Here is a 57,671-nt window from a genome sequence, read left to right on the forward strand (position 1 = left end):
AATGTCCGTTCCATAATTAAAATTTAATTTACATTAATGTCCCACAAATTCAAAGAATTAGAAACCACTGCAACCAATTATTTAATAAAAGATAGGATGTTACTAAGCCCGCTCAGTAATACCCATCATAGAAAAGGCTATAAATTACACTAAGATCAATTAAATAGACGTTTATTGGTGTTTTTTAGGAGTGTTACTGAGCCGGCTCAGTAACATGACATAAAATATTCATTAGAAAATATAAGGCAAAAAATTAAAGGCTAACGTCCGGAATGCGCACCAAGTTGCCCTTAACAAAAGGGCTACTTCATTTGAAGTTTACTAATTTTTTAAAATTAGATGCTAAGGGCGGTAAGTACCACAGAGCAGACATTAACTATTACAGAAATGTGAACAGCTTGGATTAGGTTTTTATCGATAAACCCAAATAAAAATCAACCGCTTGCTTAGGATAACAAACGGAGATTAAAGGGGGCAGTGATACCATTAACTGACTAGTCTCAGCCACCCTGTTCTATTGTTCTTGAGGTAACATCCTATAAAACTTACATTCAGTTTGTTTGAAATAAACTACTGATGCATAGAATGATTACTATTGACCCATTTTTGTTGTTGAATGCCGTTGACATCTTTCCATTTAAAAAGATATTGCCCATTATGTCCTGCCTGAGCTGTGCGATCTGATGCGTTTAAACCAAATTCTCGCCCGCCCACTTGAGACAATCCCAACGATTGGCAGCAAAGCCAATGAAAATCCAATTTATTTCCGTAAGCAGCTGTGCAATCAGCCATGACATCACTTAATGAACGACGTGTTTTGGGAGCTACGGGCAGAGTATGTAATATATAGGGAGAAACTCCTCCCCCCCAGCTATAAGCGTTATTGACCTGTCCTTGAGTGAGAGATGACATCTGTAAATTAGGGACAGTCTTAAATGCGCTATGTTCTGATTCTGTTTTCGTGTAGGTACCTGCCATAATTTGTTTTACCATTGTTGCATTAAGTAATTTGGCAAAGTGGGTATAAAAGGTTAGTGAACAATTTGCAGGTATTTTTGTGTAGCCCATTGATGGTTTCCAACTACCATGTCCATGAAGATAAACTGTTGTCATAATTATGTTCCTTTTTATATAATTATCGTTCATCACAATCATAATGTGAGAGAAAAAATTATACAACATCTTAAAACTAGCTATTGTACTCATGTCATGCCTTCATACTTTCAGAGTATTTAAACTAATACTTTCAGTGAACACTTTACAAGACAATATAAAGTGCACATAAAAGGAAAGATTCCTGCTACTTTTCTGGTATTAACTCTATCGACTCAATATCAATGTTCATAGCACGATAGCGCTGGTCTTGTGCTTTAAATTCCTTGGTGCTGGCTTTAAGCTCAAATACTTGTCCTTGCTTTAAAATAACTTTCTGAATACCCGTCTCGGTAAAGTTCAATACGCCAACACTACTTTGCACAAAGTCCCCTGCGCTTTTACTCACTACTTTATTTACAGTAAGCTTTTGCTCATTACCATCAAATGACTGTAGTTTTTCGACTTTTTGTCCTTGGCCTTTTAGCTTAAAGGCAAGCTCATTGCTAGCATTGACAAAAATAAAGTCTTTATCTTTATAACGCATTTTATAGCTGATATTCACTTGGTAGCTACCTACTTTTGGCACATCAACATACCAGCTACGAGAGAAGTCTTTTAACATCGAGCGATAACTTTGCTTACCAAACTTGCCCTCTTTAGTTGCTTGCTCGCCTACTAAGCTGATAACACCATTTTCATCGGTTTTGCTATGTCGAGGCACAATTGATAAATCGCCACTGTAATCTAGCTTTAAGATGGTTAAGTTAAGATCTTTTTTGACACCAGATAAGTCAATAATGGTATCGCCATTTTTTCGCTTAACTAATAATTTATTATTGCCATTACTATAGGAATAGCTTAATGGCGTAACTTGCTGCACGCTATTTTCTAAGCCCGGTAATGTTAATTGATTATCTGCAGGCCAGTTGTGAATATGTAAGTACAAAGCACCTTCTTTTGTCGATACTTGTCCCCAATCCAATTTAAGGAATGGGTTTAAACCGGTTTCAAAAATAGCTTCTCTGTTTTTATCCACCCATTTACCAACGCCGACTAAAACATCTTTTTCATAAGCTAGAATGCTACCATCACCTTTTGGTCCGATGTTTAATAAGAAGTTACCGCCCATACTGGCGATATCCGAAAGTTTTCTAACTTGTACCGAAACTTGCTCTTCAAGTGGTAAACCTTTCACCCACGATTTATAACCCCAGGTATGATAAAAGGTGCCTGGTGTTTCCCACGGGTAATCGGTAATCGGAGAGTCTGGCACATGGTTGTCTGGCATAGTTAAAAAGTCACCTTGATTATTCATCAACCGACCATTAATTAAGGCATTGGGTTGGTACTTTTTCACCACGTCTCGAAAGCGTTTACTTTGCGCAAGCGTTGGCTCGCCCATATCAAAAAACACTTCTACAATGTCGCCATAATTAGTCATTAGCTCTTCAAGCTGCGCCACTTGAAAGTCTTCATTGGCTTTTGATACTTTAGAAAAGACACTGATCTTGCCGTCAGTTGGGTTACGCTCAGGGTTTGGTCCATTAAAATGCCAATCCGGGGTTGAGTAATATAAACCCAGTTTTAAACCATGACGTTTGGTGGCCTCGCTTAGCTCTTTTAATAAATCTTTTTTATAAGGGGTGTAATCAACAATATCAAAATCGGTATGCTTAGTATCAAACATGGCAAAACCATCATGATGCTTAGTGGTTAATACGATGTAACGCATGCCCGCTTGTTTAGCCAGTAAAACAATGGCATCTGCATCAAAGTTACTTGGATTGAATTTTTTTACGACTTCTTGGTAATCTTCTTGAGAAATATCAGCATGACGCTGAATTTGCTCACCGAGCTTTTCAATCTCTTTGCCCTGCCATACACCAGCAAGATCAGCATATGCTCCGAAATGTATAAATAAACCAAAACGCATCGCTTGCCACTTGGCAATAGCCTGCTTCGTTTGCTTTTGTTGTTGAGAGCTTTCATAAAGCTGAGTTTGTGCTTGGCTAAGAGGTTTAGGTGTCTCTGCATTTATTTGCTGCGGATTGCAGCCTGTTAACACAAATGCAGAAATTAAACTTGTAAGTACTACCTGCTTAGATAGCTTTGGAAACTTAGGTAAACGAGACCGCATAATTTAAAAATCCTTAATGAGCATAAAAAGCACCTAGGTACTTGCCCTTAATAAAACAGCAGCAAATATGCACTTTATCTTTTGTAAAACACCAATCAGGTGGCGTGATTTCAAATATAGCTAAAGATGAATGTAGTACTAATATCTTAATGAAATTGACGTGACTTGATGTATTTAACAGATATTTAAGTAAAAAAATGGCCAGTAAAACTGACCATTTAAGTGGATTAACATTAAGTTTGCATGGAAGTGACCAATTCAATTAACTCATGCAAGTTAAAAGGTATAACGCATAGATAAGCGGTAGCTTCTGCCATAGTTATAAATTTCATCGACACGGCTATCATTAACACTGCTTAAGTCACCGGTAAACTCCTTAGTTAAACCTGAGTCTTCTGGCGCTGTTAAGACATTGAAAATTCTGTCGTAGCTTTTGGTTAAGTTAGTCGCAGAGAAGCTCAGCTTTAACGCTTTGGTAATGTCAAAGTTAGCGGTGAAATCTAACGTACCACGATCATCACGGATTTTACTGCTATTGCCACTTGTTACATCAACCAAGGCTTTAGTTCTGTAGGCATAAGCAAAACGGAAACTCATATCTTCATTTTCCCAATACACTGTTGCATTAGCTGAATGCTTAGAGGTATTGACAAATGGCAGGCCATTATAAGGGTTAGTTTCATCTTCAGGGTCAACTATGGCTTCACTATCTGCATAGGTATAGTTAATTGAAGTACCTAAATGTTTTAATAAACCCGGCAAGAAATCATAATGTTGCTGATAGGCCAGCTCCATACCCTGAATATCAGCTGATGCGCCATTAACTGAAGTGCGATATTGTACCTTCGCACAAGGGTCCATAGCGGTTAGTTGCTCTTCTGGAGGTAAAGCTGAACGATCGACAATACAGTTACCATCTATTGGGTTAGTAAACTCTTTAAAAACCGATGAATCATAACTAAAACTTTTAAAATCTTTATAGAAAAATGCCGCAGATAACAATGCGCCTTCTTCAAAGTACCACTCGGCAGAAAAGTCGAATTGGTCCGCTAAAAAGGGTTCTAACTGGGTATTACCGCCCTTAGCCTCAGGGGTTTCATTCAAATTTGATGACTTAAGGCGGAAATTTGGGTTTAAGTCATCAATACTTGGACGTGCCATTACTCGGGCAGCACTGGTACGTAAAACGATATTCTCAGTAAGTAAATAATTAACTGTAAAGCTTGGTAAAAACTCACCATAATCTTTTGTGTCTGTTACCGATACAGGCGCATCATAATCACTTGCCGGAACACTTAACCCATCAACAACAAACATAATATCATCTGGGTATTCATAACCTGAATGACTATTACCTTCAATTTCAGTATGAGCGTAGCGTACACCAAAGTTACCGGTAATATCGCCAGTTAATAATTCAAAATTAGCTTGTACATAAGCGCCATAGGTTTTCTCATGTACTTGCCAAGATTTCAGAGGGCTAGACTCAAACTGACCTTCAGTGCCATTAGGAAAAGCAAGTGCAATACTGGCATTAACATCTGGTGATAACCACGTAGTTGGCATACCTACTGGTGCGATACCGTCTAAGAAATGGCCGCCAGTAATACTACTATCTAACACGCCGTCAACTTGATCAGCAAATATTTTAGTCTTACCGTCTTCAAATTGAGTCCACTTTTTAACTGCTTCATCGGCAATAACCGCTTTAGTGCGATCAGTGTATTTAACACCAAACTCTACTGAGGTAATTAAATCACTATCGAAACTGCGACTTACATCAAAGTAATAACCGGCTTTAGAGTCGTCTACTTCACGCATTTGTACTCGCGCTTGACCCATTTGCCAATAACTTGCATCTTCATTATTCCAGTTAGTACAGTAACTAAATTCTGGTAAATAATCCCCTTGAGGGCCATGGGCGTAATCAACACCGCACCAGTCGTTAGGTTCATTTGATGAGCTAGTAGCAGCTTTAGACCACCAGTTAACTTTATAGCTATCACTCCACTCTTGCGAGGTATCAGAATAACCAACACGACCTTTAACTAACCAGTAATCACCAATAGCATGTTCAATTTCTAAACCCGTTATTAAACTATCGGTAGTATTGGCCCACTGACCATTTTGTGCCTGTGTGCCTGGTTTCTTTGAAAAAGCACTAGTGACTGTGCTCGCTGTTGAAGCATCACCCGGAATAATACTGACATCAGCAAGGACTTTTCCTGATGCGCGGTCTAAATTATTTAAGCGAGTTTGTGAATGTAGATGATCAATTTCTTGACGAGAAAACGAGGCATCAAATCGAATATCGGTGGCATCGCCTGGGCGCATTTGAAAAGTAAAAGTACCACCCTGTTTGAGTTTATCATCAAGGTTAACTCGCGCTAGTGCTGCATCAGGCATCATAGCTGCAGTATTATCAGGTAATGTTTCGCCCGTTAACGCGTTAGTTGCACCAGTAAAGGCTTTATTATTGGTACTATCACTGTTTAAACGCCAGCCATTGGTAGAAAACTGTTCTTTACGCACACTTTGTTTATCGTGAAATAATGAACCAGCGATACCGATGCTATCACTAAATTGATAGAGCCCTGTGTATGAGAACCTTGGTGTGGTTTCTTCTGCTAATTCGTTATAACGTGCTTCAACCGAGAAAACGTTAACGTTTTTGTTTGATGATAGCGGTGCACGGGTATACAAATTAATAGATGCACCCAGTGAACCTTCTTCTTGATTAGCTGCTGGAGATTTAACCACGTCAATGCGACTTAAAATATCGGCAGAAAACAAGCTTAAATCAACAGCCTGGCTATCGGTATTACTGGTCATCGATACGCCGTTAAGTTTGATATCATTTAAAGATGCTTGTACACCGCGCACGGTAATAGTTTGGCTATCACCACCGTTCCTATCTAATGAAACACCTGCGATACGAGATAACGCTTGGGCAATATTCTCATCTGATGACTTGCCGATTTCTTCAGCAATAATGGAGTCCGAAATAGTTTCTGAGTTCTTCTTGGCATTTAATGCCGAATTTAAACTTGAGCGAACACCAGTAACTTCGATAACTTCAATTTCTTTTAATTTGTTTTTCTTTTCAGTCTCTTCAGCAAAGGCGTTGCTAGCTACTGATGCTGTAAGTGCCATGCAGACAAAGCTAGCAATTTTAGATTTCTTAAATTCTTTTAACATGTTGTTCCCCAGGACGAACGTAAAGCCCGTATTACTTAGTTTGGATGTTGTCGCCAAATAAATATATTTTTATTGTTTTATGTTTCTTAGCATTTCAGTCGCCGTTGCAAAACTTGCCATTATTCTACTTAGCTTAAAATATCAGTCATCTATTTCAGATGATTTTGTAACCATACGACTGCAAATAAATGTATGGCTTTTGTAAAGGAATGTAAAGAACTAAATTGACCTTTATTAAAAATAAACACCCAACAAGAAAGAGCAACACCAACAATTAAACACGATAAGTCCTAAATAACAATTACTTATGGTTATGCAACAAGTTAAACACTACAAACAAGCTATATATAATAAACACCAACTTACACATGGATACTTAAAAAACTTTTAACCTGTTAACTTTTAAAGTATAAGGATAAGTCTGCTTGTTTGGAGCAGCTGCAGTGGTATATCAAGGGAGGAAAGAATAAATAAGGGGTGATAGAAACAGCTAATTCCGTATTTCCCTTCATAAAAAGCAAAGATAACAGCAGCTTAAGCTAGAATGTGACATTTGTTTACTAAAGCTGCTCGGTATGAGCTTATATTAGATACACTGCAACTCTTGATAAGCTTGCATGATCCTATCAGTCATAGAAATTTCTGCAGCATGACTCCACTTTCTGGGATCGTAGTATTTTTTATTTGGTTTATCCTGCCCTTCAGGGCTACCAATTTGGCTCTGTAGATAGCCATTAAACTTGTTATTAAAATGACTAACACCTTGCCAATACGCCCATTGGGTGTCGGTATCTATGTTCATTTTAACCACACCGTAATCTATAGCTTCACTGATCTCAGCTGCGGTGGAGCCTGAGCCACCGTGAAAAACAAAATCAAGGCTATTCGCTGCTAGCTGATATTTATCACTGACAAATTGCTGAGACTGCTGCAAGATAATTGGCGTTAAGTGCACATTACCCGGCTGATACACGCCATGAACATTGCCAAATGATGCTGCAATAGTGAAATATGGACTAATACGGTTTAGTGTTTCATAGGCAAAAGCAACATCTTCTGGCTGCGTGTATAAAGCACTGTTATCAAGGTGAGAATTATCAACACCATCCTCTTCGCCACCAGTACAACCCAGTTCAATTTCCAGTGACATTTCAATTGCTTTTAATCGCGTTAAGTAATTCGCGCAAGTGGCAATATTATCTTCAATAGGCTCTTCAGAGAGATCTATCATATGAGAACTAAAAAGAGGTTTACCCGTTTGTTGAAAGTATGCTTCACCTTCGGTGAGCAAGCCATCAATCCAAGGCAGCAATTTACGATTGGCATGATCAGTATGTAAGACCACATGCACATCATAATGTTTGGCAACTTGATGAACATATTTAGCGCCAGCGATTGCACCCGCTATAGCTGCTTCAATAGGTGATAGACCTGAACTCTTACCAATAAAGGCAGCTGCGCCGCCATTTGAGAATTGAATGATAATGGGCATACTGGCAGATTTTGCCGCAGCTAAGGCTGAGTTTAAGGTAGAACTGCTACTAACATTAACCGCAGGAAATGCACATTTGTTTGTTTTAGCAATGGCATATAAGCGATGAACATCACTACCGGTAACAACACCTTTGGCGATTGATTTAAATAAGTTGGCTTTTGACATAGTTTTAACTGTCCTTTCAATCACAACCAAATTGTGACCTTTGACTATAAAAAACACATTGTATCACTATAAAATTAAAAATATAACTTAAAAGTGCTCTTGCTAAAGATGTGCATAATAGAACTTACTAAAGCTTAGCTAACAGTTGCGGGGTTTACCTAATTAAGCAGCGTTTAGCTTAGCTAAATTAAGTTAAAATTAACGGATAGTTATGAACTGTTGACTTATTAGGGACATATTAAGCAAGTATTGAAGATATACAAGTAATGAATTATTTATGCATAAATGGTAGTCAACAAGCCACCATTAAAAATGACTTGCTGACTTTAAGAATTCTAGATCGGGTAAAACCTTATATAATTAATCTTATATAGAGGTTTATTTAGCTGCTTATATAGAAATGAGGCCTTTATCTTTCATTGCTTGCCAGAAGGTATTGGGAATTTGTGCTTCAACCAAAGAGACATTGCTCCTTACCCGCTTAGGTGAACTTGAGTTTAAAGCAACCGAGACTATTTCATCAAACAAAAAGGAAAACTGCACACAGACTTCCGCTGGTTTAACGTTAAAATCATCACATAAAGCATTGAACTGATCACGCCAATTAAACTCAGCCTCATGACTCTCACGGGTAATGGTTTTGTAATCAAAATTATCACTACCAATTAAGAAACCGGCATTAAATACCGCAGAGTTAATCACGCTAACACCTTGTTTACCGAGTTTTTTTAATAAAGCTAATGTTGATGGCCTGTGTGTATAAGGCGTAATTGAGCAAGCAAACATGGCCCAATCTAATTGAATATGATCACTAATAAAATCAATAACACTCACATCTTTCGCGCCAACACCAACAGACTCAACCTTACCGGCATCACGTAATTCCATCAGCGCTTTATACGCGTCAAGGATATCTTGTTTACGTTTTGCCAAATCAGCTTCATCTTCAGCCCCGGCAAGGTATTCATCGGGATCATGAATTGAAACTATTTTTGCTTCATAATCACCAAGCAAATCATTGCCCTGCTGATAGCAATCAAGAATGCCCTGATAAGAAATATCTTGTACGGCATCATGCTTTAAGTTTATCCATGCACCCGGTTCAAAAGTCGGCTCTTCGCTTGTTAACGGTACGCGCTTCCAGCCAAGTTTATTACTAATTCTTACCGTATCTGGATCAACATTGAGTGCTTTTAATCCGGCAGCCAGCGACTCTAAAGCTAAACCTGCACCGTATTTACCTGCACTATCAAATAATGGCATGTCTGGGCTGCCTTCAACTGCAGCTTGAACTAATTGTTTTTTAACTTCGCTGTCTAGCTCGACAAAAAGGTTGCCTAAACTACTGGTACCAAAAATTATTTTAGGCATTTTTTTAGCTGTAGCTGCTATTTCATTCATATTATTTACTCTCGCATAAAGCCCTGTTTTGTTGGCCTTTTAACAAACCAAGTGAATACTCGATCTGCTAATATCTATCAATAACTACATCATAAGTGCATTTAAATTAACAAGCAATTTAATTTGATCTTTATCTATAAAAGACACACTGTGTTTTGTGGCTATATTAACTAGCTATACACGACGAACCAATTGCTGATTAAAGCGCATCAACATATAGTCATGGTCTTTTTTCCAGTTTAACTCATCAGCAATAGCGCCCACAGCTTTAGTAACCTGATTAACAAACTTGCCATAAGTTTTATGGGTTTCATCAAAATCAGTAGCAAAAAATACTAACCGGATTGTATCAACCAGTTTACCTCCTTGCCATTGCATACTAATATCTCTGTTCCTGCGATGTGGGTTATAACCAAGAGAAATAATATCGCCATTAATAATGGTACTAGCACTTTCATCAAACCGTACTATCGGTGATAAACCATTGGCTATCATGGCCGTTTGGTTAAGTTGATATTTTTTATTTGCCTGAGTAAAAGCTTGGGATATTTTTGTATATAACTGTTCAAAGGGCATATCTGAGTCGTAATCTATTTCAGTATCCTTTAGCAGTCGCCTGGTCATAGGAAGACTGACAACAGCATAAGTCACTGCGGTGAAGTCACCATCAACCATAACGTTTTGGTGCTGGTAACGTGTCGATATTTCACGAAAAGTATGACTGATACTTTCTTTATTACCTTTTTCTCTCGAAAAAATATCATAAGTAATGTGTTGATGATCACGTACTTTTAATGCGCCAGCTTTCAGCCCTATTTTCTGTGAAAGTATGTTCACTGCTTTAAGCACTTTTTGATGAAAGCCTGCTGCATTTTCACGAAGACTTGCACCGGTAGCCAAAAACAAGAATTTCACTTTATTAGAACGAACCGCGCCGTCAAAGTAGCCTTTAAATGTACTGTTATGCATCGGACTATAGAAAAAGAATGATTGTTTATCAGTATGTAATACCTGCTGTTCATCGCTATTCCTTACTCGCACTAAACGATTGTTAGCAACAAAGTTTGCATGTTCTATATTGCACTCTTCAACAATATCAAAAGCTATTTTTGCCAGTTTTTGATAAAATTTTTGGTAAGGCTGCTCTTGTGTTAGATCAACAACCTCCCCTACTAAATCAATGAGTTCATCCGTTAATGGCATTTCTGCAATAACATAATGATTATCACGGGCATTTAAAGGTACATATACTTTTTCAGATGCGCGGTGTTTCCTAAGTATCGAACTAGATCTTCTCATTTTACCCTCACTTATTAACTAGATATTGGCAATCATTAAAACAAAACAAGATGGACTTTATATATACTAAACACTACCGTCACCTTTCTAATATGTCAACAATGCTTCCAATAATTGTCATAGATTTTTGCTTGAAAGACAGTAACAACAAATATTTAATTAGTAACTAACCTCGATTAAACAAGACTTTGTAATATTATAAGTTCGATCTAATTCATATTTATAAAAAACACCATTACTCAAATGGGTTTATTATATATACTAAACACGCGGTATTCGTAATTAGATTTAAAGTCCACTAACGACTTACCTAGCGATTAGCAAAATGACACCAAGACTAAATAAGGCAAAAAACATGCAAAGATTAGCCCCAGCATTACGGCAAGATAATGTTTCTCATGATTTAATTTCATTAATAAAAACCCTATTGGCAGCAACTAAAGAAATATCTTTTCGTGTTGGCCAAGCCCATTTAAGTGGCTTAATGGGTTCAACTTTAGATTAAAATATTCAAGGAGATATTCAAAAAGAACTTGATGTGGTGGCCAATGAACTTATTAAAGATGTCTTGCTCGAATCCGGTTATGTAAAAGCTATTTCTTCTGAAGAAGAAGACACCTCAGTGGTTGGCAACCCCGATGGTAAATTCCTGGTGTCTTTTGACCCCCTCGATGGTAGCTCAAATATTGAAGTAAATGGCTTAATAGGCACTATATTTTCTATCCACCGCGCCCCGCAAGATTGCGCTGCCTATGACACCAGTATATTTATGCAGCCAGGTACACAACAAGTGTGCGCTGGTTATGTTTTATATGGCCCTGCCACTATGTTAGTGATGACAACGGGTAAAGGCACACATTTTTATGTGTTAGATAGAACCCATGGCGGTTTTTTATTGGTTGAGCGTAATGTAAGTATTGCCGAAGACACCAACGAGTTTGCCATTAATATGGCTAATCAGAGTTACTGGCAAGCACCTATGCAGCACTACATTGACGATTTAATAGCCGGGGAAAATGGCCCTAGAGCTAAACCTTTTAATATGCGTTGGTTAGGTGCCATGGTCGGTGATGTACATCGAGTGCTAACCCGTGGCGGAATTTTTGCCTACCCAAGTGATAGTAAAAATGCATCGCAACCCAATAAGCTGCGCTTGATGTATGAAGCCAACCCTATGAGCTTTTTAGTTGAACAAGCAGGCGGTATGAGTGTTAGTGGTAATAGCAGGATTATGGAAATACAGCCTACCGATATTCATCAACGTGTTGAGGTAATATTAGGTTCTAAAAACGAAGTAGAAAAGTGTCTTAGTTACTATAAATAGCTACCATAAATAACTTTTTAAATAGTGACTTTAAATAGAAAATAGACCTTCGTGGTTACGATTAAAACTAGCAATGTTGTCAAATATAAGACTCTTTGGCAACATTGCTAGCGAGCAATAACAAACTATAATCAATATTGCCCACCTTAATTTGATCAGAGTCAGATGAAACTAGTTAAATGGTTAACTCACTGTCTTGGCATGCTGGCAATATCCACCAGCCCTACTTCCCTAGCCGTCAATGTAGTCACTTTTGCCAGTGGCGCACCACTTGATGGCTATCAAGCTAGAGTTATTATTCCTATATTGACTGAAGCTTTTGCCCAGCAAAACGTTGAGTTTAACGCCGTGTATTTACCGAGTTTGCGTGCCTTACAAATTTCAAACTCTGGCATGTTAGACGGAGAGCTTCATCGTGTTGCTGGCTTTCATGAAATAACCCAGGATAAATATAACAACCTAATCAAAATAGACCATAAGCTATTATCCGTTTACTTAGCAATATTTGCCAAAGAAAATGTTATTGTAGATAACTGGGATGATCTTAACCATTATGCCTTAGCGTATTATCGAGGCCGAAAAAATGTCGATTCATATCTTAGTAATGTTGGCGCTCAGTATGGTATCTATAAGGTGAATACTGATAAGCAGGCTTTTCGTATGCTAGCGTCAAATAAAGTTGATATTGTCATATCTGAAAGTCACTTTGGAAATTCCCTTATTAACTCAAGCGACCAACTCAGCGGCATCAAGGAAATAAAACGCCTTGATAAAACGGATATTTATGCATATATCCATAATAAGCATCAGCATTTATTACCTGCCTTAGTAAGAGCCCTTGAGCAAATGAAAGCACAAGGAAGATTTAAACAAATAAAGGCCCAAGCTCAACAAAGCCAGTCAAAGTAGAGGCCTTGTTGCTAATTCCCAACCAAAGCAAACGCCCCACACAGAAAAGACATAAAAAAGGTAAGCAGTAATGCTTACCTTTTTGTTTCTTAAACGAACTTACAGTTAGTGCACATTTTTTTGCACACCTTCCATACCGCCGTGAAGGATAGTTTCACCACCCCACTGCATGGTGTCACGATCCAACTTTAATAAACGCTTAGGGAAATCTTTACTGACACCAAAAGAGTCCATGCTGACATCAAAGGGTTTAAAGCCAGTTTTTAGTGCGGCCGCCCCAGCTACTAACCTATAGTCTTTATTAGCTAAATCAACAAACTGTTGCTGTGATGTAGCAACAGAGTGTGTCTCAACACCATTTTTCTGATGTTTATTTAAAAACTTATCAGCGCCAGCAAAAGCATAGGTATTGTAATCGAGTAAATATTCATAAGGAATTGCTTTAGTACCGCGTTTAGTAGCAAAAAACTCTGTAGTATTCCACAAGTTACGAGAGCCATATGGCGGTCTTCTCGCTTCGGTAAAGATATTGTGCTCAATTACTGATTCAGGCTTAAAGTATTGACGAGGAAAAGCTCTCATACGAATAGCTTCACCATCGGTATTAATAAAGATGTTGTTAGTGATATGGTTATAGTCTTTATGAACAATACCGGTACCGGCATTTTCAAAGATATTTTGTGTAGTAATGGTGCCACGTTGCCAATCATCTGTACGAGCGCCGATATAATCAACATCATAAATATAGTTATGACGGATTATATTACCTTCACCGGCCCCTGAAATATTAATAGATGCGCCATCATGCAATTGCAATAAGGTTTTAGTGACCTTGTTGTTTTCAATGATGTTATTTTTACCATGTAAATAAGGCATAAAGTGCGCTTGAGTATCATCAGTGTATTCAACAGCTAAATCAATTTCATTCCAGCGAATCGTTTTAGCGGCTTCATCAAAGTCTTCATTTTTCTTCATCAATATTTGTACACGTGGACCAGCAATACCTACCGCTTTACGCGGCACGTGATGGATCCAGTTATTCGAAATAATATTGTCACCACTTTGCCATACAAAAACAGCATGACCGTGCCAGATTATTTCACCAACATGATGAATGATGTTATTGCTAATCGTATTGTGGTGGTTTACATCTTTAGTGCCTGGACCGTAACCTGCCAGTAAAACCCCCATATGACCAACATAATCAATTAGGTTATTTTCAATAGTAATGTTTTGAGCATGTAAATCTAAACGAATAGCTGACCCTGCTGAGTTGGTAAAGTGACTATTGCTCACTTTCATGTTTTCAGCACCACGAAAACGCAACATGGCATTACCATAATCAAAGGTATCCCAATCGTGTTGAATACCCCAGCCTTTATGATCTTCAGACCAAACCGAACGCTTAGCTTGAGTAAAAGTAATACCTTCAAAACTGATGTTCTTAACCGGAATATCGGCGACAGCATCATAGTTAATATCACCTTCAACACGTACTAACTCCATCAATTGTGGAATAGTGATGTTGCTAGGTTTGGCATTATCATGTGGCCAGTAATACAATTTACCCGTTAGGCTGTTATGCGCCCACTCACCGGCTTCATCGATAAAGTCAACTGCATTTTCAATAACCGCCCACGGGCCGTTTTGAGAAAAAGCAGGTGCATTAGCTTCATATTTAAGTGTTAGTAACTGCTTATCAAGGTCAATTGATGCAAGAGGAATAAAATTTAAAGCCCAAGGAACAGGATTAAAAAACACTTCTATATCATCAAGGTTTTTCCAAGCACGTATTGGCGCACCTTCAACATAACGGATTTCTTTTAACAGGTGACGATCTTTTTTGTGCATCACATTACGTGAATCGGCAATTTCATAACCAGTTGGTTTCACGCCATCAAAACGTGCGCTACGAGCGCGTGGTAAACGTTTGTCACCAGTAAACATTGCGGTAAAACGACCGAATTCTGCACGGGTTACATCGGCAACCCAAACGTTATCTATCGCTACTTCAGGTAAACCATCGAGCTCAGTTGCTAGCTTGCTCCAGCCAACAACCGCTTTACCACTAGAGATAACAGGTGTTTCATCGCCGTAAGCACGATAATTTACAAAGTATTCACCTTGACCACCATCTTGACGATTTAACACTAAGGTTTCGTTTAAGGTATAAGTACCGCCACGAAGCCATACAGTAATATCTTGTTGGCGCTGCGTTGCATCTAACTGACGAATAGCATTTCTAGCGCCAGCAATGGTTTTAAAGGGTACAGCTTCAGTACCCAAGCCATCTTGCTGACCTTGCGGTGAAACATAAAACTCAAGACTGCTTGTTGCTTGTTTTACTGTTTGTTCGCTCTGCTCAGACGTTTGATTACACCCGGTAAGCACAGCACTAGTACATACGGCAACTAGCAATGAATGTGGGGAAAATAGTTTATTTATCATAATACTTCCAATTACTTCTATCGACTTAAAATTCTCAACACGGTTAATACTGGTATTAGTGTGTTGCTGACAATTATTGTTATTGTTTGACTTACTTTATTACTGCTCGACCGTAAACGACCAAACATCACCTTTAACTATCTTATTTTGCACTTTGCCTTTAGCTTTACCGGCAACTTTCCTTTCAAGAAGTGCATCAACGCGCCAATAATAGCTTTTGCCTGCTTCCAACTTTTCCGGGGTAAAAATATTATGGCTAAACTCCCCCTGGTATTGTGAAGACTGAGTATTAGCTAGCTCAACAGCCTTTTTATCTTTACCAAAATAAACCTGATGCTTTGTCGATTTATAAGCGTTTAACCACATTAAATCAGCGTCCAGCTTTACTTTAATCGCTGAAATCGGCGGTACGGGTTTAGAAGCTTGTTGGGCTTGAAAGCCAGGGATCCAGTAATCTAATGCGCCAAACTCATAAGGGCCAATATCAGGAGCCTTACCAAGATAATAATTAGTCTTGCCTTTAATCCTCGCACCAGCATCAACCAACATAGAATCAGCCTTAGGCCTAAAATCTAAGTTATCAACGTCGCGTAATTGTGATCGAACATCTAAACCTAAAGTCACGCCATCCCAGTTATGATCCACAATGCCAGGAACTGAGTATTTACTACGTGGTTTAGTTCGATGACCGGAGAATTTATTACTAATATTGTTGCGGGTAATGGTTTGGTGATTGTGACCTTGAATGGCTTTATTACTACTGATAATTAAATCATTTTTATGATTATCAAAACTTAAGTTGTTAAAGATGAAATGATTATCACCTTTAAAATAGATACGTTCAGTATTCCAAGCAACATTATTGAATACATTGCCACTGTTGCCATAGGGTGCATTAGGGGTGTTTTTATTATCAAAACGAATACCTTGCTTAACACTGTTATGAACCCAGTTGTAACGTACAATACTGTTTGGCTGCTGCTTAACACTTACTTGGATCATTGAACCATCATTTTGCAAATAACCAGAATCAGATAAGTCATTTAACTCAATGCGATTTCTCACCCCGGCTTTAAATAACTCAGAGCAGCCGGTTGTATGAATGGTGTTACGTCGAAAAATCAATTCCTTGGCATTAACCATATTCAAGGTATAGCCGCCTTTATAGGTACAGCTATAGTCAATATCATGCATATAACAATTTTCTACACGATTACCCGTGCCGTTCATCTCAAGGGCTGGACCATCGGTATAAGCAATTGTACAATTTTTTAATTGGTTATTGGCAAGGCTATGTTCCTTTTTAACCACCATTTTAGTGACTTCAATCGGGGAGTTATCCCCTAACATTCGTTTAGAATAAGACGGATACATTAGCTCGCTATCTTCCACCTTAATAAAGCTACTGCGATTAATGTTAAAGGTGGTGGCGAAAAAATTAATGCCCTGTAAGTTGATGTATTTGGAATGTTTGATATTAACAGCGTAACTTTGCACTTTACCGCGTATGTTTAACGTTTCAGGATTAACGCCATTTTCTGCCCACAAGTATAATTGCTTAGTTTTGTTATCAAAAAACCACTCATTTTCTTCGTCGAGCAGCCCTAACTTACCTTCAAGAAAGTAACCATGACGACTAACACCTGATTTTTTAAAACTAAAATGTGATTTCACCCCTTTGGTATTATAAGAGAAGTGATCATCACCTTTTTGGTGTTTAGTAATTTTTGTTTGATAGGTTTTAAAAGAGCCTGAATTAACTACGATGATGCCGTCAGTTAAATCAAAATCAAAGTGCGATAATTCTTCATTGAAGTATGTACCTAGTTTTCCTCTGCCCTTTTCAGGCCACATCATCGACTTACTTTTATCCCAAACTGAGCCATCGTACCAATTGCCGTTGGGCCAGCGCGCCGAAGTCATGCTTTTATCACCAACAAATAACTGCCAAATAGGCTGTTTTAATGCCGTTTTGTAAATATTACCACTGTGTTTTTGCCATTTTTGTTTAATGGCAATAGTGCCATCTAGGGTGATTTTTTCATCTTGATAGGCTTTAAATGTGAAAGGCTTATCTTTAGTGCCCTTTACCCGGGACAAGGTAACTTGCTCAAAGTAGTTACCCGCTCGAATAAAAGTAATATCGCCTGGGCTCATTTTATCTGCAGCCGCTTGAATAGTTTTCAGTGGTTTTTCAATACTACCTTTATTGCCGTCGCTGCCATTGATAGCAACAAAGTATTCTGTCGCTATGGCCGGTGTAATTAAGGCCGCACCAAGCACAACGATGAGAAATACCGTCAGTTTATTCATTTTTAATTTATTTAATAGCAACATTACTTATTGATTCCAATGCAAAGCTTTAACCGCCATAAGGCTTGGGTATTGTTCATCGGTATCACCAATTTCTTTTTTCAACTGACTCAACGCTTGCTTCAATTGCGCTTTTATCGCCGAGCTTGCTTTATTCGGATACAGATTATTCATCTCTTTAGGATCGTTGACTAAATCGTAAAGTTCCCAGTATGGCGGCGTAGCGGCCGGCATTGCACCATTGGCATCAAGCGGTAAACCATAAAAGAAAGCTAATTTATGGGTTTTAGTACGAATACCATAATGCGCAGGAATAGTATGGTGCGCCATATGTAACCAATAACGGTAATAGATAGCATCCCTGCCGTTGGTAGTTTCAGGCTGTGCCAGGGCAGCTTTAAAGCTTTGTCCCTGCATAGCGACTGGTTTGTTTACGCCGGCTAAATCAAGCAAGGTTGGTGCTATATCTATATTTAAAAATAGCTCATTACTTACTCTGCCTGCTGATGATTTTCCAGTTGTTTTTTCTGAATAGCTTCTTTTAGGTAACATTTTTTTAGGGTATTGCACTAAAAATGGCATTTGAATAGACTCTTCATAAATCCAGCGTTTATCATAATAATCGTGCTCACCTAACATCATGCCTTGATCAGAAGTATAAATAACTATAGTGTTTTCTGTTAAGCCATTAGCATCAAGATAATCTAATACGCGACCAACATTCTCATCAACCGCTTTGATGGTACGTAAATAGTCTTTTAAATATTTTTGATAAGCGGCAGATACCACAGTATTCCAATCGTAACTATCAAGTTCAAGCGGGCCTGTTGGCCAGTCTTTATCTAACATACGTGTTACCAAGCCACGACCTTCCATGCGACGTGATACCGACGAGCCAAACTGTTGGCCCGCTTTACCATCAATAATTACCGCATCGGTTGGGCCATGTTTACCACGATTATATAAGCTGTCTGGCTCAGGGATTTTCACATTTGCCAAAAAGTTTTCATGACGTTTAGCTGGCTGCCATAAACCATGCGGTGCTTTGTGGTGAATCATTAACATAAATGGCTTATCTTGCTGACGTTTGTTTAACCAGTTTAGGCTAACATCGGTAATTACATCGGTAACATAACCAGGATGAACTACTCCGCCTTTTCTACCATTTTGCCATTTATGGCCACTTTCTTTGAATTTGGCAGCAAAATATTCGCCCTGATTGGGCAAGACATTGTAATAATTAAAACCTGATGGCTGAGTTTTTAAATGCCACTTACCAACAATGGCCGTTTGATAACCTGCCAATTGTAGCTGCTTAGCAACATTGTCTTTTTTGCGGTCAAACGAGTCCGCAAGTGTTTTAACACCATTTGTATGACTATATTGGCCCGTTAAAATTGCCGCGCGACTGGGTGTACAAATTGAGTTATTGGCGTACATACCATTAAAACGTACACCATTGGTTGCTAATCTATCAATGTTAGGGGTTTTAAAAACCGATGATAAACGGCCCTGATAACTTGATATGGCATTGGCCGCATGGTCGTCAGACATAATAAAGACAATATTAGGTTGTTTAGCGACAGCCTTGCTAGCGGCAATCTCCCCCTCTCCTGTTTGAATGGCGGCAACTTCGCTGGCAAATAAGCTTAGGCATAACAGTGGAAATATTGCCGCTAATTGTAGCGGTTTAGCTAAAATCACTTGGGCGGCATTCTTTTGCATGGTAATTTTATTGGTGACTTTTTTAATAATAGTATTGGTAAAAGTATTGCTCGGTTTCATGGCTAGGTTAATGTTAAAAGTCATGACAAGTTAATCCCAAGTTAATTGTAAAAATGCCGCGTAACTGGCTTCAGGTGCCGATAAATCTAGCGGATCCTCAACTATTTTCTGCCAACGGGCTAATTCCGCCATCATATTTTCAATACGCTCGGCCTGCTCGGGCTGAGTACTTAAATCATGCATTTCTAAGGGGTCTGCTTGCATATCAAATAACTGCGTGCGTTTGATCATGGGATAGTAAATAAGTTTGTAATCTTGACTGCGTACCATACGTTGAAAATGACGATAAGCACCGTAAACCGTGTCATAAACGATTTCTTTTTCACCGTTAATTAGCGGCACAATACTCGGTGCATCAACTGATGCTGGAATAGTTAATCCAGCAAGCTCTACCGCTGTTGGATAAACACTGTTTAAATAAAACATGCCGGCTGCAGTTTTTCCTGCGGGGATATTTGGCCCTTTAACAATAAAGGGAGCACGAATGCTGTGGTCGTACTGGTTTTGTTTACCCATCAAACCATGACGCCCCATGGCTAATCCGTGATCTGAAGTATAAATAACAACGGTATTTTCAGCCTGACCTGAGTCTTCAAGTTGTTTTAATATTCGGCCAATTTGTGCATCAGTATGCTCTATCATGGCGTAATATTTACTGATTTTGCCTTTGATTTCTTTCGGTGAACGAGGAAAACCAGCTAACACTTCATCACGAAGATAATAATCACCTTGATCAAATGGATGGAATTTTTTGAAGTTTTCCGGTAATTGCATTTTATCGGCAGGATAACGCGCTAAATATTCATCTGGGGCGTGTAGTGGATCATGTGGCGCTAGAAAACCCACATACATCATAAACGGTTTACTGCTACCGTCTCGCTTGGCAAGAAAATCAACCGCGGCATCGGCGACAACTTCACTGGTATGTTTACCGCCTTTGTAGTCAGTAAAAGCGTTATCACCCGATTTTGAGCTATCAAAGTCGGTAAACTCAGCATGCCAATGACCACCCTTTTCGTGACGAGACATACCATTTTTATGAATGGCTTTACCGTGAGTAAAACTACGACGCCAAACATCCATAGATAAATGCCACTTACCGGTTTGAAAGGTGTCATAACCTGACTTTTTAAAGGTTTCGCCAAAGGTGGCATGTTTAGCGACAAAGCTAGCGTCATTTACGCCACGGGCATCTAAACCAGTACGGTATAAATGACGGCCGGTATTAATCATCTGCCTGCTTGGTAAACAAACTGCGCCGGACCATGCTCCTTGGTTAAAAACATAACTAAAACGCATACCTTGCTTAGCCAAGCTATCAAGACTTGGGGTATTTATATTGTTATTGCCAAAAGCAGAAACCGTATCAGGTGCTTGATCATCCGTTAAGATAAAGAGTACGTTTAACGGCTTGTCTGGTGTGCCTTTTTGTTCTGAGTTATTTAGATCACTACAGCCAACAGTTAATGTCAAAAACAACAAAACTGTTAATAAAGTACCTTCTGATCTCCTGTGGTTTTCTTTGATAATCATACAAAGACCCATGCCCATAAAATTCATTAAACTGCCTTTACCTTGTGTAGCTAACGTTAATGACTTCTTATTTGATTTTTTGTCATTAAAATTCAGCCATTGTTTATTACTTTAAACTATCGCACAAAGTGAACTTTGTAAAGAATAAACACACTTATAGTTTTGTTATTCCGAAATGTTGACTGATATATAGAAAGGTTAACTATAAAGGACAATTAAAGGGTGACATCATGACATGAAGATAAAAAGATTCAATTAGTGATTAACCCTATCGATTATTATGCTAATTAACTAATTTTATTTGGCTCAGTAATCACAAAAAAAAGTTTAATAATACCTAAACACGAACGTTTCGGAACATACTCTGAGGCATGAACTTTAATACCAACGAATTCATCAATAAATAATCAATACTTTCTTGGGTTAATAGCGTCTTTAAAGAGACAAAACCTTACAACTAATTTTTCAAAAACTGATTTTAATCATAAATATATACGGAAAGTATTCGCAAGTGCCTTAAACGAGAAAAGGCTGCACATTGTGCCGCCTTTTAAATGTGGCAAGAGGTAATGGTTAGAACTCGGTTAAAGGTGTTGCACTACAAACCCTTTAGTATTCTTAAACACCAGAAAGCAAAAAACCCGTTAATCTTTCGATTAACGGGTTTTTCTAAATGTGGCGGTGAGATATAGACTTGAACTCTACGTTGTAGGTAATGCGCTACAAACCCATGCTCTGTATCTATGATACAATTCGAGGCGAAAAAAAACCGCGACTCGTTAAAGTTGCGGTTTCTTAGAATGTGGCGGTGAGATAGAGATTTGAACTCTAGAAGGGCTACAAACCCTTGCCGGTTTTCAAGACCGGTGCTTTCGACCACTCAGCCATCTCACCAAGTTACTTACAAGAAAAGATTTTTGCTATTCCTTGAAAGTGGGCGCATTCTAAGTACTGTCGCCCTACTTGTAAAGTGTTAAATGCAAAAATAGTTCAATAAACTCAACAAAACAGTTTGTTCGAGGATTTAATGATCAAGTTGTTTCAAAAACCAGCACAGCTAGCCTGGTTTGTATTTAACAGCAACAAGAACAACCGCTATTTTTTACTTTACGGTAGAAAGTGGCTGAGTAAGCTGAAACTCTAATAAAGTGCCTGCCGGGATATTAATGGAATTACCACTGGTAAGTAATGATACCCCTACCCCTACTTTAGCCATATTTTTTGCACCATCCGAGCCATTAGCTAAGCCACCAATTGCGGCTAAGCGCGCAGTTCTACTTACCGTGCTTTTCCCTGTGCCTTCTGTTAACGCTTTAATAGCTGAAGTTTGGATGGGCTTCATCTGATTATTAAGCATGATATCTGTCATGGTTAACATCAAGCTGGTTTTACCTAACAAACGACCTGACTGCTTTGCTTGAGTGATTACCCCATAAACAGTACTACCGCGCGATGCAATGACAACATCATTACTGACTAAGTCAGCTTCAAGACGTACGGTAAACTTATGACCGGCTTTATGCTTTTTACTATTTATAGCGGTATTGGTTCTCACAACGATCCGAGTGCCTATAGGCGCAACGCCACCAACTTTACTGATAACAACAGTGCTTTTATCTTTAGTCATTTGGATTTTATCTTGTTTAACTGCGGGGGCTATATCATCAAAGCTAATGCTTTGTACTTTATCGGTATCAAAAGATAGCTGTTGGCCAGCAATTTCAAAGACAAGTTTATCCGCATTTCTTGAAACGAGAGTACCTGTTAATGATTGGCCGTCTTTTAAAACCAATACATCAGCTAAAACAGTCGCAGAGCTGAATAATGTTAATCCTAGGAATGAAGCCGTTATTATAGTTTTCATTATTACTCCCTAAAGCGTATGTTTATTAATAAATTCACTATAAAGGGAGTATTTCGCTTCCCCTATTGTAAGTATAAGTCACTACTTATTTTTAGCGTTAGCACTAATTTCTAATGCTGCAATTCTCGCTTCAATAGGTGGATGTGAAGACCATAACTGCCTTAAACCTTGTTTGGTTTTTTCGCTTATGCCAAATGCTGCCATCTGTTCTGGTAGCGCCTCAGGCTCTTTTTGAGCTAAGCGTTTTAAGGCGTTTATCATATTTTGATGTCCAGCTAAATCAGCGCCCCCCGTATCGGCGATAAACTCACGTTTTCTTGAAAAGTACATGACGATAGTACTAGCAAGTATAGATAACACCACTTGTGAAATCATCACGGTAACAAAGTAGCCAATGCCGTGGCCACGGTCGTTTTTCAATATCACTCGGTCAACAATATGACCGACAAGTCGTGATAAAAACACTACAAAGGTATTTACCACCCCTTGAATAAGCGTCAAAGTCACCATGTCGCCGTTAGCAACATGACTCATTTCATGGCCAAGTACCGCTTCAATTTCACCTTGAGCCATATTATCCAGTAAACCTTGTGATACAGCTACTAGAGCATTATTTTTACTAGCTCCCGTGGCAAAGGCATTCATTTCACCTGAGGGAAATATTGCTACTTCGGGCATTTTTATGCCTACTATTTTTGCTTGTCTTTCAACCGTAGTCATTAGCCATTTTTCAATATTAATCATCGGCTCTTTAATGACCACGGCACCGGTCATCCGTTTTGCCATCCATTTTGAAATCAACAGTGAAATAAATGAACCACCAAAACCAATGACACCTGAAAGTATCACTAACGACTGAACATCTAAGTCTGAGCCGTTTTCGGCCAGTATACTATCAACACCTAACAAACTCAGGGTGATACTTAACACCAACATGATAGCTATATTGGTCATTAAAAAAAGAAATATTCGTTTCATCTTTATTCCTACAGTAAAAGTAAATAAATGGCTGGCTTGATACAAATAAGTATATTCGATCCTTAGGTGATTTTATGTGTGAATTGGTAATTACATTGTGTGCATAACTTTTATTGGTCGTTTTATCCGACAAGACGGTATAACAACAATAGTTATCTCGGTACTTGAGAAGTGTCTTTAAATTGATAAGCCTATAAAACATAACTAATAAAATGAAATACTGAGGACTATTACTTACATATCAGTAGTCGCTTTTATATTTGTATTCGTGCGATAATAAGTAAAAGTATAATTTAATTAATAGTTTAGTTATCGATTAGTAATCATTTAGTTATAGGTCGCGACGTTAGAATTATGATAACCACTTATTATTGGCTTAGCGCATAATGTTAAATCTTAGAATATTAACAAGCGGCTTTATCATTTTTGTTTTAAGTCAGCCAGTGTTCGCCAATAATTTAATTGTCAAACTCAATGGCCAACTGCCAAAAATTGTTCACAACAATATACTTGCTCATTTAGGCACCCTACCCAGTACTGACTTAGCGCGTTCTGCTTTTATTTATAGCGCCAAAGATAACACCCAACAAGCACTGCAAGCCCTTGGCTATTATCAAGCAGATATTATTACGAATGTCACCTCAGAAAAAGTTAATAGCAAAAAAACGAATAAAGATTCATGGCAACTTATACTGAACATCAGCCTAAATACGGCAACTTTAATAGATAAAGTACGCATTACCCTTGAGGGTGAAGCCAGTAACGATATCGCCTTTCAAGCATTACTTAATAATCATGATATTAAGCACGGACAAAACCTCCATCATGGCAAATATGAAGAGTTAAAGTCTGACCTGCTTTCATTAGCCCTACAACGGGGTTATTTCAATGGTGAATTAACCGAAAGTAAAATAGCGATAAAAGAGCAATATCAATACGCTGATATTACCTTGCACTATAAAAGTGGACCACGTTATCAATTTGGTGACGTTACTTTTAATGATTTCGATTTGCAGCCTGAATTATTATCAAGCTTAATCCCCTTTAAAAAAGATGAGTATTACAGTACCAGCACTTTTCATGAACTACAGCATCAACTGCAATCAACTCAGTATTTTGGCAGTATAATTGCTTTGCCCGGTGAGATGATTGAAGATAAAGTTAATGATAAATATACCATTCCGATTAATGTTTCACTAACCCCAGCTAAAAGTCATCAATTCGATTTTGGTATTGGTTATGCTACCGATACCGAATTTCGACTTTCCGCTGCTTGGCGTACGCCTTTAATCAACAAATATGGACACTTTCAAGAAACTAAATTTGAATATTCGACAATAAATCCAACAGGAAAGTTCATTTATAGTATTCCTTTGAGCCATCCTGTCAGTGATTTGCTGCAATTTAAAATTAGCATTGAAAATGAGGACTATGCCGAGCAGAAAACTCAATTCTTCACAACTCAAATCGGTAGGTTAGTAAGTTACAATAACTGGCAAAGACAAGTTTATACTCGTTATCATAAAGAGGTATGGCAGTATGACCTTGATGAGAATATACCGAATATTGATTGGTCTGAAGATGGTGCCAGTTATCTTATTCCTGGCATCACTTGGTCAAAAACAAAACGCTCGGGATCGCCCTTAGATCCAAGTGAAGGTTTTCGCCAAACATACAATATAGAAGGGGCTCATTTAAAAGCAGGCTCAGATAATAGTTTCTTTAGGATTCATGCTCGCTGGAATTATATTACCACTTTGAAAGCTAAGCACAGACTGGTTACCCGCGCCGAATTTGGCGCAATTTATGTTGATAGGGATGTAGATTTAGCACCTTCTTTGCGTTTTTATGCGGGTGGCGATCAGAGTATTAGGGGTTTTGCTTATCAATCTATCGGGTCAACGATTCCGTCATCATCTGATCCAGAGCAAGGTGAACCTATTGTTATCGGCAGTACTCGGCTAATGGTAGCGAGCATAGAGTATCAATATTACTTGAACAACAAATGGCGTGTCGCCTTATTTTCTGACGGTGGTAGTGCTGCCAATAAAGGTGAGTTTGAGCCGGTTTACTCTTTTGGTACAGGTTTGCACTATATTTCACCGGTAGGCGCGATAAAGGTTGATGTTGCCTACGGCATTAATGACCATGATAATAAAGATAATGGTTGGCGACTGCATATCAGCATTGGCGCCGAACTATGACCTGGCGAAATAGAACTTATAAGATCACTTATAAGTTTACTTATAAAGTGATGAAGTGGCTAACCTTACTCTTTTGTTTATTCACTGTTTTACTGACCACGCCCATCGGTAGCCAATTAACCATTAGCTTACTGAACAACATTGACGGCTTTAATGCTGATTACAAGGCTGGCTCATTAATAAGAGATATTGAACTTAACTCTTTTCATCTTAACTTAGCAACCTTAGACCTTAAGGTGACAGACTTAGCCGCCAAGATTGATTTTTCTTGTAGTTGGCAGAAAAAACTGTGTATTGAATCATTACAAGTGGCCCGTTTTTCATTTACTTATCTCAACGAAAACAAAGAGGAAAATTCGGAAGACAAAGCTACAGTAAACCCTGCTGCTATAAATCATGATAGCCTGTTTGTTATGCCCTTTGCTATTGAGGCGAAAGCCGTTGCCTTTAACAACAGCCATTTAGTCATTAACCAAACAGTAATAGATATTGAGCAGTTCACCGCGCAAGTAGACATTAAGGCAAGTCAATTTACTATCTTGCAGCCAAATGCCGACAAATTAACCATAGTGCTCGACAAAAATAGCAACAGTAAAAGCATTAGCGCGGAAAAGAGCAAGAGCAAAAACAGTCAACTAAATAATAATGGAAAAGCTAGCACAAATTCAATATATGCTGCTTTTAGTACACTACCAAAAGTCCATTTACCCATATCGTTAAATATTCAACAATTGTTCATTGATAAGTTACGCATAATCGATCATCAAACACTGTACAACAACAACAACAACAACAACAACAACAACACACGAAGTAGTATCCTCAAAAGTGATATGCAATGGCCTTATCAACAGAGCCACCTTAGCGGTACTTGGGTTAAACGTGACGTTAATATCACGGACTTTAAAACTACAACTACAGACTTTGAAATAAAGCAGTCAACACTAAAGACTGAGCTCATACCGCCTTATAAAATTAAGGCAAAGTTGGTTGCCCAACTAGATAAGATATCACATTGGCCACAAGCGTCTGACTCAATTATTGAGCTATCACTGCAAGGCGCTTTTGATAACTTAAGTGTAAATATTGCCAGTAAAGGCAGCGTTATTTTAACCAGTCAAGGGCAAATCAACTTAACGCACCCGCAGCTCCCATTTAAGCTACAGTTATCTGCCGATAAATTGCCCCTGCCCTTATCTTTAGCACAATATGGCAAACCTTCATCACTGTATTTAAAAGTGGTAGGTGATTTAGTTGAACAAACGATTAATTTAACGAGTCAGCTTAATAGTTACGGCTATAAAAATGCAAAATTGCACTTATCAGCTAAACATCAACAAGGTTTAATTACACTTAAAGAGTTAGCCTTTAACGAACAAGGCTCTGATAGCCAAATATCAGTACATGGCAATATTAATTTTCAGTCGAAGTTAACAAGTTGGCAATTATCGGCGAATTCCACCGGTTTTACTTTGCCAAAAATTGATCTTAAGGCTTTAGTATTTCCTGAAGAGACTAACATCAACAATAACAGCACTAATATCAGCACCATCGCTGAAAAAAACTCTGACATTAACACCGCAAGCCAAACCCACTTTATTGAAGATATATTACCGAACGTTATCAACGGTCGACTTTCAGGGAAAATTGCCAGTACTGGCTCTTGGTCTGCATCACAATGGTCGCTCTCGGTAAACGATACAGATGTCTCTGGCACCATCAATGATTCAGCGCTCATTATTCAAGGTGACATCGCTTTAAATCAATCAGGCTACTTTTCATCCGGTGATTTAGCGCAAGGCAAACTGTTAGTTATTTTTGATCAGGACCAATTAACCCTACAAACATTCAATGGTGATAACTGGCATGTTAACGGTCAATTATTTATTGCTGACATGGCTCATTGGTATAAAGAGGTAAATGGCTCTTTCACCAGTGACTTTACCATTAAAGGCAGTAAAGAAGACCCAGTCATAACACTTAATAGTAAATTGAATAACCTGCAATGGCAGAAATTTTATAGCCCATCTCTTGAGGTAACAGCTAGTTATCAGCCCTTTAACAATCACAAAGTCCAGTTAACCTTAAAAAATGCACAGCTAGACATCACCAATAAAAGTGACGAGTTGAGTATGCAAAATATTATTCTTAATGTTTCGGGTGACATTAATCAGCAGAAATTACAACTTGATTGGCAAGGCGACCTTGCTGGCAAGTTGAAATTCACCAGTCAATGGCATGAAGCGCTGAATCAATGGCAAAGTACTATTGAAGAGACAGCTTTAACTTATCAGCAAGAAACTTGGCGTAATAATAACGCTTTTTCATTGAATTTTAATGTCGATAAACAGCAATTATTCATAAGTAAACATTGCTGGCAAGGCACTGGTCTTGATATCTGTTTGCCTAACGATGCCATTATTGGTCAATCCGGTAATATAACACTCGGGTTAAACATGGATTTATCGCTATTTGATGCAGTGGTTTTACCCAAAGATGTGCAACTACAGAGTAGGATTTCAGGTGAGATACAAGCACAATGGTCACCTACTCAAGCAATATCGGCCCAGGCAAAATTTTCTTTGTCATCAGGTAATGTAAAAGTAATTGATGAGTACAATGAACAACAAGTTAGCGAATGGCGCCATGGGGAATTTACCTTCAACATAAACGAAGGGCAATTAACCTGTAAACTTCAGCTACATGACTCACAAGAACAAGCGCTTATTAACATCAACTCAAAAGTTAACTTTATTGATGACTTTCCTATTGATGTTCAAATAGAACTGAATCAATTTAATTTACAACCCTTTCAAGGATTAATAAGTAACGTCGTTAACTTACAAGGCCTAGTAAGCGCCCTGTTAACCGTTAAGGGTACGGTAAAAACGCCATTAATAAACGGTAGTTTAACACTCGATAATGGCGAGTTATTATTAAGCCAAAACCCCAATAAACTTGAACATATTAACGCTGAGCTGCAAATAGAGAATAATCAGGCAAAAATCATCGGCGGTTTTTCGATAAAAGATAACAAGGCAATGCTTAATGGTCAGCTGGCATGGCAAGATGATCTCACCATGGATATCGACCTTTACGCCAAACAACTACCGCTAGTATTTCCGCCACAGTTAGTAATGAAAATATCACCAAGGTTAAATTTTTCCTTGGAAGAAAAAACACTGACAATTACTGGCATGCTCAATGTGCTAGCGGGGAGTTATAATATTGAAAAACTGCCACAAGGCAGTGTCGATCTGAGTGATGATGTCATTATTATTGATGTTCAAGGTAAAGAGGTATTTAAGGAAAAGTCTAGCTTAGCGATCAAAACTGATGTCAGTATCAATATCGCCAAAGAATTTATCGTCTCAGGACAAGGTTTAGAAAGTAATTTATTTGGCCAATTACAGGTAACTCAGCAGCAAAAACAGCCGCTACAACTTTTTGGTATTATTCAATCAGAAAATGGTACTTACCAAGCCTATGGACAAAAGCTAACTATCGATAAAGGGGAATTAACCTTTAACGGCCCGCTCACTAATCCTTATTTTAATTTGCGCGCAAGTAGACATATTAAAGCGGAAGATATTGAAGTTGGACTGCAAATAACAGGTTTAGCTGAAAATTTAGACATGCAACTATTCTCTACACCAACGATGGAATCGCCTGAAATGTTATCTTATTTAGCTCGAGGGCGAGGCTTAGATTCTGGCGGCGGCAGTAGCTCCGCAGCCGCAAGTATGCTGATTGGTTTTGGCGTAACCAATAGCGTAGGCTTATTTGATCAACTAGAGAGGATACCGCTCATTAATAATATTGCTGTAGACACTGAAGGCGAAGGCGACTCTACACAAGCAACCATTAGTGGTTATATTGGTAATCGAGTCTATTTGAAATATGGTATTGGCGTCTATGAGCCTATTAATGAATTAACGGTAAGGTTATTTTTACTTAATCGATTATGGTTAGAAATCGTCAGTGGCATTGAACAATCGAGTGATCTCTATTATTCATTTGATATAGATTGATGGCTATTAGTGAAAGTTTGTGATTGAACAACTGATAATACAAATTATTAGCCATCACCACACTTTCATAACGAACAAATAAAGATTGCGCTAATCTTTTGATTAATGCCTTTTTTATATGTGGCTGTGAAATAGAGATTTGAACTCTATCGTAGGTATTGCGCTACAAACCTTTGACGGTTGTAAATGTTCGAAATGCAAAAAGGCGCTAATCTTTCGATTAGCGCCTTTTCTAAATGTGGCGGTGAAATATAGGTTTGAACTCTACTGTAGGTGTGACGCTACAAACCCTTTGCCTATTTCATATACCATAAAACAAAAAGCCCGTTAATCTTTCGACTAACGGGCTTTTCTGAATGTGGCGGTGAAATAGAGACTTGAACTCTACGTCCTAGGTATTGCGCTACAAACGCTTTGCCGATTTTTAACCGTTTTAAATGCAAAAAGGCGCTAACCTTTCGATTAGCGCCTTTTCTGAATGTGGCGGTGAGATAGAGATTTGAACTCTAGAAGGGCTACAAACCCTTGCCGGTTTTCAAGACCGGTGCTTTCGACCACTCAGCCATCTCACCTGAAGTTAACAAATAAGCGGTTAAAACAATGCTTGCTTGAGAACGAGGCGAATACTAAAGTCTCTCTAATAAGTTGTAAAGCACTATTTTAATATTTACGCTTCTTTTTGCTTAGTTTACTAAATAATAGCCAGTTTGCTTTGTTTTTCAGCACTTTAAATAATATAAAGAAGGATTTACCTAATGACAGTTGAACATACCTGCCGTTGTCCTTGGTTAGACACCACGAAATTAGACTATGTTAAATACCATGATGAAGAATGGGGCGTGCCTGTTCTTGAAGATAATAAGATGTTCGAATACCTAGTACTTGAATCCGCTCAAGCAGGGTTAAGTTGGTATACCATTTTAAAGCGACGTGATGGCTATAGAAAAGCCTTTGCAAACTTTGATGTTGATAAGGTCGCTCAATATACTTCTGCTGATGAAGAACGCTTGGTACTCGACGCTAGTATTATTCGTCACAAAGGTAAAATTGCCGCAACCGTTAATAATGCGAAGTGTTTTATTGCCATACAAAAGGAGTTTGGTAGCTTTATAAAGTATATTTGGGCATTTGTTGATAACAAGGTACAGGTCAGTAATCTAAATCAGCTTAGTGATTATCCTGCTACCTCCCCTATTTCAGATTAATTAAGTAAGGATTTAAAAAAACGGGGCTTCAAATTTGTCGGTTCAACCACTATCTATGCTCACCTTCAAGGCTATAGACCCACATTGTATAATGGTGGTACACTAGGCTCCATAAGCCCTACAAGCAGCATTCCATTAAATTACATTAGCAGTATCTTACCTTAGATTTAGCTCCAGCAAGCAACAGCATGGTTCGTCCATTGAACGCCAGCAAGAACTTTTAAACGACCACCTGATAGCAAACCCACACCTAAAACTACACTCACAGTCTTATCAAGATTTGGCTTTAAGCGCTTATCACGGTAAACAGTTGAATGGTGACTTGGGTTTATTCCTTGAAGCCGTTAAAGCCGACGTTTATCCAGTTGGTACGGTGTTACTAGTCGAAGCTATAGATAGACTGGGTAGAACTGACACATCACAAATGATTCACATCTTAACAGGCATTATAAATGCTGGTATAAGCATAGTCACACTAGAAGACGGTATGACCTATAATGTACACGCCCTTAATGGTGGTGCTCTATACACCTTTTCTGGTAAAATACAGCAAGCCCATGACTACAGTGAAAAGCTATCTAAACGTATCAAAGCAAGCTGGAACATCAAGAAGAAGAACGCCAAGGAACATGGTATACGCCCTATTTTCGGCTTTCCATTCTGGCTAGATAAAGCTGGTGAACTTAAACCCGAATGCCAACCACTACTAGAGCAAATGTTCACAGATTACTTAAGCGGTTTAGGTCAAACCCGTATCGCTGAACGATTACGCTTTGATGAATCTGGTTTGTTACCTGCTATCACCGCTAAAACAGTTAAAAAAACTTTAGCTAATGAAATGGTTATAGGCTTATGGAATGAAGCAGAAGTGTTTCCAAAAGCTATTTCACCTACTTTATTCTACCAAGTCCAAGAAGAACTTAAGAAACGTTCATTTACCCCAGTAGTGACACCAAGGGCATTATTCTTTAGCGGTATTGCTAAATGTGAATGTGGTACTAATCTGACCTTTGCCACAGACTTTAAACGTGGCTACACCAACAGCAGATGTAACAAAAGAACGCGAAGGAAGGAGTCTTGTGATAATAGCCGTAGCATTGCTTACAAGGTCTTTGAATACATACATGAACAGTGTAGTGATAACTGGAAGTATCTATTACTTGAACGCCAGCAACAGACAGATAATGATAGTGAATTACAGGCTCTAGATGGTCTTATAACAGCCCTTGAAGCCAAGGTTAACAAAGTGCTGGACATTCTTATTGAAACACCGTCACAACGTCTACAGAAGCGCTTGACAGACATTGAAAGTGAACTTGAAAAGCAGATTAAACAACGCCACACATTAACCGTAGAAACCACCCTAGCCCCTGACTTTATAACCACTGGTGAACAAGAACTCCTAAACGATGAAGCACTACTTAGTTCAACACTGATTAAATGTAATTATGAAATAACTAGCCATAAAGATGGCACATTAGCTGTTAACTTTGATGATGTTCAATACAAGTATGAAGTACTAAAAGGCTTTAAGAAGAATGGTGTATCGGCTTACAAGACACGATTAATAAATCATTCACTGAACTATTGTACTTGGCTGTAAATCTTACTAACTCTGACGCTAGAATGCTTTACAGGGATGTTATCCAGCTTATTTAGCTGGTGAAACAAGTGTTAAAACCTAAACCGTGACCTTCCTTTCACCCTTATTCATAAAATAAATAGCCAAATACTACACCGAATCTCACTAACCCCTTATAGAATGGCACTTTCACGCAAAAAAACAACAAATAAAAACCATAAATAACATCACCTTAACCACATAATACCTTGAACATAGTCTTGTAATACTGGTTAAATGTTATTACTACCCTGTCTAACTCATAAGTAAAACCGATTGATAACGCCTTATTGATAGATTAAATCCACTATCTTTTTATTGACTTATGTGATAAGCTATGTTAAGTGATTTATTAAAGCGCCTAACGGATTTATTACTTCCATCCCTGTGTTGTTGCAAGTGTCCTGCTTTCCAGTAACCAAACTATAATAATGTAAAAGGTAAACCATAACTTATGGCTCGTATACTTAATACGGTCGTTTGCTGTGTATGCCATGTAAACTTCAAAACCTCTTCTAGCAAGTTCACCGAATGTCCTGCTTGTCGTGATACCACACGAAAGAATACGTTGATAACCAACTTCCCCAAATCATCTTTTGGAAAGTGGCTGGTTCACCGCATTAGTCAAAGTGGTACCTTCAAAGTTATGTCTAGCGGTGTTACTCATTCCTCGTTAAGTGAACTCTACCTACTATGGAAAGCCAGAAGACGCTATAGCCAAAGCTCTTACTGTCACATTAGTGATGAATGGGCTTCTAAGTTATCGCTTCACCTTTGCCACCTATACCCGTTAAAAGGTTCTGTAGGGTGCGTAGGCGAACTGACCACTAGAAACCTAGTGATAGCACCATCCACATTAAATAATCAGTTCAAGAATACTGTATTCAACACTGGCTATTATGTGAAATCCAACTCTACCCTAACCATCAAGCAAGCTAAGAAAATGCTTATTACTCGGTATGGTGCAGAGGTCTTGAAGTTTCAACAGGAACACAACTTACTACCTGTGAACAAAAAACCAATAGCTACTTCATTCAGTATAACTGAGCAGGAGTACACTTTAATCACTATCGCAATAATGGAAGCTACCAGATTAGGTATAGAAGTCTTTCAGGATGATGACAGTGACACCATTTTTAATAGAATCTTAAAAGGAGCCTCTACAATGAACACCATACACACTAAAGCACCAGCAACACTATCACCAGACGAATGTGATGAGGTTAGGTTGTGGTCTACGCACCATAAAGTAAAAGAGTTTTGCGATAAACAGTTATCACTTTATTACTTCTTATCCACCAATGACGATAGGTTTAACTATGTGACCATGCGTGACAAGAACTTTAGTAAAGAAGCGTTGCTGGACTTGGAATCAAGTGGACTGTTACGTGACACATTAATCAATACTTTTGAGAGTGCTGCTATAGGTCAACGGCTTTATACTTTTATAGTAAATGCTTGGACTAGCTTTAACCCTGACAGGCTCCATAAAAACAGTAAGTTTGTCGAGAGTGACGAGTTCTGAAAAAGTGTTTGTAAAAGAGGTTACTATTGTCAAATAATGGTAACTATCCCTCTACAGGTCTTATTCACATTGGACTTAAGGTGGTACAAAAACCTGACTTTTACATTTTCAGTGTAACCTTACCACCACAACCCCCTAACTAAATGGATAACCAGCTAGTGACAGAAGACTCTACCACCTTCACCAAAATCACTTACCAAGGACGGTTACTGGTTATCAACCTAAGCGACTACCCCATGAGATCGCTTATACCCCACACAGATAGCATTACCAATTAAATTCAATCACTTATGGTACGGGGGTATAGCTGGACTAATCGACTTGTCATGGTTATCCCGCGTTTAGTTGTATTTACTTAAACTGCGTTTTACAAACACCTCTTTTCTAGACGATAGCCAGCCACACCCCTTATAAACAAAGAACTTTGATTTAATAGTGACCAAGGTGGATTGCGTTTTACTGTGCTTTACTATAGTTGAATGATGTTTTACTTTACATGCCATACAAGAAAAGCACTAAGCTAATAGCACTTTCCAAAAAATCCCCAGATGAATTCTATGAACCTGCTTTTTTCATCTTGTAGAACTGACCACGACTTAAGCCAATCAATTCCAAAGCACGACTAGCAGACTTACCAGCCTCTATAAGCTCATTCACTTCCTTAAACTTTCTAACTGTTTCAGGTGACTGTTTACGACCAGTATACTTACCATCAGCTTTAGCAGTAGCAATACCAATCCTCTGCTTTTCAAGCATTTCAACACGCATCATTTCAGCTACGCCAGCTAAGGTAGTCAAAATCATCTTACCTGAACTACTGGTAACATCTACACCACCTAAAGCATGAATGAATAACTTAATGCCATTGTCCTTACAGTAGTCTGCAAAGTCTAATACATGCTGAACCTTACGGCCTAAACGTGAAATGTCATAACAGATAACAGTATCACCAGATTTCAAGTTATCAACCATACTATTAAAGGCTGGTCTATCCATGTCCTTACCACTACGCTTATCAGTGAACACCATGTCAGTATCGCCATAGTGCTTTTTAAGCTCAGCTACCTGTTGCTCTACGTTCTGTTCTTCTGTTGATGTTCTTGCATAAATGCACTTCATTCTTACCTGCCTAACTGTCCACTAATCAATGACCCAAAGTATACAGTTCATTTTAAGTCCACTCTACGAGTATAATGTACAGTTTTGTAACTGATACAGATGTATTCTAAGGGCGTGGTTATAATGGACACATCATTCAAGGTAAAGGTTAATTGGATTTCAAAAATGCTACGGAAAGTTAGACAAATACCTTATACGGACTAAGTACCATTACCCTTGCGCAGGGATTTTCCTGTATGGATGATGGGGTCTATTTAAATAGAAGCCAACCTGAGTAATTAGAAAATAAGGCTTTGACAAAGAGCAACTAACACCTTGTTTACTGAAAGATTACCCCCCAAGTTAGAAAGTAATGTGATAGCGTACAGCTAATAGTATTTACTAAGTAGGATTACCCATGAGTCAAGTTACCTTTAACCAGTTGTTAGATGATGTACCTTTATACACACCTGTTGAGGTTTCAGGTTTTCTTTGTGACGACACTGTAAAGCAACAGACATCAAGCTTTACCCCTGCAGGGTACACGCCAGCACCATTCAAAACCACTAGAGTGTCAGGCACATTAAAGCCGAGCCTATACTGTGGCTCTGATGGCTGTAATAACTATACTTACTTCGAGATTCTAACCACTTCAGAACAGCACCTAATACTAGCAAACACAGCAATACACAGATTAGCTTATAGATGCTGCAATTGTGAACAAAAGAGTTATGAGTTTTACCTTGAGATTACCCCCTCAGTGAGTGGAGATGCAGACAATAACACTATCTTCAAAATACAAAAAGTAGGTCAACAACCACGCCACGGTAAGGCTATCCCTAAAAAAGCATCTAAGCTTATTGGCAAGGAAAGAAATCTGTTCTTCAAAGGTTCAATTAGTGAAAACCAAGGTATGGGAATTGGTGCATTCTCTTACTACCGCAGAGTGATAGATTCACAAAAAGACAAAATCTTTGATGAGATTATCAAGGTATTAAACCTAACTACTGGTAACGAAGTCTTAATCCAAGAATTAACAGATGCTAAAGCTGAGACTCAATTCACCAAAGCTGTAGACAAGATTAAAACTGCTTTACCAGATGGTTTAAAAATAAGTGGTTATGACCCACTGAAACTTCTCTACCAAGCGTTAAGTGAAGGTCTTCACAACCATACTGACGAAGAATGCTTAGAGAATGCTCACGACATTAAATTGGTTTTGTTTCAATTCTCAGAAAGATTAGATTCTGCATTGAAAGATGATGCTGAGTTAAGCAGTGCTATCAATCGACTAGCCAGAAAAGGTAAATAACAATGTGTGAACGCTGCCCTTGGCTAGATACTACTAAACCTGACTACGTTGCTTATCACGATGATGAATGGGGTGTACCTGTTCACGATGATAAAGTAATGTTTGAATTCCTTGTATTAGAATCTGCACAAGCAGGTTTAAGTTGGTACACAATACTTAAGAAGCGTGACGGTTATCGTAATTTATTTGCTAACTTTGATGTGACCAAGGTATCCAAGTTCACTAGTGATGATGTAGAACGTTTAATGCTAGATGCCTCAATAATCCGTAACCGACTTAAGATAGAAGCAGCTATCAACAACGCTAAACGGTTTATTGAAATACAGAATCAATACGGTAGCTTTTGTAAGTTCATCTGGTCTTACGTTGATAATAAAACCATTGTAAACAGTGTTAATTCAATCGAAGACTACGTTGCTACTTCACCTATCAGTGACCAATTAGCTAAGGACATGAAGAAGCGTGGGTTTAAGTTTCTTGGTTCAACTACCCTGTATTCGCACCTACAAGCAACAGGATTGATAAACGACCATTTAAATAAATGTTTTAGAAAAGCAGTTGTTTAGACCATTTAATAATGATTACCCACTATAAGCCTCGGGGTTGATTAATGACCATAGTAATGACTGTACAAGAAAACAAGAGATTATAGACAGTTACCAAGCTCTAGGTCTAAAGTGGCGGCAATGTTAACTAGCTTACCTCTGGGTTAGCAGGTTAAACAATGAATTGGTAAATGGCATTATCCCTTGTTACAAAATAAAACATAATATTGCCACTTTTAAACAAAGCAAAGCGTAGTATTTTAAAAATCACCATGCCATAATATGTCATAAGGAATTAAGTTAGTGTAAGTCAGTTATTCAGTTAAATAAGAGTAAAAACTTGAACTTATCTAAAATGACCTTATCTATATAACTAGAATTAAATTCTTAAGGAAGTTTTATGCAATCTAATATGGGTTTTCAAACGGCGAGCCACAGTTCGGCGATAGAAATTAATAAAGTATTGAAAAATACTTACATGTTGTTATCTATGACACTAGCGTTTAGTGCCGTAACAGCAGGCATTTCAATGGCAATGAACCTACCATCCGGTGCTGCGCTTGTTATGACGTTAGTGGCTTTTGGTTTAATGTTTGTTGTTAACAAAAAAGCTGATTCAGCCAGCGGCATCTATTGGATTTTTGCTTTTACCGGTTTAATGGGCGCTTCTTTAGGGCCAATGTTAAGTGCTTACGCGGCAATGCCTGGTGGCGGCGCGTTAATTATGCAAGCTCTTGGCGGCACAGCATTAATATTTTTTGCACTTTCAGGTTATGCACTAACCAGTAAAAAAGACTTCTCATTTATGGGCGGCTTCTTAATGGTAGGTATGATTGTGGCGTTAGTAGCAATGGTTGCTAATATCTTCTTTCAAATTCCAGCGCTTTCTTTAGCTATCAGTGCAGCAATCATTATGATTATGTCTGGCTTAATCTTATTTGATACTAGCCGTATTATTAATGGTGGCGAACGTAACTATATTCGCGCAACTATTTCATTATACTTAAGTATCTATAACATTTTTGTACACTTACTTATGTTATTAGGTGTATTAGGCAACGATGATTAGTTAACACTAAAAAACTTGTCTTAAAAAGAGTTATAATCATTTATACTCTTTTACAAACAAAGAGCCTCGCAATTGCGGGGTTTTTTTTACTCTTCTTTACCCTTATATTGCCGTTTCTATCTATTTATAGTTTGGATGTGTTGTGAAAACTCTTGCTGTAGTAATAACTACTCCCCCTTATAGCCACTTAACAATTACCGCGTTAACTTATGTCGAGGCGGCATTAGTGGCTGGCATTAATGTTATTGGTGTGTTCTTTTACCAAGATGGCGTGATGCATGCCAATGAAGACATTAGTATTGCTAGTGATGAATACCAAGCTATTGCGCACTGGCAACGACTACAGCAGCAATATCAGTTACCCCTGCATATTTGCATTACCGCTGCAGAAAAGCGTGGTATAGCTTGTGATGCGATAGACAATGACAAAATAAATAACGCTTTCACTGTCTCAGGTTTAGGTGAGTTAGTTGAACTAACAACAAAAGCTTCACGCTTGGTACAGTTTTAATGATCTCAATAGAACAACAAAGCTCTTCATCCGCACAAGCAAATGGCCTAGCCATTATTAACAGTAAAGCGCCTTTTAGTAGCACCCATGGGAAAGATGCCCTGGATATTGCATTAATATTTGGCTCATTTGAGCAAAAGGTTTCGCTTTTTTTTCAAGGTGATGGCGTTTATCAGTTAATTGCTGATCAAGATGGCAGCTTACTTGCTATTAAAGATTATTTAAAAACATTTTCGGCTTTTGAATTTTATGATATTGAAGATATTTATGTTTGTCAGCAATCATTAAGCAATCGTCAACTTGATGAAAATTTTCATATTGATGAGGTAAAAGTATTATCTAGCATTGAGTTTAGCGCAGCACTTAACCGTCATCAGCATGTGCTAAGGTTTTAGAGTTTTAAGGCTTTATATTTATTTTTATTTAAGGAAACAAACATGAGTACTTTACATTTAGTTCGGCAATCGGCTTTTGCTAGTAATGACTTTGCCCAGTGTTTAAGCGTGCTAGATCATCAAGACTCTGTAGTATTAATGGACGATGGTTGCTATAACCTTAAACATCCGTTGATGGATAGCTTAATCAAACGAGTTGATGGCTCAGTTAATATCAATGTAGTTGTCAGTCATGCCCAAGCGAGAGCTATTGAAATCATAACTGCGGTCAAGGCTATTGAAATTAGCGATGTTGTTGAATTAACCTTTACCCATAAAAAAGTGATCACATGGCAATAGCACTAACTTTTCAAAACAAAATTATTCCAACAGATAAGCAAGGTTATTTACTTGACCATCTTTTATGGCAGAAAGACTTAGCGCTTGTTATGGCAGAGCATGATGATTTTGTGCTGACAGATGCCCATTGGGAAGTGATTGATTTTGTCAGACAGTTTTACCTCACCTATAACACCTCTCCTGCTATCAGGGCATTAACCAAAGCGATGAAAGCTGAGTTTGGCGAAGCTAAGGCTAGCAGTCGTTATTTGTATAAGTTGTTTCCTGAAGGTCCCGCTAAGCAAGCGACAAAATATGCGGGTTTACCAAAACCTGCTCGTTGTATTTAAGACTGGTAATATTGTCTTAAATACAAAATATACAACAAGTTAATTTTTATACTTTAATATTCACGTTAAAGCCACTGTTACCCGTAGGTGCTTGAACACTATTTATACTTGCCGATTGAATGAGCTGTAACGCCATTTTTCCTTCCGCTACTTGGTTGTTTTTAGCCAGAGCAGCAGTAAGTAATTCAGCACCCGATGTTGATTGTGCTGCAACAGAAGTATTTTGATTTAAGCTGATAGACATAGCCCTACTCTCAATATGTTAGTTATCAATATATCTATATCGGCAAACCCATTAATTACTTAAGCACTAATTGTTGAATAAGTACTAAAACGAGTTTTGATGATAAAAAAAGGCGCATATTATATTAATAATATGCGCCTTTTTATTAACTTAGCTTTCGCTAGTTATTATTTTAGCGGTAATGACGGAACCGTAATTCCAGACATTTCAAGCATCACTTGCACAACTTGACAGCTATAACCAAATTCATTGTCATACCAAACGTATAATACTGCACGATCACCATCAACAATTGTTGCTTGTGAATCAACAACACCGGCATAACGTGAACCAACTAAATCGCTAGAAACGATTTCGCTAGATGCTGTGTAATCAATTTGATTTTGTAAAGGTGAGTTTAATGACATATTACGTAAATAATCATTTAACGCTTCTTTATCAGTTGATTTTTTAAGGTTCAAGTTCATGATAGCCATTGAAACATTTGGCGTAGGAACACGAATTGCGTTGCCTGTTAATAAACCTTTAAGCTCAGGTAATGCTTTAGCAACTGCTTTTGCTGCACCCGTAGTACTGATAACCATATTTAATGGTGCACTACGACCACGACGAGGCGCTGGATGGTAATTATCAATTAGGTTTTGATCATTTGTATATGAATGGATAGTTTCCACATGACCATTGCGAATACCGTATTCATCGTTAATCGCTTTTAATACTGGTGTAATGGCGTTAGTCGTACAACTAGCCGCAGAGATCATTTTATCTGAAGCTAAAATCATATCGTGGTTAACACCATAAACGATGTTTTTGATATCGCCTTTAGCTGGGGCTGTTAGTAAGACTTTAGCAACACCTTTAGATTTAAGATGTTGGCCTAAACCATCTTCATCAGTCCAGATACCTGTGTTATCAACAACTAAAGCGTTATTGATACCATATTCAGTGTAATCAACTTCTGCTGGAGATTTTGCATAAATAACTTTGATAAAAGCACCGTTGGCTTTAATTACGTTATTTTCTTTATCGATAGTAATGCTGCCATTAAAAGCACCATGAACTGAATCACGACGTAGTAAACTTGCACGTTTTTCTAGATCATCGCCGCCTTTACTTGGACGTAAAACGATAGCGCGAAGGTTTAACTTCGCATTTGGGCCGGCACGTTCGATTAATAGACGTGCTAAAAGACGACCAATACGACCAAAACCATAAAGGACTACGTCTTGGCTTTTTTGATCTGAATTTTCGCGGCTTTCTACCGTAAGTTCTTTATCTAAATATTGTTCAATGGATAGATCATTGGCTTTACCAAGGTATAAATAGTTATAAGCAAGCTTACCTAAATCGATGCGAGCTGGTGCTAAGTCCATTTTATTAATTGCTTCAATAAAAGGGAAGCTTTCACGTAAACGTAATTTACTCTCTTCATGTAGAGCAACAGACTTATGCGCTTTAATAATATCAATAGGAGACGCGTTTAATAACTGACGTCCGTACACTGAAATTTCAATGCCCTTGTTGCGATACAGCTGTCCAATAATGGGTTGCATATTTTCTGCGAACGTTTGACGCTCTTGCCAGCTTGCTTGATATTTTTCCTCAAGATGAGAAGTCATTACTTAAACCTTTTATTTCAGTCAATTAAACAATAGGCTATTATCATAGTGTGCTAGGGTCGATAATAGCTAGTTAGGTATATATTCAGAGGCGTATTGTAATTCAGTATGAAATATTTCTCTACTGGTTACAAAAATCTTTTTGGTATTTTTATGATTAATTTTCGAGAGCTAAAGTTGCTAAAACATTTCACTGTAGCCAAGTGCTGGCCTATCATCCTAGTGCTATCTCTTAATGGCTGTAATGACAGTGTTAATTTGGTGCAACTGTGTAATGAAAATGAAGAAATATGTAATGAATTTGGTCACGACAGCTGGTGTAAAACTCAACGAATAGAAGTCGCATTAGCGCGAATTAATGTCAAAAATAATAATCTTGATGCCGATAAATACACTCTACTTGTAGCTTACGAAGGCTATATTAAATGTATGTCGCTGGCATCTCAGATCCAACACATTAAATTAAAAGAAAAAACTACGCTGAGAAAAAATAATTTATTAAAAGCTAAAGTTAACTTATCACTATTGGCCGAGAAAAGTGTTAATTCTAAGCACCCTCACCTGCTTTATTATCACTGGTCAAGAAACTCTAACGAATTGGCTTTACAGGAGTTTTTAAAACTAGAGGGAACGCCGATTCTTGAAAATTCAACCGCGCAGCTTCATTTAGCGACGTATTATATAAAACGAGACAGTAAGAAAACCTTAGGTTTGTTATACCGTGCTCTAGAGCTTCACCAACCAGGAACTGAACTCTCTACTGAAATAGTACAAACACTTGTCACAATCTTCACTAAGAAAAGACAATATAAGCAAGCATATATTTGGTTACGCATATATCAGCTTTTACAAGATAAACCCAATGAAATGATTGAGACTAGTCTGAGTAGTTATCAGCAAGTAAACACATTAGATGCAGACTTTCTAGATAAAGTCGCGAAGGCTACTTTAGCGAAAATTGAAGCGGGACAATTTGTTAGCCCGAGTTATTAACCCGATTCTTAGTCAAAATTAAATGCTTGGTATAAAGGGGAAGTTAAAGCCTTTCAATCTTTCATAATGAAAGGCTTTAGAAGGTGTTTACTTAGCTTGGAAGTTTAAACTCAGTGAGTTAACGCAATAGCGTTTACCCGTAGGTTTTGGACCATCATCAAATACATGACCGAGATGAGATTGACAGTTTTGACACTGAATCTCTACCCGCTGCATTCCGTGAGAGTCGTCAGTAATGAAAGCAACTTGGCTGGCAATATTAGCAAAAAAGCTCGGCCAACCACAACCTGCATCAAACTTACTTTCACTGGTAAATAAAGATTGCTCACAGCAGGCACAATGATATGTACCTTGCTGCCAGTGATCATTATAAATGCCACTAAAAGGTTGTTCCGTAGCCGCTAACCGACAAACTTTAAAGGCATCTTCACTTAGTTTATTTTTATAATCATCATTATTTTTCATAATTTAAACCCTACCTTTAAAATATTAACTGTCCAAGGTTAGCTAGTAACTCTTTACTAGAGAATTAACTCGCAACTTAACTAGCTACAAGGATAGTTTCTCTTTCCTTGGTTGACCATTGCACATGATATTTTTTACCTGAGGCTTTATCAATACGCTCAAAAGTATGGGCACCAAAGAAGTCTCGTTGGGCTTGCAACAAATTAGCGGGCAATGTTTCACTGCGCATTGAATCGTAATAAGCAAGTGAAGAAGACAAAGCGCCAATCGGTACACCTTGCATAGTTGCAGAGCAAATAGCTTTACGCCAATTTAGTTGACGGTCATTAAGTTCCTTAACAAAATACGCATCAAGTAATAAGTTATCTAAATTCTCATTCTGCTGATAAGCATTCATTATTGACTGCAAAAATGCCGCTCGAATGATACAACCTGCACGCCAAATTTTAGCAATGCTGGCAAAATCTAGCGTCCAACCATGTTCTTTAGCTGCAAGTTTCATCAACTGAAAACCTTGAGCATAAGCACAAATTTTAGCGCAATACATAGCATCATGTAATTGCTCAATAACTTCTTCCTGCTCCGCTGCAGTCAAAGGTGCTTGTTGCGGACCAATAAGCAATAATGATGCTTCAGTTCTGAGTTCTTTAAATGAAGAAATAGAACGCGCGTAAACGGCTTGAGCAATGGTCGGTGCTGGACACCCTACTTCTAAACTGCTCATTGCAGTCCAAAGGCCAGTGCCTTTTTGCCCAGCTTTATCTAAAATCAATTCAACCAGCGGTGTATCAGTATCCGATGATTTATGACGTAATACTTCTACAGATATTTCCATTAAGTAACTATCTAATGGGCCATCATTCCATTTAGCAAAAATATCAGCAATTTCATCGCCACTTAAATTTAAACCAGACTTTAACACATGGTAGGCTTCACAGATGATTTGCATATCCGCATATTCTATGCCGTTGTGCACCATTTTAACGTAATGGCCAGCTCCCGCGGGACCAATATAAGCAGCGCAAGGCTCACCTTCAGTGATCACTTGCCCTGGCTCGGTACGGTCGAGAGGTTTACCCGTTTTTGCATCGACTTTAGCAGCAATAGCTTCCCAGATAGGTTTAACGCGAGCCCAAGCATAAGGTGAGCCACTTGGCATTAATGATGGGCCAAAACGTGCACCAACCTCGCCTCCTGAAACGGCGGAAGAAAACAACAAGAAATTACTCTTGTACTTTTCTTCTCTAGCTACCGTATCAAGCCACAAGCTGTTACCGGTATCAATAATAATATCGTCTGGCTGAATACCGGCACCAATAAGATTTTCACATACTTGGTCAACAGGCGCTCCCGCAGGGACACTTAAGACAATTAAGTGAGGTGCTTTAAGTTGCGACAATAACTCAGTATAAGAAGAACAACCGTACACACGTGGCGTGCCGGTAGTATTCTCTACTTCGTCTTGAGCAATTACCGCTTGAACTTTTTCATCACTTAAATCAAATGCTGCAATATTAAAACCATTATCAGCTAAATTAAGTACTAGGTTTTTACCCATAACACCAAGGCCAATAAAGCCAATGTCACACAAAATTTTATCTTGTGTCATAAATATTTATCCTCTGTCAAATAAGGTCGAGAGACTAGGCTCACTGCTATTATTCAAAATTTTGCGCATTCTATCACGCTATTTCAAAAGTATTGTACAAAATGCGCAATTAATTAAGCTATAAATGAGTAATTTGGTAATTAAAACAAAACAACGAGTGAATTGTGAAATATTTAGTCATAATAGCTATCTTTATCTTGTAATAATCTCAAAATGGTGTAATTTTACTACATATTGAATTTGAGAGGTTCACCATGAAAATTAGAGTTGGTATTAATGGTTTTGGCCGTATTGGCCGTTTTGTATTTAGAGCTGCTGCTGAGCGTAATGACATTGAAGTTGTTGGTATTAACGATTTAATGGACATTGAGTACATGGCCTATATGTTGAAATATGATTCAACACACGGTCGCTTTAAAGGCACTGTTGATGTAATTGACGGACAGTTAGTTGTTAATGATAAAGTTATTCGAGTAACAGCTGAACGTAACCCTGAAGATTTAAAATGGAATGATATTGAAGTAGATGTGGTAGTTGAGTCTACCGGTTTATTCCTAACTGATGAGACAGCACGTAAACACATCACTGCCGGTGCTAAGCAAGTTGTATTAAGCGCGCCTTCTAAAGATGACACACCTATGTTTGTTTGCGGCGTTAACTTAGATAAGTATGACGGCGAAGATATTGTTTCAAATGCTTCATGTACAACTAACTGTTTAGCCCCTATTGCTAAAGTACTCAATGATAATTGGGGCATTCAAGATGGCTTGATGACTACAATTCATGCAACAACAGCAACGCAAAAAACAGTTGATAGCCCTTCAGCTAAAGATTGGCGTGGTGGTCGTGGTGCAGGGCAAAATATTATTCCTTCATCAACGGGTGCAGCCAAAGCTGTTGGTAAAGTTATACCAGAATTAAATGGTAAATTAACCGGTATGGCATTCCGTGTACCAACCCCTGATGTATCAGTGGTTGATTTAACGGTTAACTTAAAAAAACCAGCAACTTACGCTGAAATTTGTCAAGCAATGAGCGCTGCCGCTGAAGGCGAATTAAAAGGTATTTTAGATTACACTGAAGATGCTGTTGTTTCTAATGACTTTATCGGTGAAACCTGTACTTCTGTGTTTGATGCTACAGCAGGTATCTCACTAACAGATACTTTCGTAAAAGTGGTTTCTTGGTATGACAATGAAATTGGCTACTCAAACAAAGTACTAGACTTAGTTGCCTTTATTCACCAATATGAAAAATAATTGCACTTTATAATAAAAAATGGTGTAAATAAAAAAGCTAGGTCATTGACCTAGCTTTTTTTATGCCTTTATTTCGTGCTAACAATACTAACTCACTAGTGTTTAACGAATAGATGCATTGATTTGTTGTAAAACCAGTTGAGGATCATCTGCTTTAGTAATTGGGCGACCGATCACCAAATAGTCTACGCCAACATCTATTGCTTGGCTTGGTGTCATGATACGCTGTTGATCATCTTGTGCTGAGCCCGCAGGTCTTATGCCCGGAGTAATCAATTTAAACTCTTTGCCTAAATTCAGTTTTAATTGCTCCGCTTCCCATGCGGAACAAACTACACCGTCTAAACCACTTTGCTTTGTTAAATTAGCTAAGAAGTTAACTTGCTCAGCCGGTGTCTTATTAATGCCTAAACCACGTAAGTCGGCTTCATTCATACTCGTTAGTACAGTAACAGCTATTAATAACGGTGCATCTTTGCCGTAATTATCTAATGCCTGTTTAGCTTTAGTCATCATTTGACTACCGCCGCTTGCATGAACATTCACCATCCAAACACCTAAATCGGCAGCAGCCGTGACGGCTTTTGCTACCGTGTTTGGGATATCATGAAATTTAAGATCAAGAAAAACATCAAAGCCCTTCCCTGTAAGCGTTTTAACAAATTCAGGGCCAAAATACGTAAACATTTCCTTGCCCACTTTCAAACGAGCATCAGCGGGGTTTATCTTATCTACAAAAGATAATGCATCTTGTTTTTTATCAAAGTCTAAGGCGACTACTACTTTTGGATCGTTCATGGAAATTCCTATTCTTAAAAACAATAGATTCCCGATATCTCTTCACATGGAAAGTTCGGGAATGACAATAAGTTTAGTATTAGTAGCTAACTTAAATTCAAGCTAGTTATTAAAACTAATAATGATTCGTTTCAACGTTGTAAAGTACAAGAGCAAAGAGAAAGCACGGAGCTGACGATAGTCAGTGAGTACCTTCGATGAAGCTCTTGTGTTTTACAACAAAGAAAGGGATTATTATTCCCCTTCGAGGCCTCGGATGGGCTTGAGTTGTTCCCACTCATGACATGATGGGCATGACCAATAATGAATTTGGCTATTAAAACCACAACTCCGGCAACTATATCTGTGTTTGATTTTTAAATACTCACCAATTAACTCTTTAATTAAATCTAAACTAGCATTGTTAACATCATCTGTTTGTGTCATTTGCATATTAACAAAATGTTCAAAGCCACGGATAGTTGGCCTACGCTTTAACGCCGATAAGATAAATTCTAAGGCTTTTTTGTTGCTGTGCTTTTGCTCTACGTAGCTCAGGTAACAAATTAACGCGCCAGAGCTGGCAGTTTCATCATAAACCTTTTTAATAAAGCTATAGAATTCTTCTAAGGCATCCAATCGCGTATAACAAGCTAACATGGGTTCAATCACATCAGGAAAAAACTCATTATCTTGATGGTAAATAGCTTGATAACATTTAGCAGCTAATTCACATTGCTGATGATTTTCATAAATTTTGGCCATAAGCCAATTAGCACGACATGAATTAGGATCGAGTAAAAGTGCTTGCTCTAATAACTCAATGACTTCAATGAATTCATCTTGTTCAAAAGCGGTAGTCGCTAATTCACAGTAAAAGTTAGCTAAGGTATGCAGTAAGCGTTTATCATTATGCTTTACGACTAATTTTTTTCTATTTATGCCATACTGCCAATCTTTTGTTGATTGAAATATTTTCAATAAATACGATAACGATTTTAAGCCATAATCTTTCGACTTTAATAACTTGGTAAACATAGTTTCCGCGCGATCATATAAACCCGCACTCAAAAAATCTTTGCCTAACTCAAACACAGCTTGTTGTTTATCTTTAGTCGGTAGGTGATTAAGCCTAACTAGGTGCTCATGTACTTTTAAGGCACGGTCTAACTCGCCACGTTTACGAAATAAATTTGCCATAGCAAAATGAGCTTCAACACTATCATCCTCAACTTTTAGCGCATCAAGCAGTGAATCAATGGCTTTATCTTGCTGGTTAGATAGCAAGTAATTTAAACCCGTTGAGTATTTTATTGATAGGTCTTGTTTTGCCGTTTGTTGGTTTTGTTTAATGCTATTACGGCCCATAAACCAGCCATAAGCCATGGCAACGGGTAATAATAAAAAAAGTAGTTCAATCATTAGAGCTCTTGAGACATGTGTATAGAAAATTAAGAAAGTGCAGTGTTAAATCAAATAACACTATGCTTCTTGAGATTTGTTTTTCGCCAGTGCTTTTTTACTTTTTCGTACAATACGCCAAGCAATAGTCACCAATAAACCTAATAAAAAACCTAGACCGGTAAATAAACTCACCGCGGCAGCTACAGTTAATTCTGTGCGTGCAATTAAGTAATTTAAAGTCAGTAACTGATGGTTTTGGCTACCAAAAATAAATGCTAGCGCGAGTAAAACTAAAATAAAAAAGAGTGTTATATATAATCGCACTTTATTCTGCCTTATTAAATTTTGCCAAAAAAAAACGACATGGTTAACATGCCGTTTATTATCTAATTTTTTAGTTAGCTTTGCAATTTATGCTACTGAAAGATTAACTCTTTCACGTAACTCTTTACCAGGCTTAAAGTGAGGAACGTATTTTCCACTTAACTCAACAGACTCACCCGTTTTTGGATTTCTTCCAACTCTAGGTGCGCGATAATGCAATGAAAAACTACCAAAACCTCGAATTTCAATACGCTCACCTTTTGATAAAGATTGCGCCATTAATTCTAAGATTTCTTTAATCGATTTTTCCACGTCTTTCGCGGATAAATGACTTAATTTATCGGCTAATTTTTCAATAAGTTCTGACTTAGTCATGCTCGACCCTCAGTATTTACCTAGCACCGCGCAACTTTACTAATCGTAAAAGTTGGCTCCGCCGATGGCGTTTAAAATAAGAAAAGAGTATCACCACGATAGTGATAAATACTCTTTTCACTTGCTGTAATAATTACAGCACCATTGCAAAGTAAAACTATTTCCGGTTAAGGAATATTAGTTTTTAGCGTTTTTAAACGCTGCAGCCATAGCACTTAAACCAGTTTCTTCAACTTGATTTAGGTTATCCATTGCTTCACGTTCATCAGCTTGATCTTTTGCTTTGATAGATAAGCTAATAGTACGGTTCTTACGATCCACACCCATAAACTTAGCTTCAACGTCGTCACCAACTTTTAATACTGCAGATGCATCTTCGATACGGTCTACAGAAATGTCGCCAACACGTAGGTAACCTTCAACACTTTCAGCTAACTCAATAGTTGCGCCTTTAGCATCAACTGCAGTTACCTTACCAGTAACAATAGCACCTTTTTTCTTATCTGTCAGATACATATTGAACGGGTCGTCTTCAGCTTGTTTAACGCCTAACGAGATACGCTCACGTTCTGGGTCAACTTGAAGAACGATTGCATCGATTTCGTCGCCTTTCTTATAATCACGAACGGCTTCTTCGCCACCAGCCCATGAAATATCAGATAAGTGAACTAAACCGTCAATGCCGCCGTCAAGACCGATGAAGATACCAAAGTCAGTAATTGACTTGATCTTACCTGATACTTTGTCGCCTTTGTTGAAGTTTTTAGCAAACTCTTCCCAAGGGTTAGCAATACACTGTTTAAGACCTAAAGAAATACGACGACGTTCTTCGTCAATTTCTAGTACTAGAACTTCAACAGAGTCACCTAAGTTAACAACTTTAGATGGGTGGATGTTTTTGTTAGTCCAATCCATTTCAGAAACGTGAACTAAACCTTCAACGCCTTCTTGGATTTCAACAAAACAACCGTAGTCAGTTAAGTTAGTTACGCGACCAGAAAGTTTAGAACCTTCTGGGTAACGGTTAGCAATTGCTACCCATGGATCTTCGCCTAACTGCTTCATACCTAGAGATACACGAGTACGCTCACGGTCGAATTTCAATACTTTAACTTGAATTTCATCGCCAACATTTACGATTTCACTTGGGTGCTTAACACGTTTCCAAGCCATATCAGTGATATGTAATAAACCATCAATGCCGCCTAAATCAACGAATGCGCCGTAGTCAGTAAGGTTCTTAACGATACCTTTAACTTCTTGGCCTTCGGCTAATGATTCAAGTAATTCATCACGTTCTGCACTGCCTTCAGCTTCAATTACAGCACGACGTGAAACAACTACGTTATTACGCTTTTGATCAAGCTTAATAACTTTGAATTCTAAATCTTTACCTTCAAGGTGAGCAGTGTCACGTACTGGACGAACATCTACTAATGAACCTGGTAAGAAAGCACGGATATTGCTAACTTCAACAGTGAAACCACCTTTAACTTTACCGTTGATAACACCGATAACAGTTTCTTTTTCTTCGTAGGCTTTTTCAAGCACTTGCCATGCTTCGTGACGTTTAGCTTTTTCACGAGATAAAATAGTTTCACCGAAACCATCATCAGTTGCATCTAGAGCTACGTCAATCTCATCACCAACAACTACTTCAAGTTCACCAGCAGCGTTTTTAAATTGATCAATTGAGATAACACTCTCAGATTTAAGGCCAGCATCAACAATAACATTGTCTTTGTTAATGGCTACGATTGTACCCTTGATAATTGAACCAGGGCGTGTTTCGATTTCTTTTAAACTTTCTTCAAAAAGTTCTGCAAAATTTTCCATCATAACTTGTAATAACTCAGCTATTAATCCAGTCAACGTCAATGTTTCATGGGGTGGTTAAGTATGCCCAGTGCATCCATACAGTAGGCTTTCAAATAAAAGTTCTTTAAGGCTAGCAGGTATTAGTGATTTAGCTAACTTAAAGGTGTGTGTATTCCGTTTGCTTTACGTTAACTTGCCATTGGCAAACATAAGGATTTCATTGACCACTTCCGTAATGGAAAGCTCAGTAGAATCAATAGTTAACGCACCCTCTGCCGGGATAAGTGGAGCTACCTTGCGGTTTTGATCTCGCTCATCTCGTTGACGTATGTCATTCAAAAGGCGACCGATATTAACATCTATCCCCTTTTCTTTCAACTGATTAAATCGTCTTTGTGCGCGTTCTTCTGCGCTGGCAGTTAAAAATATTTTTACTTCGGCTTGCGGGAAAACAACAGTGCCCATGTCTCGACCATCAGCAATTAAACCAGGACTGACACTGAATGCGCGTTGTCTACGTAATAAGGCTTCTCTAACTCGTGGGAATGCGGCTACTTGTGAAGCTAACTCACCAATTTCTTCCGTACGGATGATATCGGTAACGTTCTCACCTTCTAAAATAACTTTCGCTTCACCTTGACTATTAATTTCAAATTGAACATCTAAATGAGCGGCCATAGGGACAAGCGGCTCTTCATCATCTAATGAAAGCTGATGGTGCTGAATTGCCACCGCTAGCACGCGATAAATAGCACCGCTATCTAACAAGTGCCAACCTAACTGATCCGCGACTACCCTAGCAACGGTTCCTTTACCTGCGCCACTTGGGCCGTCTATAGTAATTACTGGAGTGCTTTCCTGCATAAATTTTTATCCTAACATCGAAAATCGGCGAAATTATACGGGATTTACAGTGTAAAATCCCGTAAAAATCATATCCTGTAACTATTTAACAGTAAAAATTAACAAGAGACTTGCGCTAACTTATCAAAATAATCAGGAAATGTTTTAGCCGTACATTTAGGATCATTAATGGTTACAGGCGTATCACTTAGTGCAACGAGAGAGAAACACATTGCTATTCTATGATCGTCATAGGTATCAATTTCAGCATGTTTTAGTGATTTAGGTGGCGTAATTGAAATATAATCTTTACCTTCAACCACCTCAGCCCCTACTTTTCTAAGTTCCGTAGCCATGGCGAATAGTCGATCCGTTTCTTTAACTCGCCAGTTATAGATATTTCGAATGGTTGTTGTACCCGTCGCAAATAGAGCCGTAGTTGCAATAGTCATTGCGGCATCAGGGATATGATTCATGTCCATATCAACTGCGGTTAACGGTTTTCCGATAACTGTGATCGACTCATCATGCCAATGAATTTCTGCGCCCATTTTTTCAAGTACATCAGCAAAATGCTTATCACCCTGAACACTGAGTTTACCGACACCATGCACGGTAACTTCGCCACCTTTGATAGCACCAGCAGCTAAGAAATATGATGCAGAAGATGCATCTCCTTCCACCATATATTTTTCTAGTGCTTGATATGATTGATTACTGCTAACATTGAAAGATTTATAGTCATTATTTTGAACATTGACACCAAATCTACGCATAATATCAAGGGTAATATCAATATAGGGTTTGGAAACTAATTCACCATCAATTTCGATTGTAGTATCAGTCCCTAATAAAGGGGTAATCATTAATATTGCCGTTAAAAATTGACTCGAGATAGAACCATCAATGGTAATACTATTGCCAACTAAGGTTTCACCTTTTATTTTTATCGGCGGGTAATCTTTATTTTCCAAGTATTCTATATCGCTGCCAAGCTGCGCTAAAGCATCAACTAAATGACCTATTGGGCGCTCTTTCATTCTTGCTTCGCCAGTTAAGATATATTCACCTTCACTCGCGGCAAGTGCTGCACACAACGGGCGCATCGCGGTTCCCGCATTGCCTAGGAATAGCTCCAATGGCTCTTTAGTTTTAAAAAAACCATTATTGCCAACAACAGTACATTCTGTGCCACAATCACTTAACGTATATTTAATACCAAGAATTTTTAACGCGTTTAACATATGGTTAATGTCATCACTCACTAATAAATTAGTAATTTTAGTTGTCCCATTAGCTAAAGCCGCAATTAATAATGCACGATTAGATAAACTCTTAGAGCCAGGTAAAAAAATCTCTCCATTAATTTTATTTATTGGCTTTAATGTTAATTGCTCCACTTTAACGATTCCTCTTTTCAAATTGTTGCATAAACTCAATGAGTGCTTGTACACCTGCAAGTGGCATAGCGTTATATATACTTGCACGCATACCACCAACAATTCTATGGCCTTTAAGTGCCGTTAAACCCGCAGCTTCAGATTCAGTTAAAAATTTCTCATTTAAGCTGTCATCTTTTAACCAAAAGGGAATATTCATTTTACTACGATACTGACTTTCAATGTGATTAAGGTATAGTTCGCTATTATCAATCGCTTGATACAGTAGCTCAGCTTTCACCTGATTTACTTTAGCAATTTCCTTAACACCGCCCATATCTTTGAGCCACTCAAAAACTAGACCGGCAAGATACCAAGCATACGTTGGCGGGGTGTTATACATAGAGTCATTATCTGCAGCGGTTTTATAATTCATAATACAAGGCGTGGCGACTTGAGCATGACCAAGTAAGTCTTCTCGAACAATAACAATGGTTAAACCAGACGGGCCGATATTTTTTTGTGCGCCGGCGTAGATCAAGCCAAATTTACTAACATCTATTTCATGGGATAAAATAGTAGATGACATATCAGCAACTATAGGCACGCCATTGGTTTCTGGAATGGTATTTATTTCGAGACCATTAACCGTTTCATTTGGACAATAATGTACATAAGCGGCATCAGGATTAAGTGGCCATTCTGAGCTAGCTAAAAGGCTGGAGTTACCCTTTGTGTCTTGATTAATGTTAATAACATTTATGTCACCAAAGTTTTTTGCTTCAGCAACCGCAGCTTTTGACCAAGAGCCAGAGACAATGTAATCAGCAGACTTACCCTGAGGTAATAAGTTAAGCGGGACAGCAGAAAATTGACCTCGTCCACCGCCATGACAAAATAGTACTTGATAATTATCAGGAATAGACATTAGCTCACGTAAGTCAGTTTCTGCTTTTTTAGCCATGGTCATGTAAATACCACTGCGGTGACTAAGCTCCATCACAGAGCTTCCGGTATCTTGCCAATTAGTAAACTCTTGTTGTGCTTTTGCCATTACCGCTGTAGGTAACATGGCCGGGCCAGCGCAAAAATTAAAAACTTCAGACATAATCTTTCCTAATCGCTTAACTACTATTTTCAAAAATATTATCTAAAATAGTATTTTTATTAATAAAATCACATTAAAAAAGGCGGTTATTAGCCGCCCTTTTAAGTATTAATTCAACAACTACTCTTGAGTGTCGTCTTGTGTGCTATCCGCATCATCCTGTTGAGCACTATGCTCGGGATTATGCTCACTACTCGTTTCAACTATTTCGTCACCCTCGGCAACTTCTTCAAGTTGTTCTGGCTCCTCAATTTCATCAATACGTTGTAGTGCAACTACATGCTCATCATCAGCAGTACGAATTAGTCGTACCCCTTGAGTATTACGACCGATAACACTAACCTCATTAACGCGAGTACGTACTAAAGTACCGTTATCAGTAATTAGCATGATCTCATCAAGTTCTTCAACTTGCACCGCGCCAACGACTTTACCATTACGTTCGCTAACCTTGATAGAAACAACACCTTTGGTTGCTCTACTCTTAGCTGGATATTCAGCTAAGTCAGTTCGCTTACCAAAACCATTTTCAGTAATGGTTAAGATAGGGCCATCATTTTTAGGAACAATAAGCGAAACAACTTTTTGCTCACCGTCAAGCTTCATACCACGAACACCAGTACCGGTACGACCAATAGGTTTTAATGCCCATCGTTGTTCGCCTGTTTCTGGATCAAGCTTGATTTCACCTGTTTCACTATCACGTACTTTCTCATTAAAACGCACTACTTTACCGGCATCAGAGAACAACATTATATCGTTATTGCCATCGGTGATATCAACACCAATTAAGGTATCATCGTCGCGAAGGTTTAAAGCTATGATGCCGTTAGCTCGCTGGTTAGAGTATGCATCTAAACGCGTTTTCTTCACCGTACCAGAGGCTGTTGCCATAACAATATACTTATCATCAGCATATTCACGTACTGGTAATATTGCCGTGATACGCTCATCGCTTTCTAATGGTAAAATATTAACGATAGGTCGACCACGAGCAGTACGACTAGCTAATGGTAGTTGGTACACTTTCAACCAGTATAATTTACCGCGGTCTGAGAAACATAATATAGTGTCATGGGTATTAGCCACTAATAAACGTTCGATGAAATCTTCTTCTTTCATCTTAGTCGCTGCTTTACCTTTACCACCACGACGCTGAGCTTCGTAATCACTTAACACTTGATATTTAACATAACCTTCATGTGATAAGGTCACGACAACATCTTCTTCGGTAATTAAATCTTCTAAAGATAAGTCATGCGAAGCATTAGTAATTTCAGTTCGACGCTCATCACCAAACTCATCACGAATAGCAATAAGCTCTTCACAAATAACTTCCATTAAACGAGCAGGTGTAACTAAGATATGCAATAATTCTGCGATAAGGTCTAATAACGCTTTGTACTCGCTTAGAATTTTATCGTGTTCCATGCCAGATAGTTTGTATAACTGTAAGTCCACAATGGCTTTTGCTTGCTCTGCGGTTAAGTAATATAAACCATCACGAATACCGTATTCTGGCTCTAACCATTCAGGACGTGCGGCATCATTACCTGCTTCGCTAAGCATGTTGGCAACAGTACCTAATGACCAACCTTGAGCAATTAGTTTTTCTTCTGATTCTTTTCGGTTGTTCGAAGCTTTAATCAATTCAATGATCGGGTCAATATTGACTAAGGCAATCGATAAACCTTCTAAAATATGAGCACGTTCGCGCGCTTTTTTCAGTTCGAAAATAGTTCTGCGGGTTACAACTTCACGGCGATGTAATACAAAAGCTTCTAACATCTCTTTGATATTAAATATTTTAGGTTGGCCATTGGTTAATGCCACCATATTTAAACCAAAAGAAACCTGCATTTGTGTCAGTTTGTATAAGTTATTTAAAACAACTTCACCCACTTCACCGCGCTTGATCTCAATAACCATACGCATGCCATCTTTATCAGACTCATCACGTAGCGCAGAAATACCTTCAAGACGTTTGTCTTTAACAAGCTCAGCCATTTTTTCAATTAAGCGTGCTTTGTTTACTTGATAAGGTAGTTCGTGGACTATTATTGTTTCTTTACCCGTGGTTTCATGTACATCAATACTTGCACGTGCACGAATTTTTATTTTACCGCGACCCGTTCGGTACGCTTCTTCAATACCTGCACGACCGCTAATAATACCTGCTGTTGGAAAGTCAGGTCCTGGGATATGTTCTAATATTTCTTCAAACGTTAATTCACTGTTTTCAATAAGCGCTAAACAAGCATTAATGACTTCAGTTAAATTATGCGGAGGAATATTGGTTGCCATACCAACAGCAATACCCGAGGTACCATTCACTAATAAGTTAGGTACACGCGTTGGCATAACTACTGGAATATGTTCTGTACCATCATAGTTAGGCACAAAATCAACGGTTTCTTTATCTAAATCGGCGAGAATAGAATGGGCAATTTTAGACATGCGAATTTCGGTATAACGCATTGCTGCTGCACTATCACCATCAACAGAACCAAAGTTACCTTGGCCGTCTATCAGCATGTAACGTAATGAGAATGGTTGCGCCATACGAACGATGGTATCGTAAACAGCTGTATCACCATGAGGGTGATATTTACCGATTACATCACCAACCACACGGGCTGATTTCTTGTAGGCTTTATTCCAATCATTGCCTAAGACATCCATGGCAAATAAAACCCTGCGATGTACAGGCTTTAAACCATCACGAACATCAGGCAATGCGCGCCCAACTATTACGCTCATAGCATAATCTAAATAGGAGGTTTTTAGTTCATCTTCAATATTTACTGGAACTATTTGTTTGGCCAGATCGGACATAAATCGATGGTATCCCTTAACTAATTCTTTTGCTTAACAATACTACTTATATAGCAAGGCTACTTTCCAGTATTGTATAAACGGTATTTTAAAGATTTTTATTGTTATCTAATAGATACTAATAATAGTGATCAACGCAGCATACTAGCATAAAAATGTTTGATGCCATACCGCTTTATTTAAAGCTTTTTTGAGGGGTAATGAACCGCCTAAAAAAGCACCTAATAAGCCTCAATTTGATCTATACCCTTTGTTTAAAAATAACTTTCGTTTAGAATCTAATCATTGATAATTAACTTTAAGTATAAAAAGATATGTCAGCCAAACCTCTTAACGTAAATGAAGAAGAAATCGCAAAATTTGAAAAGATTGCCAGCCAATGGTGGGATCTCAGTGGTGACTTTAAACCGTTACATCAAATCAACCCATTAAGAGTGCAATTTATATGTCAACATATTGCCCAGCAAGAGTTTGACACACATTCAAGTAAT

Annotated in this window: 41 protein-coding genes, 2 tRNA genes and 2 pseudogenes (1 of these 45 running past the window's edge); 17 read left to right on the forward strand and 28 right to left on the reverse strand. The window is 38.2% G+C overall.

Going from position 1 to position 57,671, the window contains the following annotated elements:
- Positions 1-570: 570 nt before the first annotated feature.
- The 6 genes from HRT55_RS16870 to HRT55_RS16895 all read right to left on the reverse strand — a co-directional run bounded on the left by HRT55_RS16870 (position 571) and on the right by HRT55_RS16895 (position 10,790).
- Positions 571-1,113, reverse strand: coding sequence for a putative adhesin (locus HRT55_RS16870; RefSeq protein ID WP_291623102.1), 543 nt, complete (start codon positions 1,111-1,113; stop codon positions 571-573).
- Between the two features lie 187 nt (positions 1,114-1,300).
- On the reverse strand, positions 1,301-3,232 hold the full coding sequence (locus tag HRT55_RS16875) for an alpha-L-fucosidase (RefSeq protein ID WP_291623104.1): 1,932 nt from the start codon (positions 3,230-3,232) through the stop codon (positions 1,301-1,303).
- 276 nt (positions 3,233-3,508) lie between these two features.
- Positions 3,509-6,430 carry a TonB-dependent receptor gene (locus tag HRT55_RS16880; RefSeq protein WP_291623106.1) on the reverse strand — a complete coding sequence of 974 codons (2,922 nt, stop codon included), beginning with the start codon at positions 6,428-6,430 and terminating at the stop codon, positions 3,509-3,511.
- A gap of 586 nt (positions 6,431-7,016) precedes the next feature.
- Entirely contained in the window at positions 7,017-8,090 is a 1,074-nt protein-coding gene (gene fbaA, locus HRT55_RS16885) for a class II fructose-bisphosphate aldolase (RefSeq protein WP_291623108.1), read from the reverse strand.
- A gap of 390 nt (positions 8,091-8,480) precedes the next feature.
- Entirely contained in the window at positions 8,481-9,491 is a 1,011-nt protein-coding gene (locus HRT55_RS16890; protein ID WP_291623110.1) for an aldo/keto reductase, read from the reverse strand.
- Positions 9,492-9,665: 174 nt separating this feature from the next.
- Positions 9,666-10,790: a DUF3083 family protein gene (locus HRT55_RS16895; protein WP_291623112.1), complete on the reverse strand. Its 1,125-nt coding sequence runs from the start codon at positions 10,788-10,790 to the stop codon at positions 9,666-9,668.
- A 355-nt stretch (positions 10,791-11,145) separates the two neighbouring features.
- On the opposite strand from HRT55_RS16895, the pseudogene HRT55_RS16900 reads away from it, so the two are divergent.
- Together HRT55_RS16900 and HRT55_RS16905 are read left to right on the forward strand one after the other, a co-directional pair.
- Positions 11,146-12,114 (forward strand): annotated as a pseudogene (locus tag HRT55_RS16900) (class 1 fructose-bisphosphatase).
- 165 nt (positions 12,115-12,279) lie between these two features.
- Complete coding sequence (locus HRT55_RS16905; protein ID WP_291623114.1) at positions 12,280-13,023, forward strand: transporter substrate-binding domain-containing protein; 744 nt, start codon at positions 12,280-12,282, stop codon at positions 13,021-13,023.
- A gap of 105 nt (positions 13,024-13,128) precedes the next feature.
- Here the strand turns inward: HRT55_RS16905 and HRT55_RS16910 are convergent, their stop codons facing one another.
- The 7 genes from HRT55_RS16910 to htpX form a co-directional block, all read right to left on the reverse strand.
- Positions 13,129-15,471 (reverse strand): right-handed parallel beta-helix repeat-containing protein, encoded by a 2,343-nt coding sequence (locus tag HRT55_RS16910; RefSeq protein WP_291623116.1) that lies wholly within the window; start codon positions 15,469-15,471, stop codon positions 13,129-13,131.
- A gap of 99 nt (positions 15,472-15,570) precedes the next feature.
- Positions 15,571-17,784, reverse strand: coding sequence for a right-handed parallel beta-helix repeat-containing protein (locus HRT55_RS16915; protein ID WP_291623117.1), 2,214 nt, complete (start codon positions 17,782-17,784; stop codon positions 15,571-15,573).
- Positions 17,785-17,811: 27 nt separating this feature from the next.
- A complete protein-coding gene (locus HRT55_RS16920; RefSeq protein WP_291623120.1) occupies positions 17,812-19,593 on the reverse strand; it encodes a sulfatase in 1,782 nt (593 codons plus the stop codon).
- A gap of 6 nt (positions 19,594-19,599) precedes the next feature.
- Positions 19,600-21,129, reverse strand: a complete 1,530-nt coding sequence (locus HRT55_RS16925) for a sulfatase-like hydrolase/transferase (protein WP_291623122.1) — start codon at positions 21,127-21,129, stop codon at positions 19,600-19,602.
- A 776-nt stretch (positions 21,130-21,905) separates the two neighbouring features.
- Positions 21,906-21,996, reverse strand: a tRNA-Ser gene (locus tag HRT55_RS16930).
- Positions 21,997-22,204: 208 nt separating this feature from the next.
- Entirely contained in the window at positions 22,205-22,966 is a 762-nt protein-coding gene (locus tag HRT55_RS16935; RefSeq protein ID WP_291623124.1) for a hypothetical protein, read from the reverse strand.
- An 81-nt stretch (positions 22,967-23,047) separates the two neighbouring features.
- Positions 23,048-23,944, reverse strand: coding sequence for a protease HtpX (gene htpX, locus HRT55_RS16940; RefSeq protein WP_291623126.1), 897 nt, complete (start codon positions 23,942-23,944; stop codon positions 23,048-23,050).
- Between the two features lie 386 nt (positions 23,945-24,330).
- On the opposite strand from htpX, the gene HRT55_RS16945 reads away from it, so the two are divergent.
- Positions 24,331-26,148 carry an autotransporter assembly complex family protein gene (locus HRT55_RS16945; protein WP_291623127.1) on the forward strand — a complete coding sequence of 606 codons (1,818 nt, stop codon included), beginning with the start codon at positions 24,331-24,333 and terminating at the stop codon, positions 26,146-26,148.
- A complete protein-coding gene (locus HRT55_RS16950) occupies positions 26,145-30,179 on the forward strand; it encodes a translocation/assembly module TamB domain-containing protein (RefSeq protein ID WP_291623129.1) in 4,035 nt (1,344 codons plus the stop codon). The genes HRT55_RS16945 and HRT55_RS16950 overlap by 4 nt, the downstream gene beginning before the upstream one ends.
- A gap of 481 nt (positions 30,180-30,660) precedes the next feature.
- Here HRT55_RS16950 and HRT55_RS16955 read toward each other — a convergent pair.
- Positions 30,661-30,751: transfer RNA gene (locus tag HRT55_RS16955), tRNA-Ser, on the reverse strand.
- Between the two features lie 183 nt (positions 30,752-30,934).
- Here HRT55_RS16955 and HRT55_RS16960 point away from each other — a divergent pair.
- The 3 genes and pseudogenes from HRT55_RS16960 to HRT55_RS16970 all read left to right on the forward strand — a co-directional run bounded on the left by HRT55_RS16960 (position 30,935) and on the right by HRT55_RS16970 (position 34,530).
- Positions 30,935-31,549, forward strand: a pseudogene (locus tag HRT55_RS16960) (DNA-3-methyladenine glycosylase I).
- Complete coding sequence (locus HRT55_RS16965; protein ID WP_287205696.1) at positions 31,524-32,987, forward strand: recombinase family protein; 1,464 nt, start codon at positions 31,524-31,526, stop codon at positions 32,985-32,987. Before HRT55_RS16960 ends, HRT55_RS16965 begins: the two are co-directional and overlap by 26 nt.
- Positions 32,988-33,459: 472 nt before the next feature.
- On the forward strand, positions 33,460-34,530 hold the full coding sequence (locus HRT55_RS16970; RefSeq protein ID WP_287205694.1) for a hypothetical protein: 1,071 nt from the start codon (positions 33,460-33,462) through the stop codon (positions 34,528-34,530).
- A 555-nt stretch (positions 34,531-35,085) separates the two neighbouring features.
- Here the strand turns inward: HRT55_RS16970 and HRT55_RS16975 are convergent.
- On the reverse strand, positions 35,086-35,649 hold the full coding sequence (locus HRT55_RS16975) for a recombinase family protein (RefSeq protein ID WP_287205693.1): 564 nt from the start codon (positions 35,647-35,649) through the stop codon (positions 35,086-35,088).
- A gap of 397 nt (positions 35,650-36,046) precedes the next feature.
- Here HRT55_RS16975 and HRT55_RS16980 point away from each other — a divergent pair, with 397 nt between their 5' ends.
- The 7 genes from HRT55_RS16980 (at position 36,047) to HRT55_RS17010 (ending at position 40,128) form a co-directional block, all read left to right on the forward strand.
- Positions 36,047-36,940: a hypothetical protein gene (locus HRT55_RS16980; protein ID WP_287205691.1), complete on the forward strand. Its 894-nt coding sequence runs from the start codon at positions 36,047-36,049 to the stop codon at positions 36,938-36,940.
- A 2-nt stretch (positions 36,941-36,942) separates the two neighbouring features.
- On the forward strand, positions 36,943-37,506 hold the full coding sequence (locus HRT55_RS16985) for a DNA-3-methyladenine glycosylase I (RefSeq protein ID WP_287205689.1): 564 nt from the start codon (positions 36,943-36,945) through the stop codon (positions 37,504-37,506).
- A gap of 379 nt (positions 37,507-37,885) precedes the next feature.
- Positions 37,886-38,554, forward strand: a complete 669-nt coding sequence (locus HRT55_RS16990; RefSeq protein ID WP_291613215.1) for a Bax inhibitor-1/YccA family protein — start codon at positions 37,886-37,888, stop codon at positions 38,552-38,554.
- Between the two features lie 142 nt (positions 38,555-38,696).
- A complete protein-coding gene (gene tusD, locus HRT55_RS16995; RefSeq protein WP_291613213.1) occupies positions 38,697-39,065 on the forward strand; it encodes a sulfurtransferase complex subunit TusD in 369 nt (122 codons plus the stop codon).
- The gene (gene tusC / locus HRT55_RS17000; protein WP_291613211.1) at positions 39,065-39,460 is read left to right on the forward strand and encodes a sulfurtransferase complex subunit TusC; all 396 of its coding nucleotides are present in this window, start codon (positions 39,065-39,067) and stop codon (positions 39,458-39,460) included. Before tusD ends, tusC begins: the two co-directional genes overlap by 1 nt.
- 42 nt (positions 39,461-39,502) lie before the next feature.
- A complete protein-coding gene (tusB, locus tag HRT55_RS17005; RefSeq protein ID WP_291623134.1) occupies positions 39,503-39,799 on the forward strand; it encodes a sulfurtransferase complex subunit TusB in 297 nt (98 codons plus the stop codon).
- The gene (locus HRT55_RS17010) at positions 39,790-40,128 is read left to right on the forward strand and encodes a TusE/DsrC/DsvC family sulfur relay protein (RefSeq protein ID WP_291613207.1); all 339 of its coding nucleotides are present in this window, start codon (positions 39,790-39,792) and stop codon (positions 40,126-40,128) included. The genes tusB and HRT55_RS17010 overlap by 10 nt, the downstream gene beginning before the upstream one ends.
- Positions 40,129-40,174: 46 nt before the next feature.
- Here HRT55_RS17010 and HRT55_RS17015 read toward each other — a convergent pair whose 3' ends face one another.
- Both HRT55_RS17015 and HRT55_RS17020 read right to left on the reverse strand, forming a co-directional pair.
- On the reverse strand, positions 40,175-40,372 hold the full coding sequence (locus HRT55_RS17015; RefSeq protein WP_291613205.1) for a hypothetical protein: 198 nt from the start codon (positions 40,370-40,372) through the stop codon (positions 40,175-40,177).
- A 167-nt stretch (positions 40,373-40,539) separates the two neighbouring features.
- Entirely contained in the window at positions 40,540-41,991 is a 1,452-nt protein-coding gene (locus tag HRT55_RS17020) for a glyceraldehyde-3-phosphate dehydrogenase (protein ID WP_291613203.1), read from the reverse strand.
- A 153-nt stretch (positions 41,992-42,144) separates the two neighbouring features.
- Between HRT55_RS17020 and HRT55_RS17025 the strand changes: the two genes are divergently transcribed.
- Positions 42,145-42,984 (forward strand): DUF2989 domain-containing protein, encoded by an 840-nt coding sequence (locus HRT55_RS17025; RefSeq protein ID WP_291623135.1) that lies wholly within the window; start codon positions 42,145-42,147, stop codon positions 42,982-42,984.
- Between the two features lie 87 nt (positions 42,985-43,071).
- Here the strand turns inward: HRT55_RS17025 and msrB are convergent, their stop codons facing one another.
- Both msrB and gndA read right to left on the reverse strand, forming a co-directional pair.
- Positions 43,072-43,449 (reverse strand): peptide-methionine (R)-S-oxide reductase MsrB, encoded by a 378-nt coding sequence (gene msrB / locus HRT55_RS17030; RefSeq protein WP_291623137.1) that lies wholly within the window; start codon positions 43,447-43,449, stop codon positions 43,072-43,074.
- 76 nt (positions 43,450-43,525) lie between these two features.
- On the reverse strand, positions 43,526-45,058 hold the full coding sequence (gene gndA / locus HRT55_RS17035) for an NADP-dependent phosphogluconate dehydrogenase (protein ID WP_291623140.1): 1,533 nt from the start codon (positions 45,056-45,058) through the stop codon (positions 43,526-43,528).
- Between the two features lie 254 nt (positions 45,059-45,312).
- Between gndA and gap the strand changes: the two genes are divergently transcribed.
- Positions 45,313-46,317: a type I glyceraldehyde-3-phosphate dehydrogenase gene (gene gap / locus HRT55_RS17040; protein ID WP_291613195.1), complete on the forward strand. Its 1,005-nt coding sequence runs from the start codon at positions 45,313-45,315 to the stop codon at positions 46,315-46,317.
- 102 nt (positions 46,318-46,419) lie between these two features.
- Here the strand turns inward: gap and pyrF are convergent, their stop codons facing one another.
- From pyrF to gyrA, 9 genes are all read right to left on the reverse strand, one after another.
- Positions 46,420-47,115: an orotidine-5'-phosphate decarboxylase gene (gene pyrF / locus HRT55_RS17045; RefSeq protein ID WP_291623142.1), complete on the reverse strand. Its 696-nt coding sequence runs from the start codon at positions 47,113-47,115 to the stop codon at positions 46,420-46,422.
- Positions 47,116-47,349: 234 nt separating this feature from the next.
- Positions 47,350-48,516, reverse strand: coding sequence for a lipopolysaccharide assembly protein LapB (gene lapB, locus HRT55_RS17050; RefSeq protein ID WP_291623144.1), 1,167 nt, complete (start codon positions 48,514-48,516; stop codon positions 47,350-47,352).
- A gap of 60 nt (positions 48,517-48,576) precedes the next feature.
- Complete coding sequence (locus HRT55_RS17055; protein WP_291613189.1) at positions 48,577-48,822, reverse strand: lipopolysaccharide assembly protein LapA domain-containing protein; 246 nt, start codon at positions 48,820-48,822, stop codon at positions 48,577-48,579.
- Positions 48,823-48,909: 87 nt separating this feature from the next.
- Positions 48,910-49,197, reverse strand: a complete 288-nt coding sequence (gene ihfB, locus HRT55_RS17060; protein ID WP_057831144.1) for an integration host factor subunit beta — start codon at positions 49,195-49,197, stop codon at positions 48,910-48,912.
- A gap of 177 nt (positions 49,198-49,374) precedes the next feature.
- Entirely contained in the window at positions 49,375-51,036 is a 1,662-nt protein-coding gene (gene rpsA / locus HRT55_RS17065; RefSeq protein WP_291623410.1) for a 30S ribosomal protein S1, read from the reverse strand.
- A gap of 162 nt (positions 51,037-51,198) precedes the next feature.
- Complete coding sequence (cmk, locus tag HRT55_RS17070; RefSeq protein ID WP_291623146.1) at positions 51,199-51,879, reverse strand: (d)CMP kinase; 681 nt, start codon at positions 51,877-51,879, stop codon at positions 51,199-51,201.
- 98 nt (positions 51,880-51,977) lie between these two features.
- On the reverse strand, positions 51,978-53,258 hold the full coding sequence (aroA, locus tag HRT55_RS17075; protein WP_291623148.1) for a 3-phosphoshikimate 1-carboxyvinyltransferase: 1,281 nt from the start codon (positions 53,256-53,258) through the stop codon (positions 51,978-51,980).
- Position 53,259: 1 nt separating this feature from the next.
- The gene (gene serC / locus HRT55_RS17080; RefSeq protein ID WP_291623149.1) at positions 53,260-54,345 is read right to left on the reverse strand and encodes a 3-phosphoserine/phosphohydroxythreonine transaminase; all 1,086 of its coding nucleotides are present in this window, start codon (positions 54,343-54,345) and stop codon (positions 53,260-53,262) included.
- 120 nt (positions 54,346-54,465) lie between these two features.
- Positions 54,466-57,180 carry a DNA topoisomerase (ATP-hydrolyzing) subunit A gene (gene gyrA, locus HRT55_RS17085; RefSeq protein WP_291623151.1) on the reverse strand — a complete coding sequence of 905 codons (2,715 nt, stop codon included), beginning with the start codon at positions 57,178-57,180 and terminating at the stop codon, positions 54,466-54,468.
- A 314-nt stretch (positions 57,181-57,494) separates the two neighbouring features.
- Here gyrA and ubiG point away from each other — a divergent pair, with 314 nt between their 5' ends.
- A protein-coding gene (ubiG, locus tag HRT55_RS17090; protein WP_291623152.1) for a bifunctional 2-polyprenyl-6-hydroxyphenol methylase/3-demethylubiquinol 3-O-methyltransferase UbiG crosses the window boundary here: on the forward strand, positions 57,495-57,671 show its 5' portion. It continues 564 nt past the right edge of the window; the window shows 177 of its 741 coding nt (coding positions 1-177); the start codon lies at positions 57,495-57,497; its stop codon lies beyond the right edge, outside the window.

Origin of the sequence: Colwellia sp., from assembly GCF_013214175.1 — a bacterium.
Lineage (GTDB): Bacteria > Pseudomonadota > Gammaproteobacteria > Enterobacterales > Alteromonadaceae > Colwellia.

Coding starts and splice junctions, on each gene's coding strand:
- HRT55_RS16870 (WP_291623102.1), bottom strand. CDS start 1,113: ATGACAACAGTTTATCTTCATGGACATGGTAGTTGGAAACCATCAATG.
- HRT55_RS16875 (WP_291623104.1), bottom strand. CDS start 3,232: ATGCGGTCTCGTTTACCTAAGTTTCCAAAGCTATCTAAGCAGGTAGTA.
- HRT55_RS16880 (WP_291623106.1), bottom strand. CDS start 6,430: ATGTTAAAAGAATTTAAGAAATCTAAAATTGCTAGCTTTGTCTGCATG.
- fbaA (WP_291623108.1), bottom strand. CDS start 8,090: ATGTCAAAAGCCAACTTATTTAAATCAATCGCCAAAGGTGTTGTTACC.
- HRT55_RS16890 (WP_291623110.1), bottom strand. CDS start 9,491: ATGAATGAAATAGCAGCTACAGCTAAAAAAATGCCTAAAATAATTTTT.
- HRT55_RS16895 (WP_291623112.1), bottom strand. CDS start 10,790: ATGAGAAGATCTAGTTCGATACTTAGGAAACACCGCGCATCTGAAAAA.
- HRT55_RS16905 (WP_291623114.1), top strand. CDS start 12,280: ATGAAACTAGTTAAATGGTTAACTCACTGTCTTGGCATGCTGGCAATA.
- HRT55_RS16910 (WP_291623116.1), bottom strand. CDS start 15,471: ATGATAAATAAACTATTTTCCCCACATTCATTGCTAGTTGCCGTATGT.
- HRT55_RS16915 (WP_291623117.1), bottom strand. CDS start 17,784: ATGAATAAACTGACGGTATTTCTCATCGTTGTGCTTGGTGCGGCCTTA.
- HRT55_RS16920 (WP_291623120.1), bottom strand. CDS start 19,593: ATGACTTTTAACATTAACCTAGCCATGAAACCGAGCAATACTTTTACC.
- HRT55_RS16925 (WP_291623122.1), bottom strand. CDS start 21,129: ATGAATTTTATGGGCATGGGTCTTTGTATGATTATCAAAGAAAACCAC.
- HRT55_RS16935 (WP_291623124.1), bottom strand. CDS start 22,966: ATGAAAACTATAATAACGGCTTCATTCCTAGGATTAACATTATTCAGC.
- htpX (WP_291623126.1), bottom strand. CDS start 23,944: ATGAAACGAATATTTCTTTTTTTAATGACCAATATAGCTATCATGTTG.
- HRT55_RS16945 (WP_291623127.1), top strand. CDS start 24,331: ATGTTAAATCTTAGAATATTAACAAGCGGCTTTATCATTTTTGTTTTA.
- HRT55_RS16950 (WP_291623129.1), top strand. CDS start 26,145: ATGACCTGGCGAAATAGAACTTATAAGATCACTTATAAGTTTACTTAT.
- HRT55_RS16970 (WP_287205694.1), top strand. CDS start 33,460: ATGGCTCGTATACTTAATACGGTCGTTTGCTGTGTATGCCATGTAAAC.
- HRT55_RS16975 (WP_287205693.1), bottom strand. CDS start 35,649: ATGAAGTGCATTTATGCAAGAACATCAACAGAAGAACAGAACGTAGAG.
- HRT55_RS16980 (WP_287205691.1), top strand. CDS start 36,047: ATGAGTCAAGTTACCTTTAACCAGTTGTTAGATGATGTACCTTTATAC.
- HRT55_RS16985 (WP_287205689.1), top strand. CDS start 36,943: ATGTGTGAACGCTGCCCTTGGCTAGATACTACTAAACCTGACTACGTT.
- HRT55_RS16990 (WP_291613215.1), top strand. CDS start 37,886: ATGCAATCTAATATGGGTTTTCAAACGGCGAGCCACAGTTCGGCGATA.
- tusC (WP_291613211.1), top strand. CDS start 39,065: ATGATCTCAATAGAACAACAAAGCTCTTCATCCGCACAAGCAAATGGC.
- tusB (WP_291623134.1), top strand. CDS start 39,503: ATGAGTACTTTACATTTAGTTCGGCAATCGGCTTTTGCTAGTAATGAC.
- HRT55_RS17010 (WP_291613207.1), top strand. CDS start 39,790: ATGGCAATAGCACTAACTTTTCAAAACAAAATTATTCCAACAGATAAG.
- HRT55_RS17015 (WP_291613205.1), bottom strand. CDS start 40,372: ATGTCTATCAGCTTAAATCAAAATACTTCTGTTGCAGCACAATCAACA.
- HRT55_RS17020 (WP_291613203.1), bottom strand. CDS start 41,991: ATGACTTCTCATCTTGAGGAAAAATATCAAGCAAGCTGGCAAGAGCGT.
- HRT55_RS17025 (WP_291623135.1), top strand. CDS start 42,145: ATGATTAATTTTCGAGAGCTAAAGTTGCTAAAACATTTCACTGTAGCC.
- msrB (WP_291623137.1), bottom strand. CDS start 43,449: ATGAAAAATAATGATGATTATAAAAATAAACTAAGTGAAGATGCCTTT.
- gndA (WP_291623140.1), bottom strand. CDS start 45,058: ATGACACAAGATAAAATTTTGTGTGACATTGGCTTTATTGGCCTTGGT.
- gap (WP_291613195.1), top strand. CDS start 45,313: ATGAAAATTAGAGTTGGTATTAATGGTTTTGGCCGTATTGGCCGTTTT.
- pyrF (WP_291623142.1), bottom strand. CDS start 47,115: ATGAACGATCCAAAAGTAGTAGTCGCCTTAGACTTTGATAAAAAACAA.
- lapB (WP_291623144.1), bottom strand. CDS start 48,516: ATGATTGAACTACTTTTTTTATTATTACCCGTTGCCATGGCTTATGGC.
- ihfB (WP_057831144.1), bottom strand. CDS start 49,197: ATGACTAAGTCAGAACTTATTGAAAAATTAGCCGATAAATTAAGTCAT.
- rpsA (WP_291623410.1), bottom strand. CDS start 51,036: ATGATGGAAAATTTTGCAGAACTTTTTGAAGAAAGTTTAAAAGAAATC.
- cmk (WP_291623146.1), bottom strand. CDS start 51,879: ATGCAGGAAAGCACTCCAGTAATTACTATAGACGGCCCAAGTGGCGCA.
- serC (WP_291623149.1), bottom strand. CDS start 54,345: ATGTCTGAAGTTTTTAATTTTTGCGCTGGCCCGGCCATGTTACCTACA.
- gyrA (WP_291623151.1), bottom strand. CDS start 57,180: ATGTCCGATCTGGCCAAACAAATAGTTCCAGTAAATATTGAAGATGAA.